Source organism: Pandoraea nosoerga (genome assembly GCF_902459585.1).
GTDB classification, from domain to species: Bacteria; Pseudomonadota; Gammaproteobacteria; order Burkholderiales; family Burkholderiaceae; genus Pandoraea; species Pandoraea nosoerga.
Window position 1 is genome coordinate 56,059 of record NZ_CABPSC010000009.1, and the last position, 57,671, is coordinate 113,729.

The following is a 57,671-nucleotide window of genomic DNA, read 5'->3' on the forward strand; positions in this document are numbered from 1 at the left end:
TACGTCAGGCCCTCAGGCAACGCAAGGCCGACCTCGTCGAGCGCTTCACCGCGCATGGCAAGGTCGACGCCCTGCTGCACGGACTCTGCCAGGCCGTCGATCAATCGATGCGCGAGGCCTGGGCCCAGTGCGGCATGCCAGACGGTCTCGCGCTGGTCGCCGTGGGCGGCTACGGGCGCGGTGAGCTCTATCCGTATTCGGATGTCGACATCCTGTTGCTGCACCGCAGCATCGATGGCGAGGCGCTCACGCAGCACGTGGAGCCGTTCATTGGTTTTCTGTGGGACATCGGGCTGGAAATCGGCTCGTCGGTCCGCACGGTAGACGAGTGCCTGACCGAAGCCCATGCCGACATCACCGTGCAGACAAGTCTGCTCGAGGCGCGCTTTCTCACGGGCAATCGCGCGCTTTTCGACGAATTCGGGCAACGCTTTGCCGCCGATCTCGATCCGCTCGCGTTCTTTCGCAGCAAGCAGCTGGAGATCCGCCAGCGGCACGCCAAGTATCAGGACACGCCGTACAGTCTGGAGCCGAACTGCAAGGAAAGCCCGGGCGGGCTGCGCGACTTGCAGGTAATCCTGTGGATGACGAAGGCGGCCGGCCTGGGCAACAGTTGGGCGGAGCTCTTCGCACGCGACTTGCTCACCGAGCGCGAGCTCAAGGAACTGCGTCGCAACGAGCAGTTCCTGAAAGGGCTGCGCGCGCGGCTCCATCTGATTGCGCGGCGTCGCCAGGACGTCCTCGTGTTCGACATGCAGACGTCGCTCGCGCAAAGCCTCGGGTTCGAGGCAACGCCGACCAAGCGCGCGAGCGAGCAACTCATGCGCCGGTATTACTGGGCCGCGAAAGCCGTCTCGCAGCTCAACACCGTGCTGCTGCTCAATGTCGAAGCCCGCCTCTTCCCGCAGACCAGCGGCGTGACGCGCGTAATCAACGAGCGATTCGTCGAAAAGCAGGGAATGATCGAGATTGCGGACGACGAGTTGTATCAGCGTCACCCGAACGCGATCCTCGAGACCTTCCTGCTGTACGAGCAGGTCGTCGGCGTGAAGGGCCTGTCGGCGAGAACGCTGCGCGCGCTGTATAACGCCCGCGAACTGATGGACGCCCGCTGGCGCGCCGATCCAGAGAACCGACGGACGTTCCTCGAAATCCTGCAGCAGCCGCAGGGCATCACGCACGCCTTGCGTCTGATGAACCAGACAAGCGTGCTGGGCCGCTATCTGATCAACTTCCGTCGCGTCGTGGGTCAGATGCAGCACGACCTCTACCACGTCTACACGGTCGACCAGCACATCCTGATGGTGGTGCGCAACATCCGCCGCTTCGCGGTGGCGGAACACACGCACGAATACCCGTTCTGCAGCCAGTTGATCGCGAACTTCGACCGGCCGTGGGTGTTGACCATCGCCGCCCTCTTCCATGACATCGCGAAGGGCCGCGGCGGCGATCACTCCACACTGGGCATGGTCGACGCCCGGCGCTTCTGTACGCGCCATGGCCTCGGCCGCGAGGATACGGAGTTGATCGTGTGGCTCGTCGGCGAGCATCTGACGATGAGCACGGTGGCGCAGAAGCAGGACACCACCGACCCCGAGGTCATTCGCCGGTTCGCCGACAAGGTCGGCAACGAGCGTCGTCTGACGGCGCTCTACCTGCTGACGGTTGCCGACATTCGCGGCACCAGCCCGAAGGTGTGGAACGCGTGGAAGGGCAAGCTGCTCGAAGACCTCTACCGCCTGACATTGCAGGTGCTGGGCGGGGCCAATCCCGATCCGCATGCACGGCTTAAGGCCCGCAAGGAGGAAGCGCTCGGCCTGCTACGGCTGTACACGGTGCCCGAACGCGCGCAGGAGGCGCTGTGGAACACGCTGGACGTCGCTTATTTCCTGCGCAACGACCCGGCGGATGTCGCATGGCAGACGCGCCATTTGTGGCGACATGTGCAGAGCGCCGAGCCCATCGTCAAGGCGCGTCCCTCGCCGATTGGGGAAGGATTGCAGGTGATGGTCTACGTGCGCGACCAGGTGGACCTGTTTGCCCGAATTTGCGGCTATTTCGAGCGCAAGGGCCTGTCGATTCTCGACGCCAAGGTACACACGACCAGCGAGGGCTTCGCGCTCGATAGCTTCCTGCTTACCGACCCGGGCCTCGATACGAGCTATCGCGACATCATCAGCCTGGTGGAGAGCGAGCTGGTCTCGCTGCTCACGCGCGCCGAACCGTTGGCCGAACCGAACAAGGGGCGCCTGCCGCGCCGCTCGCGCAGCTTCCCCGTCACTCCGCGCGTCGATCTGCGCCCTGACGATCGCGGCCAATACTACTTGCTGTCGGTATCGGCCAACGACCGCACCGGCCTGCTCTACGCGGTCGCCCGCGTGCTCGCGCGTCATGGCGTGAGCGTGCGTACCGCCCGCATCAACACCCTCGGCGAGCGTGTCGAAGACACGTTCCTGCTCGACGGCAGCCGCTTGCAGGATAACCGCCTGCAAATCGCCGTCGAGACCGAATTACTCGAAGCACTGGAACCATGAGCGATACCCCGCGCGCCAAGCTGAGCGCCAAACATCCCCGCATCCTCGACAAGACCCGCGCGCCCGTGCGCTCGTCGAGCCCGCTTCGGCGCCCGACCAAAGCCGTGCCCGCGTCAATGCTCGATGGGTCCGGCGCGAAGATGAGGCCGACGAAGCCGACGAAGGCGAATGAGCCGACTAAGCCGACTAGGCCGACTAAGCCCGCGCGGCCGCGCCCGGCGGGCGATGTGCCGGCGCCCGCCGGTGGTGCTCGCCCCTCCGGGACTGCGCCCCGCAAGGCCGCAGGCAGTACCAAGCCATACGAGAAGCGCACGAGCGGCGAACGCCCACCGGCGCGCGGTCAGCGCGAGCGTGCGGCGGGCGCCCGTCCGGCTCGCTTCAATGCTGAAGAGCGCCCGCGCCGCAGCGCCGAAGGCAGCGCCCGGGGCGCCCGGAGCGCCCGCCCGGCCCCCCAGGCTCGCCCCGCACGCGCCCGGCGTGACAGCGATGACGACATCAAGATTCACCACGACGCCGCCGGCTCGCTGCGTCTGTCCAAGCGCATGTCCCAACTTGGCCTGTGCTCGCGTCGCGAAGCGGACGAGTGGATCGCCAAGGGCTGGGTGCGTGTCGATGGCAAGGTGGTAACCGAGCTCGGTACGAAGATTCTGCCGACACAGGACATCACGGTCGTCCAGGCCGCCCAAAAGGAACAGGCCAATCGCGTGACGGTCCTTCTGCACAAACCCGTCGGATACGTGTCGGGACAGGCGGAGGACGGCTATGAGCCGGCCGTCGTACTGGTTACGCGCGAACACCATTGGAGCGAGGACGACGCCGGCATACGCTTCTCGCCGTCGCATCTGCGCAGTCTCGCCCCGGCGGGACGCCTCGACATCGACTCGACGGGCCTGCTCGTCCTGACGCAGGACGGCCGCGTCGCGAAACAGCTGATTGGCGAGGACTCCGAGATCGAAAAGGAATATCTCGTCCGCGTCTCGTTCAACGAGCATTCGCACAACGTTCAGGCGCACTTCCCGGCCGAGCGTCTGGCGTTGCTGCGTCACGGTCTGGCGCTCGACGATCAGCCGCTCAAGCCGGCGCAGGTCGACTGGCAGAACCCGGAGCAACTGCGTTTCGTGCTCAAGGAAGGCAAGAAGCGCCAGATTCGCCGAATGTGCGAACTCGTTGGACTGCATGTGACGGGCCTCAAGCGCGTGCGAATGGGACGCATCACGCTTGGCAACCTGCCGGTCGGCGAGTGGCGTTACCTGCGCCCGGGCGAAACGTTCTGATTCCCGCACGCCGGTTGCCCAGGGCCGGCGTGAATGCCGCAGAGGACTTCCACCGCTCCCGGTCGCACCAAGAAAAAGCCCGCCATTTTCGGCGGGCTTTTCCATTCCAACGCGCCAACGTGTCGCGCGTCAATCGTCGCTGGCCGGGTCCAAGCCCGGGAACAGGATCTCCGTGAAGCCGAACTTGGTGAAGTCCGTGATGCGCATCGGATAGAGCTTGCCAATCAGGTGATCGCACTCGTGCTGCACCACTCGCGCATGGAAGCCTTCCGCCACACGGTCGATGACGCGACCGTATTGATCGAAACCTTCATAACGCAGCATGGAATAGCGGTTGACCATCCCCCGCAAGCCGGGCACCGACAGGCACCCTTCCCAGCCCTCCTCCATGTCCTGCGTGAGCGGCGTGATCACCGGGTTGATGAGCACCGTCTCGGGCACTTCGGGCGCGTCCGGATAGCGATCGTTGTGCTCGAAGCCGAAGATCACCACCTGCAGATCGACGCCGATCTGCGGCGCGGCCAGACCCGCGCCGTTTGCGTGCTTCATCGTGTCGAACATGTCGGCCACGAGTTCGTGCAACTCGGGCGTATCGAACTGTTCCACCGCCTTGGCGATGCGCAACAAGCGCGGATCGCCCATCTTCAGAATGTCGCGAATCATCGGTCGGGTCCTCACATCAAAGCGCGGCCAACATTGCGCGCATAGCGTCCTCGTCGAGCACGGGCACCCCCAGTGCCTCGGCCTTCGCCAGCTTGCTGCCGGCCTCGGCGCCCGCGACGACATAGTTCGTCTTCGCAGACACGGAGCCGGCCACTTTCGCTCCCTTCTCTTCGAGCATCGCCTTGGCCTCGTCGCGCGAGAGCGTCGGCAGCGTGCCTGTAAGCACGAAGGTCTTGCCTGCCAGCGGCAACGGCGCCGCGGCGGCCGGTTCCGACTCCGGCCAGCTCACGCCCGCGGCGCGCAACTGCTCGATCACCTCGACATTATGATCTTCGCAGAAGAAATTGTTGATCGACTCGGCCACCACCGGTCCGACGTCCGGCACGGCAAGCAGTTCCGTCAGGTCCGAATCGCGCTTGCACGCCGCAATCAGGTTGTCGAGCTTGCCGAAATGACGGGCGAGATCCTTTGCGGTCGCCTCGCCCACATGGCGAATGCCCAGCGCAAAAATGAAGCGGGCGAGCGTCGTGTGACGCGCCTTGTCGATCGACGCCACCAGATTGGACGCCGATTTGTCGGCCATCCGATCGAGCGCGGCCAGCTTCGCCACGCCCAGCTTGAACAGATCGGCCGGCGTGCGAATGATCTGCTGGTCGACGAGCTGCTCCACCAGCTTGTCACCCAGCCCCTCGATATCGAGCGCACGGCGCTGCGCGAAATGCAGCAGCGCCTGCTTGCGCTGTGCTGCGCAGATCAGGCCGCCAGTGCACCGCGCGATCGCCTCATCGGGCAGCCGCTCGATCGCCGAGCCACAGACCGGGCATTCGGTCGGCATGACGAAGGCGCGGGCGTCGGCCGGGCGGCGATCGAGCACCGCGCCAACGACCTCCGGGATCACGTCGCCGGCGCGCCGGACGATCACCGTATCGCCGATCATCACGTCCTTGCGGCGAATTTCGTCCTCGTTGTGCAACGTGGCGTTCGTGACCGTGGCACCGCCCACGAACACCGGCGCAAGGCGCGCCACGGGCGTGATTGCCCCCGTGCGGCCGACCTGCACCTCGATGTCGAGCAGCGTCGTCAGCGCCTCCTGCGCCGGAAACTTGTGAGCCAGCGCGAAGCGCGGCGCGCGCGAGACGAAGCCGAGGCGGTCCTGCTCGTCGCGGCGATTCACCTTGTAGACCACGCCGTCGATGTCATACGGCAGCGACTCGCGCGCCGCGCCGGCGGCCCGATAGAACGCGAGCAGGCCGGCCGCGCCCTGCACCACTTCGCGGCGATCGTTGACGGGAATACCCAGCTCGACATACCAGTCGAGCAGCGCCGAGTGCGTCTCGGGCATCGCTACCCCGACCAGTTCACCCACGCCGTAAGCGAAGAATGACAGCGGGCGCCTGGCCGTGATGCGCGAATCGAGTTGACGCAGACTGCCCGCCGCCGCATTGCGCGGGTTCACGAAAACCTTCTCTCCGGCCGCTTCCTGCGCGCGGTTGAGTTTGTCGAAGTCGGCGCGAAACATCAGCACTTCGCCGCGCACCTCGAGCACCTCAGGGGGCGTGTCGGTATTCAGGCTGAGCGGAATCTTCTTGATGGTGCGAATGTTGGCGGTGACATCTTCGCCCGTCGTGCCGTCGCCGCGCGTCGCGGCTTGCACCAGCACGCCGTGCTCGTAGCGCAGCGCGATCGCGAGGCCGTCGAACTTCAGCTCCGCCGCGTATTCGACGGGCGCGCCGAACAGATCGCCGCTGGACACGTTCGCGCCCGCCCCGTCGCGCAGCGCGTCACTCACGCGACGGTCGAACGCTTCGACATCCTCATCGGTAAACGCGTTGTTGAGCGAGAGCATCGGCACCCGGTGCACGACCGGCGCGAAGCCCTCCACCGGCTTGCCGCCGACGCGCTGCGTGGGCGAGTCGGGACGCTGCAATTCCGGGAAGGCGTTCTCCAGGGCGACCAGTTCGCCGAACAGGCGGTCGTACTCGGCGTCGGGGATGAGCGGTGCATCGTCTTCGTAGTAGGCGCGGTTGTGGCGAGCCAGTTCGATGCGCAACTCGGCGGCGCGCTTTGCTGCCGCCGTGGCGTCGGCTGCCGTATGGGCTTTCGCGCCCTGGCCCGTAGCGGAAGTTTGGGACATGCGTTGAGACTCGGGATTCGAGAGTTCAGAACATTATGCCTTCGACGCCCGCGGCTTGGCGTCGTCGATAGCAGGAATCAATGGGAATAAAAACGCCGCTCACCCAACGGTGAACGGCGTGCATCGAACGCCCGCCGGAGAGCGTCGCACCGGCGCCGCCACCGCCGGGCATCGGCCCCGGGCTTACTGGCTGAACAGGCGGCGCGTGACCGGCGAGCCGGCCGGCAGTCCCCTCGCCTCGAGGCGCTCGTAGAGCTTGAGCAGTTGCTTGTCGACGTTTTGCAGCGCAGCATCCGAGAGCGGCCGGCGCTGATCGTCCACCACCCGGCCGCCGATGCGCTGGCCGATCGAGCGCGCGTAATCGCACATCAGGCGAAACGGCAGCAGGTCCTCGTCGGCCACGGGCACGTCGAGCAGCATCGTGATGAGGTCGCCGCCCTTGTACGTCAGATCGTCGCGCAGGAAATTCGTGTCGCCGAACTGCAGCATGAACACCGGGTTCTGCCGCGTGTCGAGCTTGACGAACCGCATGCCGTCGCGCGAGAGCAGCAGACCATCCTGCGTTGCCACCGCCTGCACGTAGTTGGCCGACCACGGTGCGCCGTCGGACAACACGTTCACGGACAGTTGCGCGTCGCACTGTGCGGCAAAGCCGTCGAGCTCGCGGGCGCGTGCCACCGTCTCCATCATGTCCGGCAACTCGGGCAGCGCGTCCACGGTGTCGGAGAGCGTCTGCACGAGATTCGAGAATTCGGAGAATTCGACTTCGTTGAGTGCGCCCGCGCGGTTGGCCAATTGCACGGCCATGCGCAACTGGTGGTAGCGCCCGCCCGTGCGGATCGGCTCCCACGGCGAATGCTCGTCCGCACGGCCCTCGATGTTGACGGGCTTGCTGCCCGCACGGCGCATGCGCACCGTGAGCGGCATCAGGCGCTCGGCGGCGATCACGTTCGCGAGCGGCAGATCGACGATGCAGTCGATGCGCTCGTCGATGATCGGCGCCGGCCCGCTCGGCGCGGCAGCGCGGACCGCCGCCGGAATGGTGGCTGCGGTGGCTGCGGTGGCTGCGGGAGCTGCGGAAGCTGCAGTGGCAGCAGCGCCGGCCCCGTCGGGCGCGGCCGCGACTGCATCCGACGGGGCGCCGGCCGCAGCCGAGACGGACGCCGCAGCGCACGCATCGACGGTATCGTCGGCGGCCAGTTCCGCATCGACGCGCGCGACCGTCCCTGCGGCGTCGTTCGCCTCGCCCTGCTCGGCGCCATGCGCGACGGCGTCCGTTCCGGCGGCCGGGGCCGAGGTTGATGTCAAGGCCGAGGCAGCTTCGGTTTCGACGGCGAGCGCGGCGTCCCCGGCGTCCCCGGCGTGCGCGGCGGCGGACGCGGCCGACATAGCGGCCTCCTGCGCAGCGCGCTTGCGCGCGGCGGGCGGCGCATCCCAGGCGTCTTCGTTGATGGCAAAGGCGTCCTGCACCGACGTGCCGGCCGGCGTCGCCTGGCCCAGCGCGCCGAGCGTCGGCTCACGACGCTCGCCCGATTGCACCGGCACGCGCGGCGGCGAGAGCGTCGGTTCGATGAACGGACGATCGTCATCGGTCTCGGGCGCCGCGGCGCTCGCGTCGATACCCGCTGCGTCGACCGGCATGCGGCGCGGGATGCGCGCTCGCGCCTTGCTGCCCTGCCAGGCGTTATAGGCCACCACCCCCAGCAGTACCACTACCCCTGCGGCAATCAAGCTAAGCTGCAGTTCATTCATGCGCGGCGTTCCTCTCTCTTCTCCATCGTGGGCGCGGGGTCAGGCGATCTCGGCCAGATTGATCGCGGACTCCATGTCCACCGCCACGATCCGCGACACCCCTTGCTCCTGCATGGTGACGCCGATGAGCTGGTTGGCCATTTCCATCGCGATCTTGTTGTGCGAAATAAATACGAATTGGGTGCGATCCGACATGCGCGCCACCATCTTGGCGTAGCGCTCGGTGTTCGCGTCGTCGAGCGGCGCGTCGACCTCGTCGAGCAGACAGAACGGCGCCGGATTGAGCTGGAACATGCCGAACACCAGCGCAATGGCCGTGAGCGCCTTCTCACCGCCGGACAGCAAATGAATCGTCGAGTTCTTCTTGCCGGGCGGCTGGGCCATCACCTGCACGCCGGCGTCGAGAATTTCGTCGCCGGTCATGATGAGCTTGGCCTGTCCGCCGCCGAACAGCATCGGGAACAGTTCCCCGAAATGCTTGTTCACCTCGTCGAACGTGCCCTGCAGCAGCACACGCGTCTCCTCGTCGATCTTGCGAATGGCGCCTTCGAGCGTTTCGATGGCGTCGTTCAGATCGGCCGATTGGGCGTCGAGGAAAACCTTGCGCTCGCGCGCGGCCTCCAGTTCTTCGAGCGCGGCCATGTTGACCGGTCCGAGCGCGTTGATCGCGTTGTTGATGCGGGTGACTTCGCCTTGCAGGTACGACGGCTTCATGTCCGGCGTGAGCTTGGCCGCGAGGGCTTGCTCGTCCACCTCGGCGGCCGCCAGTTGCTCGACGAACTGCTCGCGATTGAGCCGCGCCGCCTGTTCCTTCAACTGCAGTTCGGTAATGCGCTCGCGCAGCGGCTGCAGACCGCGCTCGGCCGCGAGACGCTCCTCGTCGCTCTGACGCAGCTTCTGTGTGAGCGCTTCGAGTTCCCTGCGCGCCGCGGCCAGGATTTCTTCCTTCTCGGCGCGCAGTTCCAGCGCATCCTGCAAGCCGTTCTCGGCCGTCTGTTCGGTGATCTGGGCGAGTTCGGCCTGCGCCTGCTCGATCGACGCGACGAGTCGCTCGGCCTGTTCGTGCGCCGTCTGGATATTGCGGCGATGCTCATCGATCTTGCTCGCGACGCCCTTCTGGCCATATGTCGCTTCCTGCGCCAGGCGCTCCAGTTCGCGCGCGCGGTTGCGCGCTTCGGAGAGCTGGGCGTCGAGCGATTCGAACTCGAGCTGGCCGTCTTCGAACGTTGCCTGCAGTTCGGCCAGACGCGCGTCAGCCTGCTCGAAGTTGGCTTCCGACTCGGCACGCATGGCCGATTGCTCTTCGATCTGCGCGGCGATTTCGCGCAGTTCTTCGTCGATCTGGGTGCTGCGAGCGTTGTAGCGCTCGTGCGCCTGGGTGAGCTTGAGGACGTCCAGTTGCAGCGCGTGCACGCGCTGCGTGGCGCGCTCGGCGCGGCCCCGCACTTCGGTCAACGACTGCGCCGCCTGGCTGTAGGCGGCCTCGGCGCGCACCGCGTTGGCCTTCGCTTCGTCCGAGAGCAGCGCCTGCGCACGCAATTGCTTGCCGAGGTTTTCGATTTCCTGCTGGCGGGCGAGCAAGCCGGCCTGCTCGGAGTCCGCCGCATAGAGCTGCACCCCCACGCGCGTGACCTGATGCCCGGCCTTGACGACGATCGCGGCGCCTTCGGGCAGTTGGCCGCGCGCGGCCATCGCCTGCGCGAGATCATCGGCGACGAATACGTGACCGAGCCACTCCTGCAGCACGGCGCGCAGGCCCGGATCGTCGATGCGAAGCAACGACAGCAGCGCGCGCAGCGACGCGGGCGCGTCGAGCGCACGCGCGGCCGGCGGCGGCGAGTAGAACGCCAGCTTGGCCGGCGGCGCGTCGCTCGCGAAAGCCTTGACCCAGTCGAGATTGCTGATTTCGAGCGCCGCCAGACGCTCGCGCAGCACCGATTCGAGCGCGTTTTCCCAGCCCGGCTCGATGTGCAACTTTTTCCACAGACGCGGCAACTGGGCAAGCTCGTGCTTGTCGAGCCACGGCTGGACCTTGCCCTCCGTCTGCACGCTTTCCTGCAACTGCTTGAGCGCGGCGAGACGGGCTTCGAGCTGGGCGATGGTCGCCGCTTCGGCCTGCACGCGCGCCTGCGCTTCGGCGCGTTCGGCCTCCAGGCGAGGCAGACGCTCCTGCGCTTGGGCGAGTTCGGCCTGCGCGTCTTCGAGCATCGCCTGATGCTCGGCCAGCTCCGCACGCTGCATCTCCAGCTCGGCTTCGTCAGGCTTGTCCAGCCCGCGCGCCTCGCCCTGCAGGCGCTCCTGACGCTGCTGCAACTGCTGCAGCGCCTGATCGGCGTTGCGCTGGTGCGCCGCCTCGAGCTTCAGGCTCTGCTCGACTTGCGCGATTTCGCTGCGTTGCTCGTTGAGCAGGTTCTGCGCGTCGCGCCAGCGCGCCTCGAGTGCGGGAAGCGCATCGTTCTGTTCTGCGGCCTGGTCCTGCGCCGTGGCGGCGCGCTCTTCGGCGATGATGAGCTCTTCCTCGGCAAGCGCGAGCGCCTCTTCGGACTGCGCCGAGCGGGCCTGCCACTGTTCGCGCTGCGAAGTCAGCGCGGCCAGTTGCGCCTGCACGCGATTGCGCGACTCGACCACGTAGCGGATTTCCGCCTCCAGGCGGCTCACCTCCGAGTTGGCCTCATACATGGCGCTTTGCGCGGCCTGCACCGCATCCGTCGCGGTGTAGTGCGCGGCGCGCAGCGTTTCGAGGTCCGATTCGGAGCCGCGCAAACGCGCCATCTGCGCTTCGAGGTCGACCTGCGCCGCCTCGATCGCGCGCTGCTGACGCTCTTGCTCGTTCTGCGCTTCGTTCTTGCGCAACAGCCACAGCAACTGCTGTTTTTCCTCGCCGTCGCGCTGCAGATCCTTGAATCGATTGGCCACGACGGCCTGCGACTCGAGCTTCTCGAGATTGGCGCCGAGCTCGCGCAGGATGTCCTCGACGCGCGTCAGGTTCTCGCGCGTGTCCTGCAGGCGGTTCTCGGTCTCGCGGCGGCGTTCCTTGTACTTGGACACGCCGGCGGCTTCTTCGAGGAACACGCGCAGTTCCTCGGGCTTCGCCTCGATGATGCGCGAGATCATCCCCTGCCCGATGATGGCGTAGGCGCGCGGCCCCAGACCGGTGCCGAGGAAGATGTCCTGAATGTCGCGGCGGCGTGCCGGCAGGTTGTTGATGTAGTAGCTGGACGTGCCGTCGCGCGTGAGCACGCGCTTGACGGCGATTTCGGCGTACTGGCTCCACTGCCCGGCGGCGCGCCCCGCGCTGTTGTCGAACACGAGTTCGACGCTCGCACGGCTTGCCTGCTTGCGGGCGGTCGACCCGTTGAAGATCACGTCCTGCATCGATTCGCCGCGCAGCTCCGAGGCGCGCGACTCGCCGAGCACCCAGCGCACGGCGTCGATGATGTTGGATTTGCCGCACCCGTTCGGGCCGACGATCCCGACCAGTTGGCCTGGCACCGCAAAGTTCGTCGGATCGACGAACGACTTGAAGCCAGCGAGTTTGATGGAAGTCAGACGCACGGCAGGTTCGCTTTTTCGGTCATTGAATGATGGGAAAGACGCAGACGCGCTCAGCTGGTCCTGTCGGGCCTCGCGCACGCTGGCGCGCGCGGGGGCCACACTACGCCGAGTCCACGATATTCGCGCGAAAACAATGCCTTATCGGCACCGCCCCGCTATCGCATGCGACCCGGCGTCACATCGGTACGCATCATACCATCGCATCCCCGGGCGTCGCGCTTTTACAACGCCGCGGCGCGGGCAAAATGCCGGACAGCACGCCGGCCGCGACGATACACAGCCCGCCCGCGATTTCGCGCATGTCGAGGCCCTCGCTCGCCAGCCACCACGAGGAGACGGCGGCCACCACGATTTCGAACAGCATGATGAGTGCCGCCTGATTGGCCGGCACCCGCGCCAGCCCGAACTGGACGATGACATTCGTGATCGCAATGGTGCAACCGAGCGCGAGTACAACCGCTGCGCTCGTCCCGCTCGACGAGAGTTCGGCGAGCGCCGCCCGTCCGGCCTCGACCCCGCCGTCGAGCGGCAGCACCAGCAAGCCGCCCACGACGCAACCCAGATAGAGCGTCCAGCTGCGCATCTCCGGGCGCACGTCGGGCAGCGCCTGGCTGACCTTGCGCAGCAGCACGTTGTTGAGCGCAAACGCCGCGCCGGCCATGGCGCCGGCCCATTCGCCGGGGTTGTCCGGCATGGGCCAGCCCAGCTCGGGCGACCAGAGCATGAGCCCGGCGCCGCCCAGCGCCAGCGCGATGAGCCCCGCGCCGCACAGCCCGACGCGCTCGCCGAGCAGCCAGTGGGCGAAGAGCGCCGTCCAGACCGGGGTCAGATAGAAAAGCAGCAGCACGCGCATGACATGGCCGTGCGTGGTGCCCCACACGAACGACACGTTGGTGGCGCCGCCCGCGAACGCCACGCCCGCGAGCAGCCACGACCAGCGCAGCGTGCCGAGCGAGCGGCGATAGACGAGCGTGAGCAACAGCAGTGCGACGGTGGCCGTACAGGCCTGGGCGGGCACGGCCGCCACGCCCCACTGGGCCAGCATCCGGTAGGGAAACCAGGCCAGCCCCCACACCGACGATCCGATGAGAATGGCCAGGGCGGGCGCCGCCCGGGTGCGCACAGACGCGCCGGACGCTACGTCCGGGCCCTGCGAGCCGTTGCCGGCTACGGTCATGCTGATGACTCCTGAAAAACCTGAGATACTCCGCAGGCTTGCCCCATTGGCGCCTCGGAATGTGCTGAATTACGCGGCGGTCGCGCCTTGGGCGCGCCGTGACGGTATAATTTTCGCTTTGCCGATCTTGCCATTCTTGCGGGCATCCGGGAACCCCTTCGGGAGACGGTTCTTGTCCGCCAAGCCCTGCCGCACGCGTGCGCCAAGCTGCCTCGAATTGCCTCGAATCGAATCGCGCCACAGCGCGAACCCTAGTCCTGAGTCTGTTTGAATCTCGTGAACCCATTACTCGACAAGCTCCAGCCTTACCCCTTTGAACGCCTGAAGTCGCTGGTGGCCGATGTCACGCCCGCCAGCGCCTTCAAGGCCATCAGCTTCGGTATCGGGGAGCCCAAGCACCCGACGCCGCAGTTCATCAAGGAAGCCCTGATCGAAGGGCTGGGCGGCCTTGCGAACTACCCCGCCACGGCGGGCAGTGAGCCGCTGCGCGCGGCCATCGCGCAATGGCTGGAGCGGCGCTACACGCTGCCGAACGTGAACCCGGCCACCGAGGTGCTGCCGGTGACCGGCTCGCGCGAGGCGCTGTTCTCCTTCGCACAGGCTGTGGTCGACGGCAGCAAGCCCGGCGCGCGCGTGCTGTGCCCGAACCCGTTCTATCAGATCTACGAGGGCGCGACGCTGCTCGCCGGCGCCACGCCCTATTACGCCGACAGCGATCCGGCACGCAACTTTGCGCCGAACTACGACGCCGTGCCCGCCGACGTCTGGCGCGACGTCCAGCTCGTCTACCTGTGCTCGCCGGGCAACCCGACCGGCGCGGTACTGGGTCTGGAGGACTGGAAGCGCCTGTTCGAACTGTCTGACCAGTACGGTTTCGTGATCGCCTCGGACGAGTGCTACTCCGAGATCTATTTCGACGAAGAGCACGCACCGCTGGGCGGCCTGGCCGCGGCGCATCAGCTCGGGCGCGGCTTCGAGCGCCTGGTGGTGTTCTCGAGCCTGTCCAAGCGCTCGAACGTGCCGGGCATGCGCTCGGGCTTCGTCGCCGGCGACGCCGCCATCCTCAAGAAATTCCTGCTGTATCGCACGTACCACGGCTGCGCGATGAGCCCGGCCGTGCAGGCCGCGAGCATCGCCGCGTGGAACGACGAAGCGCACGTGCGCCTGAACCGCAGCAAGTACCTCAGGAAATTCCAGACGGTCACGCCGATGCTCGCGCAAGTGCTCGACGTGCGCCTGCCGGACGCCGGTTTCTATCTGTGGGCCAGGGTCGACGCGAAGACCGGCCTGTCGGATACGGAATTCACGCGCCAGTTGCTGGCGCAATACAATGTGGCCGTACTGCCCGGGTCGTATCTGGGCCGCGCGGCGCACGGCACCAACCCGGGCGAGAACTACGTTCGCATCGCCCTCGTGGCCGATGTGGACGAATGCACCGAAGGCGCGCAGCGCATCGTGCAGTTCTGCCAATCCCTTTAATTACTCACTGCAACTGATTCTCGCCATGTCGCAACAACTGCAAACCACCATCGACCAAGCCTGGGAAAACCGTGCCGAGATCTCGGCCAAGTCGGCGCCCGCCGACGTGCGTGAGGCGGTCGCCCACGTCATCGCCGAACTCGACAAGGGCGCGCTGCGCGTGGCCCAGAAGCAGGACGGTCAGTGGATCGTGAACCAGTGGGTCAAGAAGGCCGTGCTGCTGTCGTTCCGCCTGGAAGACAACGCCGTGATGCCGGCCGGCGGCTTCAGCCAGTTCTACGACAAGGTGCCGAGCAAGTTCGCCAGCTACACCGCCGAAGATTTCGCACGCGGGGGCTTTCGCGTCGTGCCGCCGGCCGTGGCGCGCCGCGGCTCGTTCATCGGCAAGAACGTCGTGCTGATGCCGTCTTACACCAACATCGGCGCCTACGTCGACGATGGCACGATGGTCGACACGTGGGCCACCGTCGGCTCGTGCGCCCAGATCGGCAAGAACGTCCACCTCTCGGGCGGCGTGGGCATCGGCGGCGTGCTCGAGCCGCTGCAGGCCAACCCGGTCATCATCGAGGACAACTGCTTCATCGGCGCGCGCTCGGAAGTCGTCGAAGGCGTGATCGTCGAAGAGAACTCGGTGATTTCGATGGGCGTGTACCTCGGCCAGTCGACCAAGATCTACGATCGCGAAACCGGTGAAGTTCACTACGGCCGCGTGCCGGCCGGCTCGGTCGTCGTGCCGGGCAACCTGCCCTCGAAGGACGGCAAGTACAGCCTGTACTGCGCGGTGATCGTCAAGAAGGTGGATGCGCAAACCCGCGCCAAGACCGCCATCAACGATCTGCTGCGCGGCGAGTAAGCCAGCGCGCAGGATGCCGGCGAGTGCGAGGACCTCGCCCGCCGGCTTTTTTTTGTAACAGCGACATCAGGAGTCCAGGCATGACGGCAGTGCTGTACGGCATTCCCAACTGCGATACCGTGAAGAAGGCGCGCACGTGGCTCGACGAGCACGGCGTGGCGTATGACTTTCACGACTTCAAGAAGGCGGGCGTGAGCGACGCAATGCTAGACCTCTGGCTCGCGCAGGTGCCGCTCGCCACGCTGCTCAATCGCCGGGGCACCACGTGGCGCAAGCTCTCGCCGGAGCAGCAGGCCGCGGCGGCCGAGGTGCCGGCGGCGCGCGCCCTGATGATCGAAAACCCGTCGCTCATCAAGCGCCCCGTGCTGGTGGCCGACGGCAAGGTTTCCGTGGGCTTCACGCCCGACAGTTACGCTTCACGATTCTGACTTCATGACTTCCTCCCAAGGCGCCACGCTCGCGCTTACCGAGCAACTGATCGCCCGTCACTCGGTGACGCCCGAAGACCGCGACTGCCAGACGATCCTGGCGCGCCGGCTGGCCGCGATCGGCTTCGCGTGCGAGACCATCGCGTCGAACGGCGTGACCAACCTGTGGGCGCTCAAGCGCGGCACGCGCGGCACCGACGGCAAGCTGCTCGTCTTCGCCGGCCACACGGACGTGGTGCCGACCGGCCCGCTCGAGCAATGGCACTCGGACCCGTTTGCCCCGACGCACCGCGACGGCATGCTCTACGGTCGCGGCGCGGCCGACATGAAGACGTCGCTGGCCGCATTCGTGGTCGCTTCGGAGGAATTCGTCGCCCAGCATCCGGATCACGCCGGCGCCATCGGCTTCCTGCTCACCAGCGATGAGGAAGGTCCGGCCACCGACGGCACGGTCAAAGTCGTCGAAGCGCTCCAGGCGCGCGGCGAGCGGCTCGATTACTGCGTGGTCGGCGAGCCGACCTCGAGCCGGCGTCTGGGCGACATGGTCAAGAACGGCCGGCGCGGATCGATGTCGGGCAAGCTCGTCGTCAAGGGGGTGCAAGGTCATATCGCGTACCCTCATCTGGCGAAGAACCCGACACATCTGTTCGCCCCGGCGCTGGCCGAACTCACCCAGACCGTGTGGGACGAAGGCAACGAGTACTTCCCGCCCACCACGTGGCAAATCTCGAACATTCATGCGGGCACCGGCGCGACGAACGTCATTCCCGGCGAACTGACCGTAATGTTCAACTTCCGCTTCTCGACGGCGAGCACGTCCGAGGGCCTCCAGCAGCGCGTGCACGAATTGCTCGACCGCCATGGCCTGACCTATACGCTCGACTGGACGATCAGCGGCCAGCCGTTCCTCACGCCGCGCGGCGAGCTCTCCGAAGCGCTGTGTGGCGCGATCCGCGAGGAAACGGGGCTGGAGACGGAGCTGTCGACGACCGGCGGCACGTCCGATGGCCGCTTCATCGCACGCATCTGCCCGCAGGTGATCGAGTTCGGCCCGTGCAACGCGAGCATCCACAAGATCGACGAGCACATCGCGGTGGCCGACATCGAGCCGCTCAAGAACATCTATCGCGGCGTACTCGCGCGTCTGGTGGCCTGATGACCATGCACGCGCATTCCTCTCACCCGTTTCGGACGCTGCGCGACCTGCTGCGCTACGCCGTGTCGCGTTTCAACGAGGCCGGGCTCGCGTTCGGCCATGGCTGCGCCAGCGCATACGACGAAGCCGCGTATCTGCTGCTCCACACGCTGCACCTACCCATCGACACGCTCGAGCCGTTTCTCGACGCGCGGCTGCTGCCCGAGGAGATCGAGCGCGCGCTGTCGGTCATCAATCGCCGTGCCGGCGAGCGCGTGCCCGCCTCGTACATCACCAACGAAGCATGGATGCACGGCCGGCGCTTCTACGTCGACGAACGCGTGATCGTGCCGCGCTCGTTCTTGGGCGAACTGCTCGAAGACGCGCTGCAGCCGTGGGTCAACCATGCCGAGGACGTGACCGACGTGCTCGAACTGTGCACCGGCTCGGGCTGCCTCGCCATTCTCGCCGCCGAAGCCTTCCCCGCGGCGCACATCGACGCCGTGGACATCTCCCCCGACGCCCTCGCCGTGGCCAGGATCAACGTGGCCGATTACGCGCTGGAAGACCGCGTCGCGCTGCATCTGGGCGATCTGTATGCGCCGCTGCCCGAGGGCAGGCGTTATGAGGTCATCCTGACCAACCCGCCCTATGTGAACGAGGGTTCGATGCAAGCGCTGCCGGCCGAATATCGTCACGAACCGCGCCTTGCGCTCGCCGGTGGCGACGACGGCATGGACGTGGTCCGGCGCATCATCGCGGGCGCACGCGAGCGCCTGAGCGACGATGGCGTGCTGATCGTGGAAATCGGCAACGAGCGCGCTTTCGTCGAGGCCGCGTTCCCTGATCTGCCCATGACGTGGCTCGCCACCAGCGCGGGCGACGACATGGTGTTCCTGGTGCACGCGGCCGACCTGCCGTAAGCGAACGGTCGCCAGCACGGCGCCCGGCCGCTGCGATCGCGGCTGTCGCCGCACTCGCTGCTCTCGGGACGGTGGCATCGCCGCCCCCCCTCGCCCAAGTCGACACACCCCGGTTACACTCGGGGTCCCGAGTCGGCTCGACTCTTGGCTGGGAGGAAAGAAGTCCGTCATGGTGCTCAATTGGCTCGACGTCGGCTTTGGCGTGGCCTGTATCCATGCACTGGGGATCATCGCCGCGATCCACGCGGTCCTGACGGTGCGCACGTCGCAGGGCGCCGTCGCGTGGGCGGTATCGCTCACGACGATGCCGTACCTCACGCTCATCCCGTATCTCTTTCTCGGACGCTCGAAGTTCGTCGGCTACGTCGAAGCGCGGCGTGCACGCAACGAAGCGCTGCAGTCGCGCATGGGCGAAATCCAGTGGACCGGCGAGCCGCCCGTTTCGATCGACGCCCACCCCGAATTCGCCGCGCTCACCGCCATGACGCGCATGCCGTTCGTGGCGGGCAACCATGTGCGTTTGCTCGTGAACGGGCGCGCCACGTTCGAGGCCGTCTTCGCCGCCATCGACCGCGCGCGCGACTACATCCTCGTTCAATTCTTCATCGTCAAGGATGATGCGCTCGGACGCGCACTTGCCGCCCGCCTGCTCGCGCGCGCCGCAACGGGCGTCAAGGTCTACTTTCTCTACGATCGCATCGGCAGCCACGACCTGCCGCGCAGCTATTGCGAGAAGCTGCGCGAGGGCGGCGTCCTCGTGCATGAATTCGCGGCGGCCAGGCGCGGCATCATCGTCAATCGGTTCCAGCTGAACTTCCGCAACCACCGCAAGATTGTCGTCGTCGACGGCAACGAGGCGTTCGTGGGCGGGCACAACGTCGGTGTGGAGTATCTCGGCGAAAGGCCGCCGCTCGCGCCGTGGCGCGACACGCATGTTTCGGTGCGCGGTCCGGCTGTCGTGGGCATCCAGCGCGCCTTCGCGGAAGACTGGCACTGGAGCACGGGCACGGTGCCCGAGCTCAACCGTCAGCCGGCCGCCTCGGGCGAGGACATGCACTGCCAGGTGGTGCCGAGCGGCCCCGCCGACCGGCTCGAGACATCGTCGCTGTTCTTCGTGACGCTCATCAACGCCGCGCAAAAGCGCGTATGGCTCGCCACGCCCTACTTCGTGCCCGACGAAGCAGTCTTCTCCGCCCTGCGGCTCGCGGTGCTGCGCGGCGTGGACGTTCGGCTGCTGATCCCCGACCGGGCCGACCACTACGTGGTGTTCGAGGCGACCACGTCATACGCCTTCGAGGCGGCGCGCAGCGGCATCCAGGTCTATCGCTACCAGCACGGCTTCGTCCATCAGAAGGTCGTGCTCATCGACGACAGCGCCGCGGCCGTGGGCAGCGCGAACCTCGACAACCGGTCGTTGCGCCTCAACTTCGAGCTCATGCTGCTCACGGTCGATCGCGCCTTCGCCGACGGCGTGGCATCCATGCTGGCCAATGACTTCGCGCGCGCCGCGCTGCTCGACAAGGACGACTTTCGGAAAGTGCCGAGGTGGCGCCAACTCGTGATGCGTGTGGCGCGGCTCTTCGCGCCGATTCTCTGACGCTCGCCGGCGTGTCGCGACAAGGCGTGCGGGCGTGGCTGGCGCAATGGATTTCCGCCGGGACCGCCCCACCCGGTAAAATGCGCGTTTGGCCGCCCGGAGGCGGCCTCGCCCGCATTCATACCGCTATCTCGTGATCCGATTCGAACACCTCACGCTCGCGCGCGGCACCAAGCCGCTTTTCGAGGACACCTCCGTCACGCTCAATCCCGGCGAACGCGTCGGCCTCGTCGGCGCCAACGGTGCCGGAAAGTCCACGCTGTTCGCGCTGCTGCGTGGTCAGTTGCACGCCGACGGCGGCGATGTTCTCGTGCCGGCCAGTTGGCGCGTTGCCCACGTCATGCAGGAAACGCCCGCCGTCGAGCGCACCGCACTCGACTACGTGCTCGACGGCGACACCCGTCTGCGCGAGATCGAAGCGGCCATTGCCGCGGCCGAAGCGGCCCACGACGGCCACGCACAGGCCGAGGCGCACGCGGCGTTCGCCGACGCCGACGGCTACACCGCGCCGGCGCGCGGCGAGGCGCTGTTGCTCGGCCTGGGATTCACACTGGCGCAGACGCAGCTGCCGGTGGCGAGCTTCTCGGGCGGATGGCGCATGCGCCTGAATCTGGCGCAGGCGCTCATGTGTCCGTCCGATCTTCTGCTGCTCGACGAGCCGACCAACCACCTGGATCTGGACGCCATCGTCTGGCTCGAAGACTGGCTCAGGCGCTACGCGGGCACGCTCATCGTGATCTCGCACGATCGCGAGTTTCTCGACGAAGTCTGCAACGTCACCCTGCATATCGAGAACCAGCAGATCAAGCGCTATGGCGGCAACTACAGCCAGTTCGAGATTTTGCGCGGCCAGCAACTGGCGTTGCAGCAAAGCGCGTTCGTGAAACAGCAAAAGACGATCGCGCATCTCGAATCGTTCATCTCGCGATTCAAGGCCAAGGCCACGAAGGCGCGTCAGGCGCAAAGCCGCATGAAGGCGCTCGAGAAGATGGAGCGCATCGCGCCCGCGCATGTGGCCTCACCGTTCACGTTCGAGTTCCGGGCGGCTGACAGCGCACCGAACCCGATGCTGGTGCTCGATGCCGTGCGCTGCGGCTACGCGCTCGACGACGGCTCCGAAAGGATCATCCTGCCGCATGTGACGATGTCGGTGCAAAACGAGCAGCGCATCGGCTTGCTCGGCGCCAACGGCCAGGGCAAGTCGACGCTGATCAAGACGCTTGCGGGCACGCTCGCGCCGCTGGCCGGCACGGTGAAGACCGGCAAGGGGCTGCAGATCGGCTACTTCGCCCAGCACCAGGTGGAGACGCTGCGTCACGACGATTCGCCGCTGCAGCATCTGCAGCGCCTCGCGCCCGACACGCGCGAGCAGGAGCTGCGCGACTTTCTCGGCGGCTTCAATTTCCGCGGCGAGATGGCCACCTCGCCCATCGCACCTTTCTCGGGCGGGGAAAAGGCCCGCCTGGCCCTGGCGCTCATCATCTGGCAAAAGCCCAATCTGCTGCTGCTCGACGAGCCGACCAACCACCTGGACCTGGAAACGCGTCATGCGCTCACGATGGCGCTCGCGCAATTCGACGGCACGCTGATTCTCGTCTCGCACGATCGGCACTTGCTGCGCGCGACGACCGATCAGTTCCTGCTCGTGGCCGGTGGCGAAGTCAAGCCGTTCGACGGCGATCTTGACGACTATCGCGACTGGCTGCTGCAGCACGCGGCCGAGCAGCGCGCGGCCGCACGCCAGATGCGCGGCGAAGCCGACGACAGTGAGGGTGCGGAGGGCGCCGACGGTGCAGACGGCGTCACGCGCAAGGACCAGAAGCGCGCCGAAGCGCAGGAACGCCAGCGCCTGTCGCAGTTGCGCAAGCCGCTGCAGCGCAAGATCGAGAAGCTCGAAGCGTCGATGGCGGCACTGTCGGAAGAAAAGGCCCGGCTCGACGCGCTGCTCGCCGACAGCGCGACATACGACGCGTCGAACAAGGCGCTGCTCACCGAGAGCCTCAGGCAGCAGGCGGATGTCGCCGCGAAGCTGTCGGCGGTCGAAGCCGAGTGGCTGGAAACGCAGGAAGCGCTCGAGCAGATCGCCTGATAGCGGCCGAGCGCGGCAGGGCGAGCCGTTCGTCCCCGCGCCCCTGCCGCCCCCTTGCCTGCCTGCGACGACACACTTCGCCGACGTTACATCCCGGCGACCACAGAAATCGCTTGCTCCAGACGGTCGACGGCGTGGACTTCGAGCCCGTCAATCGGTTGCTTCGGCGCGTTCGCCTTGGGGATGACCGCAATCGAGAAACCGAGCTTGGCGGCCTCCCGGAGGCGCTCCTGCCCTCGTGGGCTCGGCCGGATTTCCCCCGCCAGACCGACTTCGCCGAACGCCACGATGCCGCGCGGCAGCGGCTTGTTGCGCAGCGACGAATGGATCGCGAGCAGCACCGCAAGATCGGCCGCCGGCTCGGAAATCTTCACGCCGCCCACGGCATTGAGAAACACGTCCTGGTCGAAGCACGCGATGCCCGCGTGGCGATGCATCACCGCCAGCAGCATGGCCAGACGGTTCTGCTCCAGCCCGACCGCCAGACGCCGCGGGTTCGGCACCTGCGCCGTGTCGACGAGCGCCTGCACTTCGACGAGCAACGGGCGCGTGCCCTCCTGCGTGACGAGCACGCACGAGCCCGGCACGCTCTGCTCGTGCTGCGAGAGGAACAGCGCGGAGGGGTTCGCCACACCGCGCAGCCCCTTCTCGGTCATCGCGAACACGCCGAGTTCGTTCACGGCGCCGAAGCGGTTCTTGAATGCGCGCACGAGACGATAGGACGAGTGCGTGTCGCCTTCGAAATACAGCACGGTGTCGACGATGTGCTCGAGCACGCGTGGCCCGGCCAGACTGCCCTCCTTCGTCACGTGACCGACCATGATGACAGTCACGCCGCTTTGCTTGGCCGCGCGCGTGAGCTGCGCGGCGCACTCGCGCACCTGCGCCACCGAGCCGGGCGCGGAGCTCAGCGCTTCGGAATAGATGGTCTGGATCGAGTCGATGACGACGACGTCGGGCTTCTCCGAATCCATCGCCCCGAGAATCTTCTCGAGCTGGATTTCCGCGAGCAGATCGAGCTCGCCGCCGCCCTCGCCCGACGCCCCCAGGCCGAGTCGCTGCGCGCGCAACGCAATCTGCGCACCGGATTCCTCGCCGCTCACGTAGAGCGCGCGGCGCTCGCGCGACAGATGCGCCAGCGACTGGAGCAGCAGCGTCGACTTCCCGATGCCGGGATCGCCGCCGATCAGCACCACGCCGCCGGCCACGAGGCCGCCGCCGAGTACGCGGTCGAATTCGCTCACGCCGCTCGAAAAGCGCGGCACGTCCGCCGCTTCGATCTGCGCGAGCTTGCGCACCGGCGTGCTCTTGGCGAGCGACTGATAGCGGTGGCCGGTCGACGTTTCCGCCACGGACTCGACGAGCGTATTCCAGCCGTTGCAGTTGGGGCACTGACCGGCCCACTTGGGCGTTTGCCCACCGCATTCGGTGCAGAGGTAGACAGTCTTGGCTTTGGCCATGCGTTTGCGATCCCGTCCCGGTGTTCCGTGGTTCAGTTGGCGTGCACCGGAACGCGGCGCGCAACCGCACACATCAACTCGTAGCCGAGCGTGCCAGCCGCGGCAGCCACCTCGTCGATGCTAAGCCCGCGGCCCCACAGCGTAACGCTCGAGCCTACGCGCGCCTGCGGCACCGGCGTGAGGTCGACGGCCAGCATGTCCATCGACACGCGACCGACCGTGCGGGTGCGCACGCCGTCGACGAGCACCGGCGTGCCCGTGGGCGCCACGCGCGGATAACCGTCGGCATAACCGCACGCGACCGTGCCGACACGCATCGGCGCCTCGGCCGTAAAGAGGCTGCCGTAGCCGACCGTGCCGCCCGCGGGCACGTCCTGCACGCCGATGAGCGAGGCTTCGAGCGTCATCGTCGGCTGCAGATCGAGCGACGCGGCGCTCACCTCGACGCCCTTCGGCGACGACCCATAGAGCATGATGCCGGGACGCACCCAGGCACCGTGCGTGCCCGGATGAAACAGTGTGGCCGCCGAATTGGCGAGACTGCGCTCGCCGGGCACGTCGCGCGCGCCGCGCTCGAACGCTTCCATCTGGTGCTCGATGCCTCGCGGGCCGTCGGCGTCGGAGAAGTGAGTCATCAGCACGATCTGGCTCACGCACGGAATCGCGCGGGCACGCTCCCACGCGGCACGAAAACGCTCGGGCGCGAAACCCAGGCGATTCATGCCGGAATTCATCTTCAGCTGCACGTTGACCGGCTTGGTGAGCCGCGCCGTCTCGAGCATGCGCAACTGGTCGTCGCAGTGCACGGTGGTCGTCAGACCGTACTCGTCGACGACGGCCAGGTCGTCCGGCGTGAAGAATCCCTCGAGCAGCAGAATGGGGCCGGCCCAGCCGAGCTGGCGCAAACGGACGGCCTCGTCGAGGTCGAGCAGGCCGAAGCCGTCGGCGTCGCGCAATCCGGGATAGGCGTTCTCGATGCCGTGCCCGTAGGCGTTGGCCTTGACGACCGCCCACACCTTCGCGGCGGGCGCATGGCGGCGGGCGACGTCGAGATTGTGGGCAAGGGCTGCGGTATGAATCGAGACTTTGATGGGACGAGGCATGGCAGGTTCGGCAACGGGAGGAGAAGCTCGCCGGCACAGGCCGGCGGCATAACGCATCGGCATATTTTCGTGTTATAAAGCCGTGCGCACAACTTGTTTTGCCGAAATCTTTATCCCGACAAGAATATCGGTCTCAGACCGAGGGCGACCGGGCGCCCGACACGGGGACTCCAAGACCGAGCATACGGTCGTTTGACGACATTTGAAGGCTGGATGAGCGCAGATACCCCTGTGTTTAAGCCCGGTTTCTTCCCGTTAAGGCGCCTGCGGAGGGCGCCGCGGATTCCGACAACCGAGACACGCAAGTTTTACGCCGCACGGGATCGACTCAAGTACCGATGAAGAAAGGCTTTTACACCATCATGGCCGCGCAGTTTTTTTCGTCGCTGGCCGACAATGCATTGCTCATCGCCGCAATCGCACTCCTGAAAGACTTGCATTCCCCGCAGTGGATGACCCCGCTGCTCAAACTCTTCTTCGTTCTCTCCTACGTCATTCTCGCCGCCTACGTGGGCGCGTTCGCCGACTCGATGCCCAAGGGCCGGGTGATGTTCATCAGCAACTCGATCAAGGTAGCCGGCTGCCTGATGATGCTGTTCGGCTCGCATCCGCTCATCGCCTATGGCGTGGTGGGGTTCGGCGCCGCGGCCTACTCGCCCGCGAAGTACGGCATTCTCACCGAATTGCTGCCCGCGGAGAAGCTCGTCGCGGCCAATGGCTGGATCGAGGGGCTGACGGTGAGCTCGATCATTCTGGGCACGGTGCTCGGCGGTGCGCTCATCAGCCCGCACGTCTCCGAGTGGATCCTGCAGCGCACGCCCGAGGTCATCAATTCGCCCGCGATGGCCGCCATGGTGGTCATCATGGGCATCTACGTGATCGCCGCACTGTTCAATCTGCGCATTCCCGATACCGGTGCGCGCTATGCGCGCCAGGAACGCAACCCGATCAAGCTCGTCTCCGATTTCGCCGATTGCTTCGTCACGCTGTGGCGCGACAGGCTCGGTCAGATTTCGCTCGCCGTGACCACGCTGTTCTGGGGCGCCGGCGCGACGCTGCAGTTCATCGTGCTGCGCTGGGCCGAGAAGGCGCTCGGCATGACGCTGTCCGAAGGCGCGATCCTGCAGGCCGTGTCGGCCGTGGGCGTGGCCATTGGCGCCATCGTGGCGGCTTCGCGCATTCCGCTCAAGCGCTCGCTGTCCGTGCTGCCCGTGGGCATCGCCATGGGCGTCGCCGTCATGGCCATGGCGTTCTTCTCGAAGGACCTTCTGCCCTGGGGCACCGAGTGGAAGATGCCGCTGTACCTGATCATCGCGTACATCTTCCTGATCATCGTGGGCGCGCTCGCCGGCTTCTTCGTGGTGCCGATGAACGCCCTGCTCCAACACCGCGGACACGTGCTGCTCTCGGCCGGCCATTCGATCGCCGTGCAGAACTTCAACGAAAACCTGTCGGTGCTGATCATGCTGTGCCTCTACGCCCTGCTGATCTGGTGCAACATGCCGGTCGGGGTCGTCATCATCCTCTTCGGTGTGTTCGTCTCGGGCACGATGTGGCTCGTCATGAAGCGCCACCAGGCCAATCAGCGCGAATTCGACTCGGTCGCGCTCATTGGCGAAGTCAAGCATTGATATGGATTTGCGTCAGTCGTCCGCCCCTATCGCCCTCACCATCGCCGGCTCGGATTCCAGCGGCGGGGCCGGCATCCAGGCCGATCTCAAGACCTTTTGCGCGCTCGGCGCATACGGGGCGAGCGTCATCACGGCGCTCACCGCGCAGAACACGCAAGGCGTGACGGGCATCCACACGCCGCCTGCGAGTTTCGTCACGGCTCAGATGGACGCCGTGTTTCAGGATCTCGAAGTCGACGCCGTAAAGCTCGGCATGCTCGCGAACGCCGACGTCGTGCGTGCGGTGGCCGCCGGCCTGCGGCGGTACAAGCCGCGCTTCGTGGTGCTCGATACGGTGATGATTTCGAAGAGCGGACACGCGCTGCTGCAACCGGACGCCGTCGCGGCACTGCGCGACGAATTACTGCCGCTCGCGGATCTGATCACGCCGAACCTGCCCGAGGCCGCCGCGTTGCTGGGCGTGGCGCCTGCGACGGACGAAGCCGGGATGGAGCGCCAGGCGCAGGCGCTGCGCTCGCTCGGCGCTCGCCATGTGCTCGTCAAGGGCGGACATCTGGCGAGCGACCTGAGCCCGGACTGGCTCGTGAGCGCCAGCGGCGTCGAGCGCTTCAACGCGCCGCGCATTGCCGCTCACAACACGCACGGCACCGGGTGCACGCTTTCGGCCGCACTCGCCGCCTTGCGTGCGCGTCGCGAAGACTGGTCAAGCACCGTGCGCGACGCCAAGGCCTACCTGAGCGGCGCACTCGCGGCCAGCGACGCGCTGCGCGTCGGGCACGGCATCGGCCCCGTTCATCACTTCCACGCGATCTGGCCGAAGCCGTAGCGCGTGTCGGCGAACGCGCCGCGCGTTCGCCCCTCTCACGTTCGTCCCTCGCGTCTGCAAGCCCGGCGCCCTGCCGCCGCCGTCAGATCGACGGCGCGCTGTCTTCGGCGGTGCGTGCGAGCGCGCGTTGCGCAGCCGCCTCGGCGCGCTCGCTCAACTCCTCGATGCGATGCCTCGCTCGCGGCGCCCAGAAATCCGGCACGATGAAGCCGCGCTCGCATTCGAACCAATCGTCCGCTGCGCCGGGCTTCTCAACGCCCTCGCGGCGTGCGAGCGAGACGACGAGCAGCGGCTCGGCGACGCCGCGCTCGCGCCAGTGCGCCTCGATGCGCTCGTGCATCTCGACGAGCGAGCATGCGCGGGACGCCGCAACGCGCGCAGGCGCCAGCCAGCGCGCGCGCGGCAGCATGGCCCACGCACGCGCAGGAGACGACGCGCCCGCGGGCGCGGCCGATTGCGCGTGCGCCCACCACTCGTCGAGCGTCGCCCACCAGCCCCTGCCGTGCGTCTCGGAGGCCGCCTGCGGCAACTGCACGGGCTGCGTGAGCGGATGGAACAACCAGCCCTTGAGGTACACCTGCGGCAGCCACGGGCCGGCCGCCGGCAACGCACTGCGGGCAGCGTCGAGGGTCGTGAGCCGCAGCTGGTGTCCGAGCAATCGCGCGACCTTGTCGGCGAAGCTGTCGGCGAGGTTCGGCCCGAGCCAGTGAAATTGCACAGCGCGCTCGTCGAGCGGGGCCGACGCGGCCGGGGGAACGAACAGATACAGCTTCACGGCCAGTTCCCAATGCAGCAGCCGGCGGTCGGCGCGACGCTCGAGCAGGAAGTCGCATTCGCCGAGCGTCATGTTGCCACGCCGCGCGTCGCGCACCTGAAGGCCGGCCGCGAGCAGTTCGAAGCGCGGGCTGTGCAGCAGTGCGTAGTGCAGCAACTGTTCGGCATAACGGCCGAGCCGGTGACTCTCGCCGCGCGCGAGAAATTCGCGCAACGGCCGCGAATCGGCGTCGCAGGCGAGCAGCCAGTCGTGCAGGTCGCGGGAATGGAAGATGGGATCGGGAGCAGAACCGGGATCGGGACCGGGATCAAAATCGCCGGGCGGCGACGTGCCGGGCGCTTGCGGCGCTGGCGAGGATGGCGATGGCAGTGGCGGTGATGTCGGTCGCGATGACGGTCCCGATGATGGTCCCGATGGCGGCGACGTCTCGGCCGCGGCGTGGACGCCGTCGAAGTGGGCAAGCGCCGCGGGAAAGCGCGCGGCACTGAGCAAATCGGCAGACAGCAACAGCCACGCGAGGTCGCGCACCGGCGCCTCGCGCAGCGTTTGCATCAGTTCGCCATAGGCTTGTTGGCCGGAGTCGATTCGCACACTGCCTCGTAGGTAGCCCGCGCCAGGCACCAATCCGTCCAGGCCTTGGCCTTGTCGGGCAGACTGCGTAACAGATAGGCCGGATGATAAGTCACGATCACCGGCACCCCTTCGTACTCGTGTACGCGCCCGCGCAGGCTGGCAATGCTCGCCTGCGTGCGCAGAATGCTCTGCGCCGCGAAGCGCCCCATCACCACGATCACCCGCGGCTTGAGCAACGCCACCTGCCGCTTCAGATACGGCTCGCAGTTCGTCACTTCGCCGGGTTCCGGATCGCGGTTGTTCGGCGGACGGCACTTGAGCACGTTCGCGATATACACGTTCTCGCCGCGCCGCAGCGTTACCGCGCGCAGCATGTTATCGAGCAGCTTACCCGCTTGTCCGACGAATGGCTCGCCCTGCAGGTCTTCCTGTTGCCCGGGCGCCTCGCCCACGAGCAGCCAGTCGGCTTCGCGATCGCCCACGCCGAACACCGTCTGCGTGCGCTTCTCGCACAGGCCGCACAGACGGCAATTGGACACGCGCTCGGTCAGCGCGTCCCAGTCGAGCGTGTCGAGCGCCGGTACGGCCGGGCGCACCGCCGCGCCGCTCGCCTGACCGGCCTCGCCGGCCTCGCGCATGATCGACCACAGGGCCGCATCGGCCGCCGCGTCGCCGTCGCCGCTGCCATCGGCGTCGAGCCACATCGGAATGTCGTCGGGCGGCGCAGCGCCCATGCGGCGCTGGGTGCCGCGCGCCGCCCCATCGGACGCATGATCGGATGCAGCATCCGGCCCGGCAGCCCGGGCCGCCGGGCGAACGGCGGCAGGCGGCGCCATCGTCGCCGTGCGCGCCGAAGTCGCGGCGACCGGCGTCACGTCCCACGGCGGCAGTTCGTCCGCCTGTGCAGGGCTCGCTGCGCGCATGGCGTTCGTCGCCCGCGCGATAGCGTCGGGCGCAGCAAGCGTCGCCCCGCCGTCGGCTTGCGCGTCGGCCACAAGGGATGCGGCACCTTGCGGCACCCACACCGGCCAAAGCCCGAACTCTTCCAGAATCGCTTTAGGCCACGGCACGATCGGTCTCCCACGACAGGCGCATCACGATAGCGTCTTCACGACGCCCGCTCGCCGGATAGTATCCCTTGCGGCGGCCAATCTGCTCGAAGCCGAAACGCTCGTAAATGCGCAGCGCGCGCAGGTTCGACGGGCGCACCTCGAGCAGCACGCCGCCCATTCCCTGCGCGCGCGAGACGCGCACGACTTCTTCGAGCAACTGCACGCCCAGTCCGTTGCCCTGCATCTCGGGTGTGACGCAGACGTTGAGCAGATGCGCCTCGTCCACCACCGGCATCAGCAGGAAATAGCCGAGCAGCGTACCGTCGACCGCCCGCAGACAAACCCCGTGATGTCCGGCGGCAAGCGAATCGGCGAAGTTCTGGCGCGTCCACGGGAACGGATAGGCGCGCACCTCGACGGCGAGAATCTCGTCGAGATCGGCCATCGTCATCGGTGAAAAGTGGTTCGGCCCGCTCTGGCGCATCACGACGCTCCCTTGCCGCCGCCGGGCGCGGCCGCCTTGATCGCCTCGCGCTCGGCCGTCGTCTGCGCCACCTTGTTGCGGATGTACACCGGCATGGCCTGATCGGCGGGAATCGCCTCGCCGCGCGCGAACGCGCGGGCCGCCAGTTCGGCGACGTAACGTGCGCGCGGCATGGCGTCGGCCAGCACGGCCTGCGCCGCGGCAGCCGCCTGCAGACGCTCGCCGAACGCAGTCGCGGCGTTGCCCGCGACGACGAAGGCCGCGTCGGGCGCGCGCACCTGCTCTGCGGCGTCGAGCGATGGAGCCCGCACCTCTTGCCATTCGCCCGCCGCGGCATCCCAGGCGTAGTCGGCCCAATACGCTTCGTTCATGCGGGCATCGAGCGCAACGAGCACACGCCGGGCGTCGGCACGCGACGCGCGAGCCGCCTCGGCGCAGGCCAGGAGCGTGCCGACGGGCACCACCGGCAGTCCGGCGCCGAATGCGAGCCCCTGCGCCACGCCGCATGCGGTGCGCAGCCCGGTAAACGAGCCGGGGCCGGCGCCAAACGCGATCGCGTCGCAACCGGCGAGCGCAACGCCCGCCTCACGCAGCACCTCGCGCGCGGCGGGCAGGATGTGAGTGCTGGAAACCGGACCGGTATCGAGGTGACGCTCGACGACGAGGGCCGGAGCGCCGCTGGCAGGATCGTGGCGATATACGGCGACCGAGCAGAATTCGGTCGAGGTATCGAGAGCGAGAAGCGTAATCGAAGACATGGCGCTATTGTAATCGGCCACACGGCGCGCGACCTAGCGGGATCGCGAGCTTGCAGGATGCGCGCGCCGCCGCGGGCGCCACGCGGCTCGCCGTCCGCCCTCTCATCCCCCGTGAAAATCCGAACGTGCACTTTTCCAAAAAACCAGGTATAATCCGCGCTTCGCTTAGCGGGACCCTACGCAATTTCCCGTCAGGCGACGAAAAACCGCGTTTTGCCCCAATCCTGTGATAAGCCGTAGTAGTGCTTGCCGGCACTGGCGTTCGCCACGAATGAATCGCGAACGACCCGCCGCCGTCCCTGGCTTACGATACGGATTACGATCCGCTTTCTGCCCCATCCGCGATTTGCTTCCTGCTTGCGACGAATTGGGTTTGCCGATTGGCGCCAACGCCCCGACACAACCTATCCATCCGCAAGAGGATTCATGGAACAGACTTCCAAGCTGTCTGCGCTCGCGCAGACGTATTTCCCTACGTCCGAAGAAAATGCCCACGCCACCGTTGACGCTGCAACCGCGGGCAACGACGACGGCAAGCCCACGTTCGCCGAACTCGGCCTGAACCCGGCCATTCTCTCGGCACTCGCCACCGCCGGCTACCACCATCCCACGCCCGTGCAGCAGCGCGCCATTCCGGCCGCGCTCGCCGGGCGCGATCTGCTGGTGTCGAGCCCGACGGGTTCCGGCAAGACGGCCGCCTTCATGCTGCCGGCCATCCATCGCTTCGCCGAGATGCAGGCCAGCGGCGAGCTCAACGGCCGCGCCCCGGCCGCGCATCCGCGCAATCAGCCGGCCGCGCCGGGCGAGAAGCCGCGCAAGGGCCAGCGCGTTCGCCGCGTGGCCGCCCAACCGCTGCTGCTCGTGCTCACGCCGACGCGCGAACTCGCGCAACAGGTGTCGAGCGCCGCGGACACGTATGGCAAGCAACTGCGCCGGCTGCGCACCGTGAGCATCCTGGGCGGCATGCCCTACCCGCGCCAGCTCGAAATGCTGGCCAAGCAGCCCGAGATCATCGTGGCGACACCGGGCCGCCTGCTCGATCACATCGCCAGCGGCAAGATCGACCTGTCGCAACTGATGATGCTCGTGCTCGACGAAGCGGATCGCATGCTCGACATGGGCTTCATCGACGATATCCAGACCATCGTCGACGCCACGCCCGAATCGCGCCAGACGCTGCTGTTCTCGGCGACCATCGACGCTCGCATGGGCGAGATCACCCGCCGTCTGCTGCGCGATCCCGAGACCATCGAGATCACGCGCGGCACCGAGCAGCGCACCAACGCCAACATCGAGCAAACGCTGCACTACGTGGACGATCGCGCCCACAAGGACCGTCTGCTCACGCACCTGCTCGGCAACGACGCGCTCGATCAGGCCATCGTGTTCACGTCGACCAAGCGCGACGCCGACCTGCTGGCCGATCAGCTCGAGCAAGCCGGGTTCGACAGCGCCGCGCTGCACGGCGACATGCCGCAAGGCGTGCGCAACCGCACGCTGCGTGCGCTTCGCGAGCGCCGCGTGCGCGTGCTCGTCGCCACCGACGTGGCGGCGCGCGGCATCGACGTGCCGGGCATCACGCACGTGTTCAACTATGACCTGCCGAAGTTCGCCGAGGACTACGTACACCGTATCGGCCGTACCGGCCGCGCCGGCCGCCGCGGTGTCGCCGTGAGCCTCGCCGCACACGCCGAAATCGGCGCGGTGCGCCGCATCGAGCGCTATACGCGCCAGCCGCTGCCGGTCAACGTCGTGGCCGGTTTCGAGCCGCGCCGTGCGCCGCCCAAGGCGGGTGCGGGCGGCAAGCGTCCGGGCCAGGGTCGCGGCGGTCCGCGTCACGGCCAGGGCAACGGCGGCGGTCGCTGGAACAGCAACGGCCCGCGCTACGCCAGCCAGGGTGGTAACGGCGCTGGCGGCGGTCATGGCGGTAATGGCGGTGGCGGCTATCAGGGCGGCCAGCGTTTCGGCGGCGGCAAGCCGGCCGGCGGCCCGTTCGAGCGTCGCGAGAGCAACGGCTTTCACGGCGGCTACCAGCACAGCGCCGGCGGCAATGCCGGCAACGGTTTCTCGAACGGCAGCAGCACCGACCGCTTCGAGCGTCGTTCGCCGCGCCCGTTCGACGGCAATCGCCAGGAGCGAAGCGGCCGTTCGTTCGAAGGCGGCTATCGCCAGGATCGCGGCGGCCGTGACTTTGGCGCCGCACGCCAGGATCGCGGCTTCGGCCATCGAAACGGTGGCAATGGCGGCGGCTTCAACAAGCGTCGCGGCGACTGAGCGTTCTTGGCGCGTCCCGACCCGAACGAGGCGTCGGGGCGCTGTCCGGCAAGACGTCCGACGAGACGCTCGGCGCCTCGCCCGCCCGCATCAAAACCCAACCCCCGAACGTCGGCGTGCCTCGTCGAAGTCGGGGTTTTTCTTTGTCCGCGTGAGGCGACCCGGCGAACGCCTCACGAGGCGCGCGCGAACCGGTCCGTGGCCTCGATCAGCCAGTGCAGAATGGTCGGCTCGCTGAACGCGTGTCCCGCATCGGGCGCCCAGTAGAAGTCCGCCTCGGGCCAGGCCTTGTGCAACTCCCACGCCGTGCGCGCGGGCGTGGCCACGTCGTAGCGCCCCTGTACGATCACGCCGGGAATGTCGCGCAGCGCCGACGCCCCGTCGATGAGCTGATTCGGCGCGAGAAAGCCGTCGTTGACGAAGTAGTGATTTTCGATGCGCGCGAACGCGATCGCGTAGTACGGATCGCCGAACGCTTCGGTGAGAGACTCGTCGGGCAACAGCGTGATCGTGCTGCCCTCCCACTGGCTCCACGCTCGCGCCGCTTCGACCCGCAGCGCCTCGTCCGGACTCGTCAGCCGCTTCTGGTAGGCGCGCATCAGATCGCCGCGCTCCTCGAGCGGAATCGGCGCGAGGAACCTCTCCCAGCGGTCCGGGAACAGCCACGACGCCCCCTTCTGGTAGTACCACTGCAACTCCTCGCGCCGCACGGTGAAGACGCCCCTCAGCACCAGCTCGCTCACCCGCATCGGGTGCGTCTGCGCATAGGCCAGCGCCAGCGTACTTCCCCAGGAACCGCCGAAGACGAGCCAGCGGTCATAACCGAACTTCGCGCGCAGCCGTTCGATGTCGTCCACCAGGTCCCACGTCGTGTTGTGTTCGAGGCAGGCATGCGGCAACGAGCGCCCGCACCCGCGCTGATCGAACAGGGTCACGCAGTACTTCTCGGGGTCGAACAGGCGCCGGTGCTCCGGCGAGCAGCCACCGCCCGGGCCACCGTGCAGAAACACGGCCGGCTTGCCGAGCGGATTGCCGCACCGCTCCCAGTAGAGCGTGTGACCGTCGCCCACGTCGAGCTGTCCGCTCTCGAACGGCTCGATGGGCGGGTAAGCGCCGCGCAGCGACGTCGGCCGCGCCTCGATGACCCGCCCCGGAGCGCGCGGCGTTCGCGGCGACACCGGCGCAATGGCGTGAGCGTCGGTTCTCGCGTCGTGGGGCGCATCGTCGGGAAAATCGGCTGACATCGGCATCCTCTCGTGAGCGGGGGCGGCTGGGACGAACGGCTTCGCCCAAGCCGGGCGCCGGCGGGGGCGAATACGTGAAGTCCAGTGTAGCGCGGTGCCGCAAACAAGACAAAGGACGCCCATCGACGGAAATGGGACGATGCTGCCATCGTCCGGCCCGCCCCGCTCGAGCCCTGCTCGAGCCGTGCTCCGGCCCGCGCGCACCGCCCGTAGTCCGGGTAGTGCGCGCCGGCTCAGCGTGCGGGCGTCACACTTCTTCGTACAGCGGCAGCGTGAGGAAGTCGACGAAGTCTTCGCTCGTGCTCATCTGTTCGAAGATCACCGCGGCGCGATCATACGTGGGCGCACCCTGTCCGACGATTTCCTTGACCTTCGCGAGCTCCTGCGCCACCAGCTCCCGCACCAGCTCGGCCGTCACCTTGCGGCCGTCTTCGAGCTTGCCCTTGGGCGAACGAATCCACTGCCACACCTGCGAGCGCGAGATCTCGGCAGTCGCCGCGTCTTCCATCAGGTTGTGAATCGGCACGCAGCCGTTGCCCGCAAGCCACGCACCCAGATAGTGAATGCCGACGTTGATGTTGTTGCGCAGACCGGCCTCGGTGATCGGCGCCTCGGGCTTGAACTCGAGCAGATCGCGACCCTTGACGTTCACGTCGTCGCGTTGCCTGTCGATCTGGTTGGGGCGATCGCCGAGCACCTTCACGAACGCTTCCATGGCCACCGGCACGAGCCCCGGGTGCGCCACCCAGCCGCCGTCATAGCCATCGGTCGCATCGCGCGCCTTGTCGTCGCGAATGCCGGCCATCGCCTTTTCGTTGGCTTGCGGATCGTTCTTGATCGGAATGAGCGCGCTCATGCCGCCGATGGCCGGTGCGCCGCGACGATGACACGTCTTGAGCAGCAGCAACGCATAAGCGCGCATGAAGGGCACGGTCATGGTGATGCGGCTGCGCTCGGCCAGACAGAACTCGGCGTCGACCTTGAATTTCTTGATGCAGGAAAAGATGTAATCCCAGCGGCCTGCGTTCAGGCCCGCGCTGTGCTCGCGCAGCTCGTACAGGATTTCGTCCATCTCGAACGCGGCGAGGATCGTCTCGACGAGCACGGTCGCCTTGATCGTGCCTTGCGCCACGCCGAGTTCGTTCTGAGCGAGCACGAAGACGTCGTTCCACAAACGCGCTTCGAGGTGGCTTTCGAGCTTGGGCAGGTAGTAGTACGGTCCGAAGCCGCGCTCGAGCGACGCCCTGGCGTTGTGGAAGAAGTGCAGGCCGAAGTCGAACAGGCTGCCCGACATGCGCGCGCCGTCCACGCTCACGTGCTTCTCGTCGAGATGCCAGCCGCGCGGGCGCACGATCAGCGTGGCGACCTTGTCGTTCAATTTGTAGTGCTTGCCGTTCTGCTCGAGGCTGATCACGCCGCGCACGGCGTCGCGCACGTTGATGTGGCCTTGCAACTGATTGTGCCAGTTCGGGGTGTTCGAGTCCTCGAAGTCGGTCATATAGCTGTCCGCCCCCGAATTCAGCGCGTTGATGATCATCTTGCGCTCGACCGGGCCGGTGATTTCCACGCGGCGGCATTGCAGTGCGGCCGGCAGCGGCGCAATGCGCCAGTCGCCGTCGCGAATCGATTGTGTCTCGGGCAGGAAGTCGGGCACTTCACCGGCGTCCAGACGGGCGGCGCGCGCCGCGCGCGCGGCGAGCAACGCCTGGCGACGCGGCTCGAACGCGCGATGCAGCTTGGCGATGAACGCCAACGCCTCGGGGGTCAGGATCGCTTCGTACTCGGGACGGATATCGGTCTTGGCATCGACATGCAATTGCATGCCGGGGGGCAGCATCAGGGGCATCAGGATCTCCAGCTCTCTTGATTTATGTAAGGGAGTGCGCCGCAAGGAAGAACGTCAGGGGCTTTGCACGAGGCCTCACACCACGCGGGTGTCAGGCGCGCGCTCCCGTCAATGCCTCGACGAACCGCTGCAAGTCGCGCATGTCGCGCCCCATCCCTTGCGGCGTCACGCCGAGTTGTTCGACCGGCCATCCGGCGCGGTTCACCCAGAACGACGGGTAACCGAACCAGGTGGCGCCGGCCACGTCCCAGCCGTTGCTGGAGACGAAAACGATGGCGTCGACCGGCAGGCCGAACGCGTCAGGTCCGAGCTGATAAGCCTCGGGCGCCGTCTTGTATTTGCGGACCGCGTCGACCGACAGCACGTGATCGAACAGGTCATGGATACCCCCGCTCTTCAAGCCGACGTCGAGCATCTGCGGATTGCCGTTCGATAGCACACCGAGACGCAGCCCCATCGCACGCAGCGCGCGCAACACGGGCGGGTTCTCGGGAAACACGGACAGGCACGTGTACTCGTCCATCAGCCGCTTCTCGGCAACGGGCGTGAGCACGAGGCCCAGACGCGCGGCGGCATAGCGCAGCGCATCGGCAGTGATGTCCCAGAACGGCCGATAGCGCTCGCCGCGCGGGCCGCTCAGCGTCCGCAGTTGCGTGTATTCGATCTGCTTGGCGCGCCACAGCTCGGCCAGCGCCGCCCCGTGACCGGGGAATTGCTGCTCGGCCGCCGCGGCGACGGAATACACGTCGAACAGCGTGCCATACGCGTCGAAGATCACTGCCTGAATACGCGAAGCCATAAGCCGGGTATCACTCTCGGAGACTTGTCATTGCTGACCGATTGTATTATTCATTGCCAGTGGCATAAAAGATCGGTTAAATCACTTTATCTTTTACTTTTAAGTACATAATCCCCGCGTGGATCGCTTCAAACAGCTCGAAACGTTCGTGGCCGTGGCCGCGAAGGGAAGTCTCTCGGCAGCCGCGGCAATGGAAGGCGTGGCGCCCGCCGTCATCGGCCGGCGCATCGACGCGCTGGAAGCCCGGCTCGGCGTGAAACTGCTCGTGCGCACGACGCGACGCGTCACGCTCACGTTCGAAGGTTCGGCCTTTCTCGAGGACTGCCAGCGCATTCTCAACGAGATGCACAACGCCGAAGCGGCGGTCTCGGCAGGCGGCGTGAAGGCGAGCGGCCACCTCCGTATCTCGGCCCCGGCGGGTTTCGGCCGTCGACACGTCGCGCCGCTGCTGCCCGTGTTCATCGAGTCGCACCCCGACGTCACGCTCACGCTCGACCTTTCCGACCGCCTCGTCGATCTCGTCAACGAAGGCTTCGATTGCGCCATCCGCCTCGGCGAGTTGCCCGACTCGAGCCTCGTGTCGCTGCGACTCGGCGAGAACCGGCGCGTGTGCGTGGCGGCGCCGCGCTACCTTGCGCGGCATGGGTGTCCCGAGTCGCTCGACGCCCTCGCCCGCCACAATTGCCTCGCCTTCGGATCGACCGCCAATCAACAACGCGGCTGGACGTTCTCGCAAGCGGGCAAGGTCGTCACCATCCGCGTGAGCGGCAACATGGAGTGCACCGACGGCGCCGTGCTGCACGACTGGTGTCTGGACGGGCACGGACTTGCGTGGCGGTCGTGGTGGGAGGTCGGCGACGACATTCACGCAGGGCGCCTGGTCACCGTGCTCGACGAATTCGCGGCGCCTCCTATCGGCATTCACGCCGTGTTCCCCCAGCGGCGCCATCTGCCCCTGCGTGTACGGCTGTTCATCGATCATCTCAAGCATCACTACAGCCGCTCGGCCTACTGGCAAGACGAACTCCCGGCCGGCAACACAATGCCCTGATGCCCTGATCCCGGCCCGGGCCGGAACGTTTGTCACGCATCGCGCGTCTCATGCACGGATGAGGAATGCCGACGATGTCGGCCGGGCGTATCGAATTCCGGCGTTTTCCGCGCAAGCGGACACGCAGGCAGCGCCGGGGCGCGCGCCGTGCGCTTTACTGGAGATGCCAGGGTGTCGACAGCCTCGGGTTTGCCCCCGTTGTTGCGCCGCGCCAAAGCCATAGAATCGAAGCGAAGGGTCCGTTGACAGAGCGCCGCAACGGGCTGGGTGCAAGACCGTAATACCTGCGCGAGCCTGTGAACGCGTGTTCAGCAACGCAAACAGCGGGAGGTCATATGTTGTTTACCCACATCCTCATTCCGACCGACGGCTCGGAGCTCTCCGAGAAGGCCGTCACCGGTGGACTTGAGTTGGCGCGAGCGCTGGGCGCGAGAGTGACCGGCTATTGCTGCCTTGCCGAATATCCCTATTCGCCGTTCAGCGAATACGTACTCGAGGCGCCCGCCACGTTCAGCGAACGCATTGCCGAGGAGGCTTGCGCGCACCTCGACAAGTTGGCCGAAGCGGCCGCGGCCGCAGGAGTGCCCTTCGATCGCGACAGTTCCACCTTTCCGGCCCCCTATCTCGGCATCATCGACGCGGCCGAACGTCACGGCTGCGACGTCATCCTGATGGCCTCTCACGGCCGGCGAGGCCTCACCAGCCTGCTGCTCGGCAGCGAGACACAGCGCGTTCTCGTGCACTCCAAGATTCCCGTTCTCGTCTATCGGTAACCGCCGTGCGTCGACGGCGCGGCGTCGCGACACGCGCATGAAAAAAGGCCCGCGAGCCGGATAAGCTCGTGGGCCTTTTCTCGTCAGGCGTGCATTGCGACGCTCGCCGCGACGGGACCGCGGCTCGCGCCGCTCCGGCCGGATAGGCCGGGTGCGCAGTCATGGCGCCGTGCGTTGCGCGCCGCGACGACGCGCCCCCACGCGCATCGTCACGGGCGGGCGCACCGCGCCCTCCCTCAGCCCGGTCAGGCTGCCTTGACTTGCGCCTTCTTCTCGTCGAAGAACTGTTCGTCCTCCGTCGAACCCTTCAGGGCCGTGGTCGATGCGTCGCGCTCGATCGTCTGAGTGACGGCGTCGAAGTAGCCCGTGCCCACCTCGCGTTGGTGCTTGACCGCCGTGAAGCCCTTGTCGGCGGCGGCGAATTCGGCTTCCTGCAGCTCGACGAAGGCGCTCATCTGGCGGCGGGCATAGCCGTGTGCCAGGTTGAACATCGAGTAGTTCAGGCTGTGGAAACCGGCCAGCGTGATGAACTGGAACTTGTAGCCCATGGCGCCGAGTTCCTTCTGGAACTTGGCGATGGTCGCGTCGTCGAGGTTCTTCTTCCAGTTGAACGACGGCGAGCAGTTGTACGAGAGCATCTTGCCCGGGAAGTGCTTGTGAATACCTTCTGCGAACTGCTTGGCGAACTCGAGGTCCGGCTTGCCCGTCTCGCACCACACCAGATCGGCATACGGCGCGTAGGCCAGACCGCGCGCGATGGCCTGATCGAGACCGTTGCGCGTGCGGTAGAAGCCCTCGACCGTGCGCTCGCCGGTGCAGAACGGCTGGTCGAGCGGATCGACGTCGGCGGTAATGAGGTCCGCCGCTTCGGCATCGGTACGGGCGATGAGCACCGTCGGCACGCCGAGCACGTCGGCGGCCAGACGCGCCGCCACGAGCTTGGCCACGGCTTCGCGCGTCGGCACGAGCACCTTGCCCCCCATGTGGCCGCACTTCTTGACCGAGGCGAGCTGATCTTCGAAGTGAACGCCGGCGGCGCCCGCTTCGATCATTGCCTTCATCAGCTCGAACGCGTTGAGCACGCCGCCGAAGCCGGCTTCGGCATCGGCCACGATCGGAGCGAAGTAGTCGATGTAGCCTTCGTCGCCCGGATTCTTGCCTTCCGACCATTGAATCTGGTCGGCGCGCGTGAAGGTGTTGTTGATGCGGCGCACGACCTGGGGCACCGAGTTGGCCGGATAGAGCGACTGGTCCGGATACATTTCGCCGGCAAGGTTGGCGTCGCCGGCGACCTGCCAGCCCGACAGGTAGATGGCCTTCAGGCCGGCCTTGACCTGCTGCATGGCCTGATTGCCGGTGAGCGCGCCGAGGGCGTTGACGAACGGCTCCTCGTTGATCATGTTCCACAGGCGCTCGGCGCCGCGACGGGCCAGCGTCTGCTCCGGTTGCAGCGAGCCGCGCAGGCGCACCACGTCCTCGGCGGTGTAGCCGCGCTTGATACCGTTCCAGCGCGGATTGTTCGCCCAGTCCTGCTCGAGTTGCTTCACTTGCTCTTGACGCGTCGTCATGATGATCTCTCCTGGTTTCTCGATACAAATAAGAGGGTGACTCTTGCTGCCTGGTCCTCGCCGGGGGTCTGGGTTGACCGCTCGCGGCGTCTCCAAATTGGCAGGTCTTGTATAAGAGTTTAGGGATTTGTCATGCAACGCAACAGGACGAATTACGGTCTTATTTGATATTTTTTATCATTAAAAATCAAATACATAACTATTTTATTTCTTGATGTGAAACGATATTTTCCTTCCTGAAATCGCCGCGTTGTGCCAAGCAGCGCAAATTTTTACGCACCGCAAAGACATTTCACATCATGAAAAAGCCGATGCACGGAACTACCGGCCCGGAGGGGACACGGGCGGGGCCGGCGCAATGCCCGTCATCGGGCCTCACGGCGCGTGCGAGCCCGCGCCGCCGTGCGCGGCGTCACGATGCGGCGCGGCTGGGGGCCGGCACGGCCTTCGGGGGCTTGCACACGAGCCATACCGCCAGCGCGATGAAGCAGCCGCCCGCGAGATGCGCGAGGGTGACGGCCTCGTCCAGGAAGAGCGCGCCCCACAGCACGCCGAACGGCGGGATCAGGAACGTGACGGTCAGCGAGCGCAGCGGCCCCAGATCCGCGATCAGGCGGAAGAACAGCATGTAGGCGATGGCGCTGCACAGCAGGCCGAGCGCCGCCATGGCGGCCCATACGCCGCCCGTCGCCGGACCGGGAATGCCGGACGTGGTCGAGATGTAGGCAAAGAACGGCAGCAGCACCACCGAAGCGCCCAATTGACTCCCGAACGCGACGAGCCTCGCGTCGAGTCCGCCCCGCTCGGTGATCCAGCGCTTGGTCAGATAGCCGGCGAGGCCGTAGCAGGACGTGGCAAGCAGGCACGCCAGCGCGCCCATGAGCACCGGCCCCGACAGCGTAACCGGCCCCGTGCGCGTGAGCACCGCCACGCCGGCCAGACCGAGCAGTACGCCGAGCGCCTTGGCGCCGGTGAGGCGTTCACGGAAAAACAGCGCGCCGATGATCGCGCCCATGAGTGGCGTGGTCGCGTTGAGGATGGCGGAGTAGCCGGCGGGCAGCACGCGCGCGGCAAGGCAGTACATCACGAACGGAATGCCGGAATTGATGACGCCGAGCGCCATCGACGCTGCGAGCAGGCCCTTGAACTGCCAGCGCACGCGCATCGCCATCAGGATCGCGGCGAGGCCCACGGCGCCCAGCACGACGCGCAGGAACGCCGTGGGCAGCGGCCCGAGTGCGGGCACGATGATGCGCATGAACAGAAAGCTCGCGCCCCAAATCGCGGAGAGCGTCAGCAAGCGGGCAATATCGGAGGAACGCATGTTCGGGGGTGGCGGCGCAACGCGCCGACCGCAGATGGGAATGGCTGAATCGTCCCATATCGGCGGCGGGCGTGCTGGTCATAATCGGACATGGCGGCAGGCGCATCAGGAACGTCCCGAGCCTCGGGCGACGTCACCGCGCGCGCGTCGATGCCGCGCGTTCGACGCATGCCGCATCTATCGCCAACGTGCGCACCGTCGGGCCATGAACCCGCGCGTCAGTCAAGCCGGGCTCGTATCCCGGGCGCGGCGGTAGGCAACCCAGTCGCCGTCCGGGATCCGGGAAAGTTGCGAGACGGCCGACGCACTGACCGGATAGACGATGCACGCGTATGTCGCGCCATCGCAAACGACATCCCGCACTTCGCGAACGAACAGCCCCGCCTCCCCCGGATACACCGCTTCGATTTCGTCGAGCACCGGAACCAGCGCCGCCGGAATGCGGTAGATGTCGCCGGTCACGCGACCGATGTCCGCGTCCGAGGTGGCGAGGACCATGCCGGGGTAATCGCCGAAGTCGTAAAGGCGTCCACGCAGCGTGGCGGTGCCCACGTAGACCGGTGCGGCAATGCCGTGCCGCTGCGCGGCGCGCGTCATGTCGTTGATCTCGCCGGCACGCAGCGTGCCGTAGACGAAGGCGTGGATGGCGTCGTGCTCGGACGCGGCGTGCGCGGGTCGATTCATGGCATGTCCCATCGTGTCGGTGAGGTGACGATCATAGCGCCCTGGCGGGCCGGAAAGCTGATGCCCGCCCGCCGGCGGCGTCGATCCGCGGCGTGCCGGGCCGCTCGGGCATGGATCGCCCAACGACCGCCGCGGCTGAATTACACTTGTCGAACCCGAATTGTCGCGCTTACGCCATGCCCCACGTGCCGCACGTACCCGACGCCCCTGATGCCCCTGATGCATCCGACGCATCCGACGCACCTGACGCCGTGGCGAAACACGTGGTGCCCGAAGCGTTCACGCCAACGCGCCAGCGTCCGGTACGCTTGCGCGCGCGGCCGCTGCGCGACGGAATTCGCGTACCGGACCATCGCCACGCCTGGGCGCAGGTCGCCTACACGCCGCGCGGCGTCATCCAGATCGCGGTGGCCGACGCCGCGTGGATCGTGCCGCCGTCGCGCGCCATCTGGATCCCGCCGGACGTCGAGCACAGCCTGCAAGTCAACGAGCCGTCCTACCTGCGCACGCTGTACGTACATCCGGCGGTCATTCCTGCCGGACTCGATCACTGCCGCGTGGTGGAAGTCTCGCCGCTGCTGCGCGAGTTGATCGCCGCCATCGACGTACCGGAGGCCGACCTCGACGCCCCGCGCGAGCAATTGCTGGGCAAGCTGATTCTCGACGAATTGCGACGCGCCTCCCCCCTGCCGCTGGAAGTGCCGCTGCCGCGCGACAAGCGTCTGCTGACGCTGTGCAACGCAATGCTGGCCGATCCGGCGCGCGCCTGGACGCTCGACCAGTGGGCCCGTTACGCGGGTGCGAGCCCGCGCACGATCGGGCGGCTGTTCCGGCAGGAACTGAACATGAGCTTCGTGCAGTGGCGGCAGCAGGTCGTGCTCGCGCAGGCGATTCCGCTCGCGTCGAAGGGCTATCCGCTCGCGCGCATCGCGCGGGAACTCGGCTACCGGAGCCAGAGCGCGTTCTCGGCGATGTTCAAGCGCACGTTCGGACGCACGCCCAGCGAGTTCTTCGCCACCGCCCCCGACGCTACATCTGTCGGAACAGGTGAGCATACTGGCGGCTGACCGCCACCCGGTCCTTGCGGCGCCTGAGTTTGAGCGTGAGGCGGCCGAGCGGCGTGTGTTGCGCGCTGACGACTTCCGCCACATTCACGACCGTGCTGCGATGCACCTGCCAGAAACGCGACGGATCGAGTTGCGGCAACAGTTCGCGCAGACTGGTGCGAATGAGCAGGTCGCCGTCGGCGGTCGCGACCAACACATACTTGTCCGCGGCCTCGAAGAAGCACACCTCCTCGACTGGCACGATGCGAATTTCGTCGCCGACCGACGCCCGCACGAAACGCAGGTACTCGCGCGGTAATGCCGCCGCTGTCGCGTCCCTCGGCGCCCCGCCCTCCTTCTGCTCACCCTGCTCACCCCGCTCATCCCGCTCACCTCCCTCACCCCGATCCCCTCCCTCATCCGCCGTGATCGCCGTGATCGCCGTGATCGCCGCCATCGCCGCCATCGCCGGATTCGCCGGATTCGCCGCAATCGCCTGGGCTGCGACGCCTTGCTCCAGGTGCGCCCTCAGCGTCTCCAGCAAGTGCGAGAGCGTCCCGTTCGACGGCGACGCGAGGCGCGCGCGCACGCGCGCGACGGTACGCGCGAGCCGCTCAGGCTCGACCGGTTTGAGCAGATAGTCCACGGCGGCGGCTTCGAAGGCGTCGAGCGCGAAGCGGTCGAACGCCGTCACGAAGACGATCTGCGGCGCATGTGTGAGGCGCGCACATGCGCGCGCGACCTCGATGCCCGACGCGCCGGGCATCGCAATGTCGAGAAAGACCACGTCCGGCTGCGATTGCGCGATGGCGGCGATCGCCGCCACACCGTCCGGCGCCACGGGCAGCACTCGCAGTTCCGGCCACGCCTGTGCGAGCCGCGTGCGCAACGCCTCGGCAAGCAACGGTTCGTCTTCGGCAATCAGGGCGACGGGGGATGTCATGCACGGCACTCGCTGGGACGGAAAACCTGAGCCGTTGGCGACCCGGGCGACCCCACGGGCAGGCGCAACGTTGCAACGGCGCCGCGCGGCACGCCTTCGGCGAGCGAAAGACGGGCGGCGTCGCCGTAGAGCACGCGCAGGCGCTCTCGAATATTCGCCAGACCGACGCCGCCCGCGCGTGCCGATTCGCGCGCGGCAGTCCGGGCGGGCGGCGCGCCGCCCGGGCCCGCCGTGCGAAATCCGGCGCCGTCGTCCGCCACGCGAAGCACAATGCATTCGCCACCGTCGGCCGCGGGCTCTCGCTGCGCGCTCACGGACACCGTGGCGCCCTCGGTGAGCGGTTCGACGCCGTGCTTGACGGCGTTCTCCACGAGCGGCTGGACGAGCATGGGCGGCATGCGCAGCGCACGGCAATCGTCGGGCAAATCGATGCGGTATCGCAATCGCTCGCCAAAGCGAATGCGGTCAATCGCGAGCAGCGCGTCGATCAGTGCGAATTCGTCGGCGAGCGTGACGGATTCTGCGCGCGTTGCGGCAAGCGACGCGCGCACGAACCGGTTCAGATGACCGAGCAGTTCGCGAGCGCGCGGCGGATCGGTTGCAATCAGCGAATCGAGATTGGCGAGCACGTTGAAGAGGAAATGCGGTTCGAGCTGCGCCTGCAGCGTCTGCAGTCGCGCCCGCACGAGCTGCCGTTCGGCGGCTGCCTCGCGCAGCGCCTGCTGCGCGGCGGCTTCGCGCAATTGTGCGAGCCGGGCGCGCGACCACCCGTTGTACGTGCCAATCGCGGTGCCGAGCAGCGCGATCAGCAGCACGATCGGCACCGTGTGACCGTTGACGGGGCGCCATATCGCCATCGGCACGCCGAGCAGCGACGTGCCCAACGCGATCCCTGCGGCAAGCCCCGCCACACACCCGAGCGCCACGAGCAGCAGGAATGGCGCCATCGGCGGCGCGCCGCGGCGCCACAGCACGCGGCGGCCGCCGTCGATCAACACCGCGATCGAAATGCCGATGCACTGGCTGAACACGAAGTTCTGCCAGACCGTGCCGCCAAAGCCGATAAGCCGAAGGACCACGGCAATGATCGTGTTCAAGAGCAGGACGCCGACCAGTTCGCGGGCAAACGACAGCCAGGGCCCGCGCGGCGGCGAGCGCTCGGGCAGCGCGGCCGAGGGCACGGATTGCGGTCGTCTCGTCGTCATTGTCATTGTTGCTCCCCCTGCCCGCCTGCCCCGCGAGCTCCCTTGTATTGCCTCGTCAGCATCGTCGCCTGCCGTGCGCCGCCATCCGCTGCCGGGAGTATCGTTGCCGGTCCCTCCGCGGCGGCGAGCATGCGCGGCGCGCCGGCGCGCGACAGACTCAGCGTGCGCCCCGGCACCGCGAGCGCGGCCACTCCGGCAATGACGAGGCCGGCGTAGAGGCCCAGCATACCGCGCCGATGCAGCGCCACGTTGCCGCGCCGGACGGCGGCGATCGCCATCGTCAGGCTGATCAGCACCCACGCCGAGAGCAAGTGTAGCCATGACAGCTCACCGTGTCGCAACTCGCGAATACCGAAGCTGGAAACCGCCGTCGCCACCATCGCGAGCGCCCAGACACGCCCCAGCCAGCGGTGGCGCGGCGTGCCGCGCCGCAATGTCCAAATCCCGATGCCAAGCAAAACCGCCGCCACGGCAGCGCTGACATGCAATGCCACTATCGTCGTCATCCTGTCCTCTCGTCGATCGATTCGATGATGGGACGATAGGGCCGACGCGCCGGCCCGGCACGCGCGTTGCGACGAAAGCCGCGCCGTGCGGCGCAAACGGTCGGCAGACGTCGCCAACGGTGCGCGGCGCACAGTGGTTTGCGTGCCCGCGGCCTGGGCCAGCCACGCCCGGCATTCTCGCCGACGATTGTGACACGCCGATGCCGGGCGGCCCCCCGCCCTCGCGTGAGGACATGAGGACATGAAGGCATGGAGGCACGGCCGACGGGACTTTCCTGGCCGCCGCTCGCCGGGCGCGGAAAAAAATAACCCCGCGCTCCGTGAGGAACGCGGGGTCGTCTGTTTCAGTTTGTTTCGCAAGGATCGCCCCGCGCCGCCGTCGGCATCAGGCGCGGGCCCGACGCCATCCGGCCGGCGTGACTTACTGGGACGCCGCTTCGGTACTCGTGTCCTTCGCGACCTGCGCGGCCGTCTCGCCTTCGAAGGTGAAGCGGCCGTTGCGCCAGTCGACCGGAATCGTGTCCTTCGGTCCGAACTTGCCCGCCAGCACCAGCTTGGCGACCGGATTCTCGATCTCCTGCTGGATGGCGCGCTTGAGCGGACGCGCCCCGAACACCGGGTCGAAGCCCTCGCGGGCCACGTGCATGAGCGCCGCTTTGCTGACCTCGAGCGTCATGTCGAGCTTCGCCAGACGCTGACGCAGGATCTCGATCTGAATCGAGGCGATGGACTCGATGTGCTTCTGATCGAGCCCGTGGAACACCACGACTTCGTCGATGCGGTTCAGGAACTCCGGACGGAAGTGGTCCTTGATCTCCGTCCACACGGCGTCCTTGATGCGGTCCTGCGGCTCGCCGACCATCGACTGGATCATCGAGGAGCCGAGGTTCGACGTCATCACGATCACCGTGTTCTTGAAGTCGACCGTGCGGCCCTGGCCGTCGGTCATGCGACCGTCGTCGAGCACTTGCAGCAGCACGTTGAACACGTCCGGGTGCGCCTTCTCGATCTCGTCGAGCAGGATCACGCTGTACGGCTTGCGACGCACGGCTTCGGTGAGATAACCGCCTTCCTCGTAGCCGACATAGCCCGGGGGCGCACCGATGAGACGCGCCACGCTGTGCTTTTCCATGAACTCGCTCATGTCGATGCGAACGAGATGCTCTTCCGAATCGAACAGGAACATGGCGAGCGCCTTGCACAGCTCGGTTTTGCCCACGCCGGTCGGGCCCAGGAAGAGGAACGAGCCGTATGGACGATTCGGGTCGGCCAGACCGGCGCGCGAGCGACGGATCGCGTCCGCCACGGCGTTGATCGCCTCGTCCTGTCCCACCACACGTTCGTGCAGCTTCGCTTCCATGTTGAGCAGCTTCTCTCGCTCGCCCTGCATCATCTTCGAGACCGGAATGCCGGTGGCCCGCGAGACCACTTCCGCGATCTCCTCGGTGCCCACCTGCGTGCGCAACAGACGCGGATGCGCCTGCTGCCCGGCCGCCTCGGCCGCATCGGCGTCCTTCAACTGCGCTTCGAGCTGCGGCAGCTTGCCGTATTGCAGTTCCGCCACCTTGTCGAGCTTGCCTTCGCGCTGCAGCTTCGCGATCTCGGCGCGCACGCGATCGATCTCTTCCTTGACCTGCGCGCTGCCCTGCACGGCGGCCTTCTCGGCCGTCCACACTTCTTCCAGATCGGCGTACTCGCGCTCCAGACGCGAAATCTCTTCCTCGATCAACGCCAGACGCTTCTGCGAGGCTTCGTCGGTTTCCTTCTTGACGGCCTCGCGCTCGATCTTGAGCTGGATCAGACGACGATCGAGCTTGTCCATCACCTCGGGCTTCGAGTCGATCTCCATCTTGATCTTCGACGCGGCTTCATCGATCAGGTCGATGGCCTTGTCCGGCAGGAACCGGTCGGTGATGTAGCGATGGCTGAGTTCGGCTGCCGCCACGATGGCCGGGTCGGTGATCTCCACGCCATGGTGCAGTTCGTACTTTTCCTGCAGCCCGCGCAGGATGGCGATGGTCGCCTCCACGCTCGGTTCGTCCACGAGCACCTTCTGGAAGCGGCGCTCGAGCGCGGCGTCCTTTTCGATGTACTTGCGGTACTCGTCGAGTGTGGTCGCGCCAATGCAGTGCAGCTCTCCGCGAGCGAGCGCCGGCTTGAGCATGTTGCCCGCGTCCATGGCGCCTTCGGCCTTGCCGGCGCCGACCATCGTGTGGATTTCGTCGATGAACAGGATCGTGCGGCCTTCGTCCTTGGCGATGTCGTTGAGCACGCCCTTCAGACGCTCTTCGAATTCGCCGCGGAACTTCGCGCCCGCGAGCAACCCGGCCATGTCGAGCGCCAGCACACGCTTGTTCTTGAGCGACTCCGGCACTTCACCGTTGACGATACGCTGCGCAAGACCTTCCACGATGGCGGTCTTGCCCACGCCCGGCTCGCCGATGAGCACCGGATTGTTCTTCGTGCGGCGCTGCAGGATCTGGATCGTGCGACGGATTTCGTCGTCGCGCCCGATCACCGGGTCGAGCTTGCCCTGCGCGGCGCGCTCGGTCAGATCGAGGGTGTACTTCTTGAGGGCCTCGCGCTGGCTCTCAGCGTCCTGGCTGTTGACGGACTCGCCGCCACGCACGCCTTCGATGGCGGCTTCGAGCGACTTGCGCGTGAGCCCCCGGGCGCGGGCAAGCTTGCCCGTCTCGCCCTTGTCGTCGGCGAGCGCGAGCAGGAACATTTCGCTGGCGATATAGCTGTCGCCGTGCTTTTGCGCTTCCTTGTCGGCCTGGTTGAGCAGGCCGGCAAGCTCGCGCCCGACCTGCACGTTGCCGTCGGTGCCCTGCACCTGCGGCAGCTTGGCGATGGCCGCCTCGACGTCATGGGCGAGCGGCTGGACCTGCACGCCGGCGCGCTGCAGCAGCGAGCGCGCGGCGCCTTCGGGCTGTGCGATCAGCGCGGCGAGAAGGTGCAGCGGCTCGATATATTGCTGGTCGCGACCGACTGCCATGCTTTGGGCATCAGCCAGCGCTTCCAGGAACTGCGTGGTGAATTTGTCTTGTCGCATCTGGTGCTCCGGTAAGAAATCTTGCTGGATCGGATGTGCGGACAATTCCCTTCGGTTTCAAGGGGCATTACGGCGCGGCGCCGGACATTTCGCGCAGGCCGGTCGCGGACCGGCGCGGGGCTTGCGGCAGGGACTTCGGGAGGGCGGGCAACCGCAGGACACGCCCGGGTTTGAGGCTCATAATAGCGATTTTGAGCATGCCGCACCATGAGTCATTCCGCCGCCAGACCCGGGGGCGCCGCCGCTGAGACCGGCGCCGAAAGTCACGCGCAGCCGCGCCGCACCGCCACCGCCGCCGACGTTGGCGCGTCGCCCGACGCGTTGGCCAGACCTGCCAGACCTTCCGGACCTGCCAAGGGCACCGCGCTTGCCGAAACCCGCTTGGCCGACATCGACGAGGATGCCGTGCGCGTGCTCGTGCACACGTTCTACGGACGCATTCGCGACGACGACATGCTCGGCCCCGTCTTTCGCGAGGCGCTGGAAGGCCGCTGGGATCTGCACCTGGACAAGATGGTGGCGTTCTGGTCGAGCATCGTGCTCGGCGCCAAACGCTATCGCGGCAACGTGACGCAGGCGCACCAGCCGTTCGGGCATTTGAGCGGCGAGCACTTCAGCCGCTGGCTTTCGCTGTTCTTCGACACGCTGGACAAGCTGTTCGAGCCGCAGGCCGCGTTCGCGTTCGCCGAACCGGCAATTCGTATTGCGGAGAGCCTGCAACTCAACCTGTTTGGATGGCAATACACTCTGCCGCCCGCGCAACGCGCCCTGCTCGAAAGCGTGAAGCAGGCCAAGGCGCGACGCGAAGCGTAAGCGGCGGCCATGCGGTCGTCGGGATTGATAAAGAAAAATCGGCGGAGATGAGAGACAATCGCCGACGTAATGGGAAATTACATGAAATTCAACGGTCGAGCGACTTCCCGCCGCTTGCCCAGCGCTCGCGGGCGGCCGTATCGGTGTCGCGGGCGTCGACCCAGCGCTCGCCTTGCGGCGTGGACTCCTTCTTCCAGAACGGCGCTTCCGTCTTCAGATAGTCCATGATGAATTCGCACGCCGCGAACGCGTCGCCGCGATGGGCCGACGTGACGGCCACGAGCACGATCTGGTCGCCCGGCCCCAGATCGCCGTAGCGGTGAATCACCAGCGCGTCGAACAGGCGCCAGCGCTCGCGCGCCTGCGCCACGATCGCCTCCAGCGCCTTGTGCGTCATGCCCGGATAGTGCTCCAGGGTCATGCGCGAGACATCCTTGCCGTCGTTGAGCTCGCGCACCGTCCCGACGAAGCTCGCAATGGCGCCCACGCGCAGGTCGCCCGCGCGCAACCGCCGGATCTCGTCCGACAGGTCGAAGTCTTCGGTCTGTACTCGAATCGGCATGATGGTCGGCGTCTCCTGTGCCCGATGGATGGCGCTCGCTCAGCCGCCCGTCACCGGCGGAAAGAAAGCGACTTCGCACCCTTCGCGCAGGCGCGTGGCGGCGGGTACCATCGTGTGATCGAGCGCCATGCGCAGCGCACGCTGCTCGCCCAGCGTCTCGGCCCACACCGGACCCCGGCGGCACAGCCACTGGCGCACATCTCCCACGGTGGCAACGTCTGCCGGCACCTCGACGCGCTCTTCGGCGACATTGAGCGCCTCGCGCACGCTCGCGAAAAAACGAAGTTCGATCTGCATAGTCTGGCCGGCGCGCCGCACGAGCGACGCACCTGTCTCTCAATATAGAAGGTCGGAGAACGGCAGGAAGGCCACCGTTTGCCCGGCTTCGATGCGATGTCCGGGCGGATTGTCGATCAGACCATCGCCCCATACGGTCGAGGTCAGCACCGCCGAGCTCTGGTTCGGGAACGCGTCCAGCCCGCCCTGCGCGTTGATGCGCGCCCGCAAGAACTCGTTGCGGCGATCCGCCTTGGTCTGCGTGAAATCCGCGCGCATCGCGATACGGCGCGGCCTCACGTCCGCCACGCCTTGCAGGCGCAGGATGAACGGCCGCACGAACAGCAGGAACGTCACGAAGCTCGACACCGGATTGCCCGGCAGGCCAATGAAATGGGCCGTCTCGCCGACGCCCACCCCATCCGTGCCACCCGCGCCGTTCGGACGATTCACCTCGCCATAGGCGAGCGGCTTGCCCGGCTTGAGCGCGATCTGCCACAGGCTGAGGCGCCCCTCGGCCTCGACGGCCGGCTTTACGTGGTCCTCCTCGCCGACCGACACGCCGCCCGACGTGATGATCAGGTCGTTGGTGCGGGCCGCGTCGCGCAGGATGGCCCGCGTAGCCGCCAGATTGTCCGGCACGATGCCGTAGTCGGTCATCTCGCAGCCGAGATTCTCCAGCAGGCTGCGCAACACGAAGCGGTTCGAGTTGTAGATGCTCCCGGCGCGCAGCGGCTCGCCGGGCATCGTCAGTTCGTCGCCGGTAAAGAACACGGCCACGCGCAGACGCTGCGCCACCTCCAGCCGCGCGACGCCCACCGAAGCGGCCAGTCCCAGCGCCGGTGCACGCAGGCGCGTACCGGCCGCGAGCACCACACCGTCGCGCCGGATGTCGGCGCCCTGGCGATTGATGAACTCGCCAGCCTGCGGCATATGGCGAATCGCGACCGAGCCGTCCTCGAGCGCTTCGCACTGCTCCTGCATCACGATCGCATCGGCGCCCGGCGGCACCGGCGCACCGGTGAAGATCCGCGCCGCCGTGCCGACAGCGAGCGGTTCGGGCGCATGTCCGGCGGGAATGCGCTGCGAGACCGGCAGCACGACTCGCTCGCCCCGCAGGTCGGAGACGCGCACGGCATAGCCGTCCATCGCGCTCGTATCCATTGGCGGGACGTCGAGCGTGGCGACCACGTCACGCGCCAGCACACGGCCGTTGGCGGCCAGTGTGTCGACGCTCTGCGTGCGGGCGAGCGGACGAGCTGCCGCCAGCACGGCGTCGAGGGCTTCTTGGGTACTCAACATGACGAATGGGCCCGAAAGTCTTGGAAAGGCCAGGCAGCGACCGCCTTACAGGCCGGTGTGCTCGGCGATGTACGCCTTCACGCGCGCCGCGTCGTTCGGCACGGTCTCGAAGCGCTGCGGCAACGATTCGAGCTGCTCGAAGCCGGCCGGGCGCGGCGGCTCACGGTCCAATGCTTCGCGGATGGTCTGCGCGAACTTGGCCGGCTGCGCCGTTTCGAGCACCACCATCGGCACGCCCGGCTCCAGCGCCTCGCGGGCCACCTTCACGCCGTCGGCCGTGTGCGTGTCGATCACCACGTCGTAGCGCCCCGCCACGTCCCGGATCGTGGCCAGGCGATCGTCGTGCGTGCTGCGGCCCGAGACGAAGCCGAACTGCGCCACGCGCGCAAAGGCGTCCGTGCCCGACAGATCGAAACCGCCCTCGCGCTCGACCCTGGAGAGCAGCGCGGCGGTGGCCGTCGCGTCGCGGCCGAGCAGATCGAACAGGAAGCGCTCGAAGTTCGATGCCTTCGAGATGTCCATGCTCGGGCTGCTGGTGTGAAACGTTTCGGTCGACTTGCGCACACGGTAGCGGCCGGTGCGGAAGAACTCGTCGAGCACGTCGTTCTCGTTGGTCGCCACGACCAGCTTGCGGATCGGCAGCCCCATCATGCGCGCGATGTGGCCCGCGCAGACGTTGCCGAAGTTGCCCGACGGCACCGTGAACGACACTTCGCCGTCCTGGCCCGGCTTGCCGCCGGTGGCCGCGAAGTAGCCCTTGAAGTAATAGACGACCTGGGCAACGACGCGCGCCCAGTTGATCGAGTTGACCGTGCCGATCTTGTGGCGCGCCTTGAACGCGTGATCGTTGGAGACGGCCTTGACGATGTCCTGGCAGTCGTCGAACACACCCTCGAGCGCGAGGTTGAAGATGTTCGGATCCTGCAGGCTGTACATCTGCGCGGTCTGAAAGGCGCTCATCTTGCCCGCGGGCGAGAGCATGAACACCCGGATGCCCGCCTTGCCGCGCATGGCGTATTCGGCCGCGCTGCCGGTGTCGCCCGAGGTCGCACCGAGAATGTTCAGCGCGTCGCCGTGCTGGGCCAGCGCATACTCGAACAGGTTGCCGAGCAACTGCATCGCCATGTCCTTGAATGCGAGCGTGGGACCGTTCGAGAGCGCCAGCAGCGAGAGCGGCGCGCCCTGCTCGACGCCCAGCGGCAGCAGCGGCGTGATCTCGCTGGCGTCCTCACCCGGGCGCACGTTGCGATACACCTCGGCGGTGTAGGTGCGCCGCGTGAGCTCTGCGAGGATCTCGGCCGGAATGTCGTCGGCGAACTTGGCCAGCACCCGGGCGGCCAGTTCGGCATATGACAACTGGCGCCAGGCGCGCAGTTCGTCTGCGCTCACCTGGGGATATTCGGTCGGCAGGTACAGGCCGCCGTCCGGCGCCAGCCCGCCGAGCAGAATGCTGGAGAACGACTGCGGCTCGCCCGAAGTAAGGCCTGCGCCGCGCGTGGAGATGTATTTCATGGCAATCGTGTCCTGTCGTATCGCTTCGTGTGGCTCGCCGCTCAGCTCAGCGACTCCATGCGGATGCGCGTCACCTTCGAGAGCACGGTGCTCATCGCTTCGATCCTGGCGATGGCCGCGTTGATGTGCTTCTCCTGCGTCTGGTGCGTCAGGATGATGATGTCGGTCTGGTGCTCGCCTTCGCGCGATTCTTTCTGCAGCAGCGCGTCGATGGAGATGTCGAGATCGGCCAGAATGCGCGTGAGCTCGGCCATCACGCCGGCGCGGTCGACCACGCGCAGACGCAGGTAGTAGCTCGTGGTGACTTCGTCGATGGGCAGCACCGGCGCGTCGGACAGCGCGTCGTGCTGGAACGCCAGATGAGGCACGCGATGCTCCGGATCGGCGGTCTGCAAGCGTGTCACGTCCACGATGTCGGCCACGACGGCCGAGGCGGTCGGCTCGGCGCCGGCGCCCTTGCCATAGTACAGCGTGGCGCCCACGGCGTCGCCCTGCACCAGCACGGCGTTCATGGCGCCTTCGACGTTGGCGATCAGGCGCTTGGCCGGGATCAGCGTCGGATGCACGCGCAGTTCGATCCCCGCGTCGGTGCGACGCGTGATGCCGAGCAGCTTGATGCGATAGCCGAGTTCTTCCGCGTATTTGATGTCGAGCGCGGCCAGCTTGGTGATGCCCTCGACGTAGGCGCGGTCGAACTGCACGGGCACACCGAACGCGATGGCGCTCATGAGCGTGAGCTTGTGGGCGGCGTCCACCCCCTCGATGTCGAAGGTGGGATCGGCTTCGGCGTAGCCCAGGCGCTGCGCGTCGGCGAGCGCGACGTCGAAGTCGATGCCCTTGTCGCGCATCTCCGAGAGGATGAAGTTCGTCGTGCCGTTGATGATGCCCGCGATCCACTGGATGCGGTTGGCCGTGAGGCCTTCGCGCAGCGCCTTGATGATCGGAATGCCGCCTGCCACGGCGGCCTCGAAGGCCACCATCACGTTGGCCTTGCGCGCCGCGGCGAAGATTTCGTTGCCGTACACGGCGAGCAGCGCCTTGTTCGCGGTGACCACGTGCTTGCCGTTCTCGATCGCCTTGAGCACCAGTTCCCGGGTGAGGTCGTAGCCGCCGATCGTCTCGACGACGACCTCGATGTCCGGATCGGTCACCACCTCGAACGGATCGCCGGTCACGACGGCCGCGCCGCCGACGAGCCCGCGGGCGCGCTCGACATTACGCACCGCCACCTTCGTAATCTCGATACCCCGGCCGGCACGTCGTTGAATTTCCTCCTGGTTGCGAGCCAGTACCTGGAAGGCCCCGAAGCCTACCGTGCCAAGGCCGAGCAGGCCCAATTTGATCGGTTTCATGCGGTTTTACTCAAAAGTCGAAATCGGTTGGCGCGCATCACTTGCCGTGGCGACGGCGATATCCGTCAAGGAAGCGGGCAATGCGGCTGATGGCATCTTCCAGGTCGCCCTCGTGAGGCAGGAACACCACGCGGAAATGGTCCGGGTGCATCCAGTTGAAGCCGCTGCCCTGCACCAGCAGGACCTTCTCTTCGAGCAGCAACTGGAGAATGAAGTCCTGATCGTTGGCAATGGGGTACACCGCCGGATCGAGACGCGGAAACAGGTACAGCGCCGCCTTGGGCTTCACGCACGTCACGCCGGGAATGTCGGTGAGCATGCGGTGCGCGATCTCGCGCTGCTCGTACAGACGCCCGCCCGGCACGATCAGATCCTTGATGCTCTGGTAGCCGCCTAGCGCCGTTTGCACGGCGTACTGGCCGGGCACGTTCGGGCACAGACGCATCGAGGCGAGGATGTTCAGCCCCTCGATGTAGTCGCGCGCCGGGCGCTTGTCGCCCGACACGACCATCCAGCCCGCGCGATAGCCGCATGCCCGATAGCTCTTGGACAGGCCGTTGAACGTAATGGTGAGCACGTCGTCGGACAGGGCTCCGATCGAGGTGTGCTCCGCGCCGTCGTAGACGATCTTGTCGTAGATCTCGTCGGCGTAGATGATCAGCCGGTGCTCGCGGGCCAGCGCCACGATCTCCTTGAGCAGCTCGTCCGAGTACAGCGCGCCGGTCGGATTGTTCGGGTTGATGATGACGATCGCGCGCGTGTTGGGCGTGATCTTCTTGCGGATGTCGGCCAGATCGGGCTGCCAGTCGGCCTGCTCGTCGCAGACGTAGTGCACGGGTGTGCCGCCCGAGAGGCTCACGGCCGCCGTCCAGAGCGGATAGTCAGGCGCGGGCACGAGCACTTCGTCGCCGTCGTTGAGCAGCGCCTGCATGGCCATCACGATGAGCTCGGACGCCCCGTTGCCGAGGTAGATGTCGTCGAGCTGCACGTCGTTGATGCGCTTTTGCTGGCAGTAATGCATGATCGCCTTGCGCGCCGCGAACACCCCCCGCGAGTCCGAATAGCCCGCCGAATTCGGCAGATTGCGGATCATGTCCTGCACGATCTCGTCGGGCGGCTCGAAGCCGAACGGCGCCAGATTGCCGATGTTCAGCTTGATGATGCGATGGCCTTCTTCTTCCATGCGCTTGGCATGTTCGAGCACGGGCCCACGAATGTCGTAGCAGACATTCTGCAATTTCTGCGATTTGAGGATCGGTTTCACGGCGGTTGTGGTCTTGGCGGGCGGCGCAGGGCCAGGCGGGACGCCCCGCCACGCGAAAAGCGCCGGCGGCCGGCGCGCTGAAAGCGCACGGTCCACCGGATTTCCCCGCGTCTGGCGTGGCAGATGCCGCACTGCAACGGTTTTGCCGTGCTGCGTACGGCAAAAAGCTATAATTTAGCCAATTATGACAGAGTTCGGCAATGCATCATTGACGGTTTTCGCCATGCGAGGCAAGATGCCCGGCCGCCGCGCAACCTGCCGACGCTCCGTCGCCATTGGGACACCATTGGCCAACCACTGGGTAGGGAATCTCCGAAAGTGAAACTGCATCAAGACCCGTCGCAAGCATTGAACACGGTGACCGGCTACGGGCCGGGCTATGTCGAGGTCAACAAGGTCCGTCACGAGCAGAGCGTGGTCATCGCACCCGAGGGCGAGATCCAGCCTTGGCCGGTGTCGAGTTTCGATGCGCTCGAGCCGGCGCACTTCGAGAGCTTGCGCCGCCTCGATCCGGAAGTTGTCATCTTCGGCAGCGGGGGGCGCCTGCGCTTCGCGCATCCGCGCCTGACCACGTCGCTCACCAGCGAGCGCATCGGCGTCGACTCGATGGACACGCAAGCCGCCTGCCGCACCTACAACATCCTGATGAGCGAAGGCCGCCGCGTCGTTCTCGCCCTGCTCATCGAAAGCGAGACGCCTGCGTGAGCCGCCGCCCGCTCGCTGCCGCGTTGACGGGCGCCGATTCGTCCGCCCCTCACGCGCCAGGCGCCCCTCTCGCCTTGTCCACTCCCGGCCCCGCGCCGGCGTCGTATCCGCTCTCGCCGAGCGCGTTCTGGCTGCTGCTCGCGGCGTTCGCGCTCGTGTGGTTCGGCGTGCTCGACTATCGTCACCTCATTGCCAGCGACGAGGGCCGCTACGCCGAGATGGCGCGCGAGATGTGGGTCACCGGCGACTGGATCACACCGCGCTACAACGGCTACAAGTACTTCGAGAAGCCACCGCTGCAGACCTGGATGAACGCGCTCACGTTCGCCGTGTTCGGGCTGGGCGAATGGCAGGCGCGTCTGTGGACCGCGCTCACCGGCTTTGCCGGCGTACTGATGGTCGGCTTCACCGGCCGGCGCGTCTTCAACGCCCGCGTCGGGCTCTTCGCCGCCGCCGCACTCGCGAGTGCCCCGCTGTGGTCGCTGCTGGGGCACTTCAACGTGCTCGACATGGGGCTGTCCTTCTTCATGGGATTGTCGCTGTGCGCGCTGCTGCTCGCACAGCGTCCCGGGCTTGCACGCCGCGCCGTGCGCGGCTGGATGTGGCTGTGCTGGGCGGCCATGGCGCTCGCCGTGCTGAGCAAGGGGCTCGTGGGCGTCGTACTGCCCGGCGCCGTGCTCGTGCTCTATACGCTGATCGCACGCGACTGGGCGCTGTGGCGCCGACTCTATCTGGGCAGCGGGCTGATCGTCTTCCTGGCGATCGCCGCGCCCTGGTTCGTGCTGGTCCAGGCGCGCAATCCCGAGTTCTTCGACTTCTTCTTCATCAACGAACACTTCCGGCGTTTCGCGATGGAGGGCCACAACCGCGACGGTGCGCCCTGGTACTTCGTGCCCGTTTTTGTGGCGGGCTTTCTGCCGTGGCTCTCGGTCCTGCCGGGCACCGTTCGCGCCACGCTGCGCATGCCGCGGCAGCCCAACGGCTTCGCGCCGGCGCTCGTGCTGTGGGTATGGTCCGTCTTCATCTTCCTGTTCTTCAGCGCCTCGCACTCGAAGCTCATCTCGTACCTGTTGCCGGTCGCGCCGGCCATGGCGCTGCTTTTCGGCCTGTATCTGGCCCAGTTGCGTCGCGACACGGTTCGCCTGCATCTGGCCGGTTACGCGATCTTCCTGATCGCCGCGCTGGTCATGGTGGCCATCTTCGTGGGGCGCGCCGGCAGCGTGCGCAATCCGAACGAGTTGTACAAGGCGTTCCAGATCTGGCTGTACGTGGCGCTGGGCGTGGGCCTGGCCGGCACGCTGGCGGCATGGCG

Annotated in this window: 45 protein-coding genes (2 of these 45 only partly in view); 18 read left to right on the forward strand and 27 right to left on the reverse strand. The window is 66.8% G+C overall.

The genetic code is table 11. The features are described from left to right. On the forward strand, positions 1–2,534 hold the 3' portion of the coding sequence (locus tag PNO31109_RS12785; RefSeq protein ID WP_150555889.1) for a [protein-PII] uridylyltransferase. The gene continues 31 nt to the left of window position 1, outside the view; the window shows 2,534 of its 2,565 coding nt (coding positions 32–2,565); the start codon falls outside the window, past its left edge; its stop codon occupies positions 2,532–2,534. Then, a complete protein-coding gene (locus PNO31109_RS12790; RefSeq protein ID WP_150555890.1) occupies positions 2,531–3,808 on the forward strand; it encodes a pseudouridine synthase in 1,278 nt (425 codons plus the stop codon). The genes PNO31109_RS12785 and PNO31109_RS12790 overlap by 4 nt, the downstream gene beginning before the upstream one ends. Before the next feature lie 129 nt (positions 3,809–3,937). Here the strand turns inward: PNO31109_RS12790 and def are convergent, their stop codons facing one another. The 5 genes from def to PNO31109_RS12815 form a co-directional block, all read right to left on the reverse strand. Beyond that, entirely contained in the window at positions 3,938–4,471 is a 534-nt protein-coding gene (gene def / locus PNO31109_RS12795) for a peptide deformylase (protein WP_150555891.1), read from the reverse strand. Between the two features lie 16 nt (positions 4,472–4,487). Beyond that, the gene (ligA, locus tag PNO31109_RS12800) at positions 4,488–6,605 is read right to left on the reverse strand and encodes an NAD-dependent DNA ligase LigA (protein ID WP_150555892.1); all 2,118 of its coding nucleotides are present in this window, start codon (positions 6,603–6,605) and stop codon (positions 4,488–4,490) included. 183 nt (positions 6,606–6,788) lie between these two features. Further along, positions 6,789–8,357, reverse strand: a complete 1,569-nt coding sequence (locus tag PNO31109_RS12805) for a cell division protein ZipA C-terminal FtsZ-binding domain-containing protein (protein ID WP_241013941.1) — start codon at positions 8,355–8,357, stop codon at positions 6,789–6,791. Between the two features lie 39 nt (positions 8,358–8,396). Then, on the reverse strand, positions 8,397–11,912 hold the full coding sequence (gene smc, locus PNO31109_RS12810) for a chromosome segregation protein SMC (RefSeq protein ID WP_150555893.1): 3,516 nt from the start codon (positions 11,910–11,912) through the stop codon (positions 8,397–8,399). 190 nt (positions 11,913–12,102) lie between these two features. After that, positions 12,103–13,089, reverse strand: a complete 987-nt coding sequence (locus tag PNO31109_RS12815; RefSeq protein ID WP_150555894.1) for a DMT family transporter — start codon at positions 13,087–13,089, stop codon at positions 12,103–12,105. 276 nt (positions 13,090–13,365) lie between these two features. On the opposite strand from PNO31109_RS12815, the gene dapC reads away from it, so the two are divergent. The 7 genes from dapC to PNO31109_RS12850 all read left to right on the forward strand — a co-directional run bounded on the left by dapC (position 13,366) and on the right by PNO31109_RS12850 (position 21,593). Further along, positions 13,366–14,568 (forward strand): succinyldiaminopimelate transaminase, encoded by a 1,203-nt coding sequence (gene dapC / locus PNO31109_RS12820; protein ID WP_150556011.1) that lies wholly within the window; start codon positions 13,366–13,368, stop codon positions 14,566–14,568. Between the two features lie 25 nt (positions 14,569–14,593). Then, entirely contained in the window at positions 14,594–15,421 is an 828-nt protein-coding gene (gene dapD, locus PNO31109_RS12825) for a 2,3,4,5-tetrahydropyridine-2,6-dicarboxylate N-succinyltransferase (RefSeq protein WP_150555895.1), read from the forward strand. Between the two features lie 80 nt (positions 15,422–15,501). Continuing rightward, positions 15,502–15,849 carry an ArsC family reductase gene (locus PNO31109_RS12830; RefSeq protein ID WP_150555896.1) on the forward strand — a complete coding sequence of 116 codons (348 nt, stop codon included), beginning with the start codon at positions 15,502–15,504 and terminating at the stop codon, positions 15,847–15,849. Positions 15,850–15,853: 4 nt separating this feature from the next. Further along, entirely contained in the window at positions 15,854–17,005 is a 1,152-nt protein-coding gene (dapE, locus tag PNO31109_RS12835) for a succinyl-diaminopimelate desuccinylase (RefSeq protein WP_150555897.1), read from the forward strand. 5 nt (positions 17,006–17,010) lie between these two features. Continuing rightward, positions 17,011–17,907 (forward strand): 50S ribosomal protein L3 N(5)-glutamine methyltransferase, encoded by an 897-nt coding sequence (gene prmB / locus PNO31109_RS12840; protein ID WP_150556012.1) that lies wholly within the window; start codon positions 17,011–17,013, stop codon positions 17,905–17,907. Between the two features lie 169 nt (positions 17,908–18,076). Beyond that, positions 18,077–19,504: a cardiolipin synthase gene (cls, locus tag PNO31109_RS12845; RefSeq protein ID WP_150555898.1), complete on the forward strand. Its 1,428-nt coding sequence runs from the start codon at positions 18,077–18,079 to the stop codon at positions 19,502–19,504. A gap of 133 nt (positions 19,505–19,637) precedes the next feature. Continuing rightward, entirely contained in the window at positions 19,638–21,593 is a 1,956-nt protein-coding gene (locus PNO31109_RS12850; protein WP_150555899.1) for an ATP-binding cassette domain-containing protein, read from the forward strand. 86 nt (positions 21,594–21,679) lie between these two features. Here PNO31109_RS12850 and radA read toward each other — a convergent pair whose 3' ends face one another. Both radA and alr read right to left on the reverse strand, forming a co-directional pair. Then, positions 21,680–23,053 (reverse strand): DNA repair protein RadA, encoded by a 1,374-nt coding sequence (gene radA / locus PNO31109_RS12855; RefSeq protein ID WP_150555900.1) that lies wholly within the window; start codon positions 23,051–23,053, stop codon positions 21,680–21,682. Positions 23,054–23,085: 32 nt separating this feature from the next. Further along, a complete protein-coding gene (alr, locus tag PNO31109_RS12860; protein ID WP_150555901.1) occupies positions 23,086–24,156 on the reverse strand; it encodes an alanine racemase in 1,071 nt (356 codons plus the stop codon). 338 nt (positions 24,157–24,494) lie between these two features. Between alr and lplT the strand changes: the two genes are divergently transcribed. Together lplT and thiD are read left to right on the forward strand one after the other, a co-directional pair. Next, on the forward strand, positions 24,495–25,787 hold the full coding sequence (gene lplT / locus PNO31109_RS12865) for a lysophospholipid transporter LplT (protein WP_150555902.1): 1,293 nt from the start codon (positions 24,495–24,497) through the stop codon (positions 25,785–25,787). A gap of 1 nt (position 25,788) precedes the next feature. Then, a complete protein-coding gene (gene thiD / locus PNO31109_RS12870; protein WP_150555903.1) occupies positions 25,789–26,613 on the forward strand; it encodes a bifunctional hydroxymethylpyrimidine kinase/phosphomethylpyrimidine kinase in 825 nt (274 codons plus the stop codon). 82 nt (positions 26,614–26,695) lie between these two features. Here the strand turns inward: thiD and PNO31109_RS12875 are convergent, their stop codons facing one another. From PNO31109_RS12875 to tsaB, 4 genes are read right to left on the reverse strand one after another with little or no spacing between them, the layout of a single operon-like run. Next, the gene (locus PNO31109_RS12875) at positions 26,696–27,979 is read right to left on the reverse strand and encodes a DUF1853 family protein (RefSeq protein WP_150555904.1); all 1,284 of its coding nucleotides are present in this window, start codon (positions 27,977–27,979) and stop codon (positions 26,696–26,698) included. After that, the gene (locus PNO31109_RS12880; protein ID WP_150555905.1) at positions 27,940–29,031 is read right to left on the reverse strand and encodes a uracil-DNA glycosylase; all 1,092 of its coding nucleotides are present in this window, start codon (positions 29,029–29,031) and stop codon (positions 27,940–27,942) included. The genes PNO31109_RS12875 and PNO31109_RS12880 overlap by 40 nt, the downstream gene beginning before the upstream one ends. Continuing rightward, positions 29,018–29,497 (reverse strand): ribosomal protein S18-alanine N-acetyltransferase, encoded by a 480-nt coding sequence (gene rimI, locus PNO31109_RS12885; protein WP_150555906.1) that lies wholly within the window; start codon positions 29,495–29,497, stop codon positions 29,018–29,020. Before rimI ends, PNO31109_RS12880 begins: the two co-directional genes overlap by 14 nt. Further along, positions 29,497–30,255: a tRNA (adenosine(37)-N6)-threonylcarbamoyltransferase complex dimerization subunit type 1 TsaB gene (tsaB, locus tag PNO31109_RS12890; protein ID WP_150555907.1), complete on the reverse strand. Its 759-nt coding sequence runs from the start codon at positions 30,253–30,255 to the stop codon at positions 29,497–29,499. Before tsaB ends, rimI begins: the two co-directional genes overlap by 1 nt. Before the next feature lie 426 nt (positions 30,256–30,681). On the opposite strand from tsaB, the gene PNO31109_RS12895 reads away from it, so the two are divergent. Further along, positions 30,682–32,529 carry a DEAD/DEAH box helicase gene (locus PNO31109_RS12895; RefSeq protein WP_150555908.1) on the forward strand — a complete coding sequence of 616 codons (1,848 nt, stop codon included), beginning with the start codon at positions 30,682–30,684 and terminating at the stop codon, positions 32,527–32,529. Between the two features lie 173 nt (positions 32,530–32,702). On the opposite strand, the gene pip is transcribed toward PNO31109_RS12895, so the two are convergent. The 3 genes from pip to PNO31109_RS12910 form a co-directional block, all read right to left on the reverse strand. After that, entirely contained in the window at positions 32,703–33,779 is a 1,077-nt protein-coding gene (pip, locus tag PNO31109_RS12900) for a prolyl aminopeptidase (RefSeq protein ID WP_174966378.1), read from the reverse strand. Between the two features lie 241 nt (positions 33,780–34,020). Further along, positions 34,021–35,619, reverse strand: coding sequence for a malate synthase A (aceB, locus tag PNO31109_RS12905; protein WP_150555909.1), 1,599 nt, complete (start codon positions 35,617–35,619; stop codon positions 34,021–34,023). 91 nt (positions 35,620–35,710) lie between these two features. Next, the gene (locus tag PNO31109_RS12910; RefSeq protein WP_150555910.1) at positions 35,711–36,418 is read right to left on the reverse strand and encodes a haloacid dehalogenase type II; all 708 of its coding nucleotides are present in this window, start codon (positions 36,416–36,418) and stop codon (positions 35,711–35,713) included. A 118-nt stretch (positions 36,419–36,536) separates the two neighbouring features. On the opposite strand from PNO31109_RS12910, the gene PNO31109_RS12915 reads away from it, so the two are divergent. Together PNO31109_RS12915 and PNO31109_RS12920 are read left to right on the forward strand one after the other, a co-directional pair. After that, positions 36,537–37,469, forward strand: a complete 933-nt coding sequence (locus tag PNO31109_RS12915; RefSeq protein WP_150555911.1) for a LysR family transcriptional regulator — start codon at positions 36,537–36,539, stop codon at positions 37,467–37,469. A gap of 338 nt (positions 37,470–37,807) precedes the next feature. After that, complete coding sequence (locus PNO31109_RS12920) at positions 37,808–38,242, forward strand: universal stress protein (RefSeq protein WP_174966385.1); 435 nt, start codon at positions 37,808–37,810, stop codon at positions 38,240–38,242. 245 nt (positions 38,243–38,487) lie between these two features. Here PNO31109_RS12920 and aceA read toward each other — a convergent pair whose 3' ends face one another. The 3 genes from aceA to PNO31109_RS12935 all read right to left on the reverse strand — a co-directional run bounded on the left by aceA (position 38,488) and on the right by PNO31109_RS12935 (position 41,818). Continuing rightward, positions 38,488–39,810, reverse strand: a complete 1,323-nt coding sequence (gene aceA / locus PNO31109_RS12925; RefSeq protein ID WP_150555913.1) for an isocitrate lyase — start codon at positions 39,808–39,810, stop codon at positions 38,488–38,490. A gap of 412 nt (positions 39,811–40,222) precedes the next feature. Further along, on the reverse strand, positions 40,223–41,134 hold the full coding sequence (locus PNO31109_RS12930; protein WP_150555914.1) for a DMT family transporter: 912 nt from the start codon (positions 41,132–41,134) through the stop codon (positions 40,223–40,225). A 222-nt stretch (positions 41,135–41,356) separates the two neighbouring features. Next, positions 41,357–41,818: a gamma-glutamylcyclotransferase family protein gene (locus PNO31109_RS12935; RefSeq protein WP_150555915.1), complete on the reverse strand. Its 462-nt coding sequence runs from the start codon at positions 41,816–41,818 to the stop codon at positions 41,357–41,359. A gap of 251 nt (positions 41,819–42,069) precedes the next feature. Between PNO31109_RS12935 and PNO31109_RS12940 the strand changes: the two genes are divergently transcribed. Beyond that, the gene (locus PNO31109_RS12940; protein WP_244958167.1) at positions 42,070–42,885 is read left to right on the forward strand and encodes an AraC family transcriptional regulator; all 816 of its coding nucleotides are present in this window, start codon (positions 42,070–42,072) and stop codon (positions 42,883–42,885) included. On the opposite strand, the gene PNO31109_RS12945 is transcribed toward PNO31109_RS12940, so the two are convergent. The 4 genes from PNO31109_RS12945 to clpB form a co-directional block, all read right to left on the reverse strand. Beyond that, positions 42,848–43,807 (reverse strand): LytR/AlgR family response regulator transcription factor, encoded by a 960-nt coding sequence (locus PNO31109_RS12945; protein WP_150555917.1) that lies wholly within the window; start codon positions 43,805–43,807, stop codon positions 42,848–42,850. The genes PNO31109_RS12940 and PNO31109_RS12945 overlap by 38 nt on opposite strands. Beyond that, positions 43,804–45,012: a sensor histidine kinase gene (locus PNO31109_RS12950; protein WP_174966379.1), complete on the reverse strand. Its 1,209-nt coding sequence runs from the start codon at positions 45,010–45,012 to the stop codon at positions 43,804–43,806. The genes PNO31109_RS12945 and PNO31109_RS12950 overlap by 4 nt, the downstream gene beginning before the upstream one ends. 2 nt (positions 45,013–45,014) lie before the next feature. Beyond that, positions 45,015–45,518 carry a DUF2306 domain-containing protein gene (locus tag PNO31109_RS21945; RefSeq protein ID WP_174966380.1) on the reverse strand — a complete coding sequence of 168 codons (504 nt, stop codon included), beginning with the start codon at positions 45,516–45,518 and terminating at the stop codon, positions 45,015–45,017. Between the two features lie 421 nt (positions 45,519–45,939). After that, positions 45,940–48,573: an ATP-dependent chaperone ClpB gene (gene clpB / locus PNO31109_RS12960; RefSeq protein ID WP_150555920.1), complete on the reverse strand. Its 2,634-nt coding sequence runs from the start codon at positions 48,571–48,573 to the stop codon at positions 45,940–45,942. Positions 48,574–48,780: 207 nt separating this feature from the next. Between clpB and PNO31109_RS12965 the strand changes: the two genes are divergently transcribed. Beyond that, complete coding sequence (locus tag PNO31109_RS12965; protein WP_241013943.1) at positions 48,781–49,386, forward strand: group III truncated hemoglobin; 606 nt, start codon at positions 48,781–48,783, stop codon at positions 49,384–49,386. An 88-nt stretch (positions 49,387–49,474) separates the two neighbouring features. Here the strand turns inward: PNO31109_RS12965 and moaE are convergent, their stop codons facing one another. Genes moaE through PNO31109_RS12995 form a run of 6 tightly spaced genes read right to left on the reverse strand, consistent with a single transcriptional unit; the run spans position 49,475 to position 55,654 of the window. Beyond that, on the reverse strand, positions 49,475–49,948 hold the full coding sequence (gene moaE, locus PNO31109_RS12970; RefSeq protein WP_150555921.1) for a molybdopterin synthase catalytic subunit MoaE: 474 nt from the start codon (positions 49,946–49,948) through the stop codon (positions 49,475–49,477). Between the two features lie 39 nt (positions 49,949–49,987). Next, on the reverse strand, positions 49,988–50,245 hold the full coding sequence (gene moaD / locus PNO31109_RS12975) for a molybdopterin converting factor subunit 1 (RefSeq protein ID WP_150555922.1): 258 nt from the start codon (positions 50,243–50,245) through the stop codon (positions 49,988–49,990). A 39-nt stretch (positions 50,246–50,284) separates the two neighbouring features. Then, positions 50,285–51,526, reverse strand: coding sequence for a molybdopterin molybdotransferase MoeA (locus PNO31109_RS12980; RefSeq protein ID WP_150555923.1), 1,242 nt, complete (start codon positions 51,524–51,526; stop codon positions 50,285–50,287). Positions 51,527–51,571: 45 nt separating this feature from the next. Continuing rightward, positions 51,572–53,038 carry a threonine synthase gene (thrC, locus tag PNO31109_RS12985; RefSeq protein WP_150555924.1) on the reverse strand — a complete coding sequence of 489 codons (1,467 nt, stop codon included), beginning with the start codon at positions 53,036–53,038 and terminating at the stop codon, positions 51,572–51,574. Between the two features lie 41 nt (positions 53,039–53,079). After that, positions 53,080–54,390 carry a homoserine dehydrogenase gene (locus PNO31109_RS12990; protein WP_150555925.1) on the reverse strand — a complete coding sequence of 437 codons (1,311 nt, stop codon included), beginning with the start codon at positions 54,388–54,390 and terminating at the stop codon, positions 53,080–53,082. 37 nt (positions 54,391–54,427) lie between these two features. Continuing rightward, positions 54,428–55,654, reverse strand: coding sequence for a pyridoxal phosphate-dependent aminotransferase (locus PNO31109_RS12995; RefSeq protein WP_150555926.1), 1,227 nt, complete (start codon positions 55,652–55,654; stop codon positions 54,428–54,430). A gap of 318 nt (positions 55,655–55,972) precedes the next feature. Here PNO31109_RS12995 and PNO31109_RS13000 point away from each other — a divergent pair, with 318 nt between their 5' ends. Next, a complete protein-coding gene (locus PNO31109_RS13000) occupies positions 55,973–56,359 on the forward strand; it encodes an Mth938-like domain-containing protein (protein ID WP_150555927.1) in 387 nt (128 codons plus the stop codon). Between the two features lie 74 nt (positions 56,360–56,433). Further along, on the forward strand, positions 56,434–57,671 hold the 5' portion of the coding sequence (locus PNO31109_RS13005; RefSeq protein ID WP_150555928.1) for an ArnT family glycosyltransferase. It continues 463 nt past the right edge of the window; only the first 1,238 of its 1,701 coding nucleotides appear in the window; its start codon is at positions 56,434–56,436; its stop codon lies off the right edge, out of view.

Excerpts from the sequence above, each read along its gene's own strand:
- PNO31109_RS12790 (WP_150555890.1), top strand. The coding sequence starts at position 2,531 with ATGAGCGATACCCCGCGCGCCAAGCTGAGCGCCAAACATCCCCGCATC.
- def (WP_150555891.1), bottom strand. The coding sequence starts at position 4,471 with ATGATTCGCGACATTCTGAAGATGGGCGATCCGCGCTTGTTGCGCATC.
- ligA (WP_150555892.1), bottom strand. The coding sequence starts at position 6,605 with ATGTCCCAAACTTCCGCTACGGGCCAGGGCGCGAAAGCCCATACGGCA.
- PNO31109_RS12805 (WP_241013941.1), bottom strand. The coding sequence starts at position 8,357 with ATGAATGAACTGCAGCTTAGCTTGATTGCCGCAGGGGTAGTGGTACTG.
- PNO31109_RS12815 (WP_150555894.1), bottom strand. The coding sequence starts at position 13,089 with ATGACCGTAGCCGGCAACGGCTCGCAGGGCCCGGACGTAGCGTCCGGC.
- dapD (WP_150555895.1), top strand. The coding sequence starts at position 14,594 with ATGTCGCAACAACTGCAAACCACCATCGACCAAGCCTGGGAAAACCGT.
- PNO31109_RS12830 (WP_150555896.1), top strand. The coding sequence starts at position 15,502 with ATGACGGCAGTGCTGTACGGCATTCCCAACTGCGATACCGTGAAGAAG.
- dapE (WP_150555897.1), top strand. The coding sequence starts at position 15,854 with ATGACTTCCTCCCAAGGCGCCACGCTCGCGCTTACCGAGCAACTGATC.
- prmB (WP_150556012.1), top strand. The coding sequence starts at position 17,011 with ATGCACGCGCATTCCTCTCACCCGTTTCGGACGCTGCGCGACCTGCTG.
- cls (WP_150555898.1), top strand. The coding sequence starts at position 18,077 with ATGGTGCTCAATTGGCTCGACGTCGGCTTTGGCGTGGCCTGTATCCAT.
- radA (WP_150555900.1), bottom strand. The coding sequence starts at position 23,053 with ATGGCCAAAGCCAAGACTGTCTACCTCTGCACCGAATGCGGTGGGCAA.
- alr (WP_150555901.1), bottom strand. The coding sequence starts at position 24,156 with ATGCCTCGTCCCATCAAAGTCTCGATTCATACCGCAGCCCTTGCCCAC.
- lplT (WP_150555902.1), top strand. The coding sequence starts at position 24,495 with ATGAAGAAAGGCTTTTACACCATCATGGCCGCGCAGTTTTTTTCGTCG.
- thiD (WP_150555903.1), top strand. The coding sequence starts at position 25,789 with ATGGATTTGCGTCAGTCGTCCGCCCCTATCGCCCTCACCATCGCCGGC.
- rimI (WP_150555906.1), bottom strand. The coding sequence starts at position 29,497 with ATGCGCCAGAGCGGGCCGAACCACTTTTCACCGATGACGATGGCCGAT.
- tsaB (WP_150555907.1), bottom strand. The coding sequence starts at position 30,255 with ATGTCTTCGATTACGCTTCTCGCTCTCGATACCTCGACCGAATTCTGC.
- PNO31109_RS12895 (WP_150555908.1), top strand. The coding sequence starts at position 30,682 with ATGGAACAGACTTCCAAGCTGTCTGCGCTCGCGCAGACGTATTTCCCT.
- pip (WP_174966378.1), bottom strand. The coding sequence starts at position 33,779 with ATGCCGATGTCAGCCGATTTTCCCGACGATGCGCCCCACGACGCGAGA.
- aceB (WP_150555909.1), bottom strand. The coding sequence starts at position 35,619 with ATGCCCCTGATGCTGCCCCCCGGCATGCAATTGCATGTCGATGCCAAG.
- PNO31109_RS12910 (WP_150555910.1), bottom strand. The coding sequence starts at position 36,418 with ATGGCTTCGCGTATTCAGGCAGTGATCTTCGACGCGTATGGCACGCTG.
- aceA (WP_150555913.1), bottom strand. The coding sequence starts at position 39,810 with ATGACGACGCGTCAAGAGCAAGTGAAGCAACTCGAGCAGGACTGGGCG.
- PNO31109_RS12930 (WP_150555914.1), bottom strand. The coding sequence starts at position 41,134 with ATGCGTTCCTCCGATATTGCCCGCTTGCTGACGCTCTCCGCGATTTGG.
- PNO31109_RS12935 (WP_150555915.1), bottom strand. The coding sequence starts at position 41,818 with ATGAATCGACCCGCGCACGCCGCGTCCGAGCACGACGCCATCCACGCC.
- PNO31109_RS12945 (WP_150555917.1), bottom strand. The coding sequence starts at position 43,807 with ATGACATCCCCCGTCGCCCTGATTGCCGAAGACGAACCGTTGCTTGCC.
- PNO31109_RS12950 (WP_174966379.1), bottom strand. The coding sequence starts at position 45,012 with ATGACGACGAGACGACCGCAATCCGTGCCCTCGGCCGCGCTGCCCGAG.
- PNO31109_RS21945 (WP_174966380.1), bottom strand. The coding sequence starts at position 45,518 with ATGACGACGATAGTGGCATTGCATGTCAGCGCTGCCGTGGCGGCGGTT.
- clpB (WP_150555920.1), bottom strand. The coding sequence starts at position 48,573 with ATGCGACAAGACAAATTCACCACGCAGTTCCTGGAAGCGCTGGCTGAT.
- PNO31109_RS12965 (WP_241013943.1), top strand. The coding sequence starts at position 48,781 with ATGAGTCATTCCGCCGCCAGACCCGGGGGCGCCGCCGCTGAGACCGGC.
- moaE (WP_150555921.1), bottom strand. The coding sequence starts at position 49,948 with ATGCCGATTCGAGTACAGACCGAAGACTTCGACCTGTCGGACGAGATC.
- moaD (WP_150555922.1), bottom strand. The coding sequence starts at position 50,245 with ATGCAGATCGAACTTCGTTTTTTCGCGAGCGTGCGCGAGGCGCTCAAT.
- PNO31109_RS12980 (WP_150555923.1), bottom strand. The coding sequence starts at position 51,526 with ATGTTGAGTACCCAAGAAGCCCTCGACGCCGTGCTGGCGGCAGCTCGT.
- thrC (WP_150555924.1), bottom strand. The coding sequence starts at position 53,038 with ATGAAATACATCTCCACGCGCGGCGCAGGCCTTACTTCGGGCGAGCCG.
- PNO31109_RS12990 (WP_150555925.1), bottom strand. The coding sequence starts at position 54,390 with ATGAAACCGATCAAATTGGGCCTGCTCGGCCTTGGCACGGTAGGCTTC.